The sequence below is a fragment of the Nocardia beijingensis NBRC 16342 genome, from assembly GCF_001612785.1.
GTDB lineage: Bacteria > Actinomycetota > Actinomycetes > Mycobacteriales > Mycobacteriaceae > Nocardia > Nocardia beijingensis.
The window spans coordinates 1-56967 of record NZ_BDBC01000057.1 but is presented as its reverse complement, the minus strand read 5'-3'; the positions used below and the strand labels follow the sequence as shown (position 1 = coordinate 56967).

Here is a 56967-nt window from a genome sequence, read left to right as displayed (position 1 = left end):
CGCGAAAGTCCGTGGGCGCGGGCGATGATGCGTTCCATGGCCGTGCGGGGGAGGAGGCGGCGGAGGGTGAACATGGCGGGGGCGTTGCTGCCTACCGCGTAGAGGGGTTTGGGGCGGTCGGCTTCGATCGCCTTGACGATCGTGGTGGCTACCTTTTCGGGGGTGATTCCCTTTGACTGGTTTTCGTCGAGTTTCGCCATGAAGGTCGTGAAATCGGCGGTGTGGGGTGAACCTTCGGTGAGGTATTTGGTGCGGCGTTCGCGGAGGCCGGTGTCGATCTGGCCGGGTTCGACGGCGGTGATCCAGACGTCGAAGGGGGATTCCTCGAAGCGGGCGGCGACCGCGAATCCGCGTAGTGCCGCCTTGGTGGCGACGTAGGAGGAGCGGTAGGGCATCGGGAAGCTGGCGAGCATCGAGCCGACCATGACGACGCGGCCGTACCGGCGTTCCCGCATGCCGGGCAGCACCGCTTTGGTCAGGGCGACCGGGCCGAGCACGTTCAGCTGGAACAGTCGCTCGACGGCGTCGGTGGGCAGCTCGGCCAGCGGGCCCGCCTGGCTCTCTCCCGCGTTGTTCACCAGCACGTCGACGCGGTCCAGACCGGCCGCGAACGCCTCGATCGACGCCGGATCGGTGAGATCGAGCGCCCGGTACTCCACGCCCGGCAGCACGGCGTCCGAACCGATGGCATCGGGGTTGCGGCTGGTGCCGATCACGCGATACCCACGCCCGGCCAGCGCGGCGGCGGTGGCCTTCCCGATTCCGGACGACGCACCGGTGACCACAGCGACGCGAGACATAACGCTCCTTTCGACGGCAACACGCTGACGATATCGTCAAGTTTCCGCTTTGTGCTACCCGCAAGTAGCTCCCGAACCGTTCACGCCCGCGTGCGACGGGTGTGGTGTCCCGGCCCGGCGGCGGTGGGAAACGGGAATACAACACGTGGTGGCGGCTCGGATAGTGCCCATTGAATTCTGCATGGCGGATTCGAGCGGGCATGTGGCGTCGGCAAGCTCACGCGCGTGCGGCGCGAGAGTGGCTCGCGGGCCTGTGAGCTGGGCGTACGGGCGCGCGCCGCGTCACGAGAAGCGCACCGCCGCAGGGGGAATCGTTCACCGGCGGGAAGTCCGGACGTATGTCGGCGGCCGAACGATGGGGCTACTGTTGGCCGGCGCGGTGCAGGCCGGAGACGCTGCCGCGCTACCCCCGACGCCGAGGAGATTGTGGTGGTTGTCGATACCGTCCGTGAGGAACAGGCGATCCGTCAGATGACGGAGCGGCTGGTCGAAAACTACACCGAGACCTATTCTCCCGAGCATATCGAGAGCGCCGTCGGTGCGGCGCGGCAGAAGTTCGCGGGCCGCCCGGTGCGGCAGTTCGTGCCGATTCTGATCGAGCGGGTGGTGCGGCGGGAGTTGGAGAAGTCGCCGGAGGCGGAAGTGCAACCCACCACGGTCCCGCTGGACAAGACGCCGCAGGACCCCACTCCGGGAAAACTGTCGCAGCTCCGTGCGTCGTTGACGTCGAAGAAGCGTTTCGCACCGTACGCGCTGGGCGCCGTCGTCATCCTGACGGTCGTCGCCGTGGTGCTCGCCACGCGGCAACCCGCTCCCCAGGCGCCCGCAGCCGCGCCCGCCGCACCGCTGACGGTCGTGCACGGTGTGGTCGGCTCGGAGAAGATGCCGTTCTTCCAAGATCCCAAGGTGATCGACGCGCTCGCGCGCAACGGCGTGCGCGTCGAGGCCGAGCCCGCCGGGTCGCGGCAGATCGCCACGTCCATCGATCTCACCAGATTCGATTTCGCCTTCCCGTCCAGTGAACAGGCGGCCGAGCGAATTCAACGGCAGCGCAACGTGACCGCGAAATACACGCCGTTCTCCTCGCCGATGGCCATCGCGACGTTCACGCCGATCACCGACCTGCTCACCCGGGCGGGAGCGGTGCGCCCGGGCCAAGTTCCGACCCTTGACCTGCGCCGCTACCTGGAGCTGGTCCGCAACGGCACCCGCTGGGACGAACTGCCCGACAACGCCGCCTACCCGGTGCGCAAGAACATCCTGATCTCCACCACCGACCCGCGCAGCTCCAACTCCGCCGCCATGTATATGGCCGCGGCGAGCTACGTCGCGAACAACAACACGATCGTGCAGGGGTCCAACGCCGAGCAGGCCGTCCTCCCCGCGGTGTCGCGGCTGTTCGTGGGCCAGGGCTACACCGAGAACACCACCGAAGGCCCGTTCAACAACTACCTCGCCACGGGGATGGGTCCCACGCCGTTGGCCTGGATCTACGAGGCGCAGTATGTCGAGGCGACCGTGCGCGGCCAGATCAAGCCCGGGATGACGCTGCTGTACCCGTCACCGACGGTGTTGTCCCGGCACACGCTGGTGCCGTTCGGCGCGACCGGTGACCGGCTCGGTCGCCTGCTGTCCACCGACCCGGAGTTACAGCGGCTGGCCGCCGAGCACGGCTTCCGCACCAACGACGGCGCCCAGTTCGCGAAGGTGGTCGCCGAACACAACGTCCAGGTGGCTTCCGATCTGCTGGATGTCGTCGCCACCCCGACCTACGACACCCTCGAGCGCCTGCTGGACGGAGTCACCAAGTCCTACAACTGAAGCACGGCCGCGCTCGCGTTTCGGTGGAGACGATCCGGGCATCCCTCTCGCATCAGGAGCCGGAAATCGGTATCGCGGCGGGAGGAACATCAGTGACAGCGGATGAGGGCCCATGGGAGATACCCCCGATCGATGACGCCCCGGATATCGCGCGCGACTCCGCGCCGCCGCCGGGAGCGACGATGGCCGACGCCAGGAACTGGCCGGGCTACGGGTTGCTGCTGGTCGCGGCTGCGGGCGCGATAGCGGCCGCCGTGCTCGCGGGCTTCGGACTCGGGCGGCTCTCGGTGGTCGCCGCGATCATCACGGTCGTCTTCCTCCTGGTAGGGGTCGGGCTGATCGTGCTGGAGCAGGTGCGGGCCCGCAGGCGCACCGAACAGCCCGCCGAGCGCGCCACCGTGCCGCCCGGCGTACTGAGAACTCTCAATCCCGGGGCAGAAAACCCGACTCGATGAACTCTCGCACGAAGGTGTCCACCACCGCGCGGTCCACTGCGGGGCAGTCGAGGTCCGCGTCCGCGAGCGCGGCGCGAGTGTGCTCGTCGCCCCAGTCGAGGTGACCGGCGAGTTCGGCGAAGTTGTGGCTCAGCAGTGCCGCGCGCACCAGCGAATCGTCGCCGAGCGCGTCGCGCCGCCGCGCTTCCCTGGCCAGGCCCGCGCGCACCGCGTCCTCCGGCATCGTCGCCACCGGCAGCCCGTGCGCGCGCAGACTCGCGAGAATCTCGCCGACCGCTACCGGAGCCCGATTGACCAGGTGATAGACGGTTTCCGAGCGCGGACGAACGGAGATCTCCGCGATGGCGCCCGCCACGTAGCTCACCGGGACCAAGGACACGGTCGCGTCGCCCACATCGGGCGCCATGCCGAGCATCGCGGCGGCGCGCACCATGTTCCACAGCGAATCCTGCGGGCTGTTCACGCCGATGTCCGGGCAACCGCAGATGGTGCCGGGCCGGTAGATGGCGATGGGCACGCCGCGCTCGCCCGCTTGGCGGACCAATTCCTCCGCCGCCCATTTGGACGCGAGGTAGCCGTTGCCGGGCACCTGCCCCGCGCGCAAGCGGACGTCCTCGGTGACCACCGGCGAATCCGGCGTCGCGGCGACTGCCGCTCCCATGGTGGAGACCAGATGGAACGGCTTGACCCGCCGCGTCGTCGCCAGCCGCAACAACTCGCGGGTTCCTTCGACGTTGGCTTGCCGTAGCCGCGCGTAAGGGTCGACGTGATTGACGCGCGCGCCGTTGTGGTAGATCGCGTCGATGCTGTCGGCCAAGCGTTCGTAGTCGGCGGGGTCCAACCCGAGATGCGGCGCGGTGAGGTCGCCCGCGACCACGACGATCCGCTCCGCGGCGGTGGTCCCGGACAGCCGGTAGTGGTTCAGCGCGCCCAGGATGCGGTCGATGCCTTCCTCGGCGTCGGCGGCGCGCACCACGCACCACACGCGGGCCTCGGTGCGATCCAGCAGGGCTTGCAGCAGGTGGACGCCGAGAAAGCCGGTCGCGCCGGTGAGCAGGATCTCCTGCGGCGGACCGGTGTGCGCCGGTTCGCAGCCCCCGATGCCGATCTCCGGTTCCAGCACGGCGTCGTGTTCCGGCGTCGCGGCCGTGGGGGTGGACTCGCCGGACAGCCGGGCCGCGAGGCCGCCGACGGTCGGGGTCGCGAGGATCGCCGACATCGGCACGTCGCGGCCGAGACGCTCCGACAACCGCTGATGCAACGTGAAGGCGAGCAGCGAGGAACCGCCGAGTTCGAAGAAGTCGTCGGCCACCCCGACCGGGGACACCGCGAGCACGTCGGCGAAGACTTCCGCGATCGCGCGCTCCAGCGCGGTGCCGGGTCGCGCGCCGGTGCGTGCGGCGAACACCGGCTGTGGCAGCGCGGCGCGATCGAGTTTGCCGCTGGTGTTCACCGGAAAGGCGTCGAGCGCGAGCACCGCCGACGGCACCATGTAGCCGGGCAGCACCCGAGCGACGGACTGCCGCACCGCGTCCGGCTCGACCGTGGCGCCCGGCGCGGCGATGACGTAGCCGACCAGCCGGTCGCCGGCATCGGAGCCCTTGACCGCCACCGCGGCCCGGCCCACCGCCGGGTCGGCCAGCAAGGCCGCTTCGATCTCGCCGAGTTCGATGCGATGGCCGCGCACCTTGACCTGGAAGTCGGTGCGACCCAGATAGTCCAAGGTGCCCGCGCGGTTCCATCGCACCAGGTCGCCGGTCCGGTACATCCGTTCCCCCGGATGCAGTGGATCGGCGATGAACCTGGCCGCGGTCAGCCCGGGAGCGCCGTGGTAGCCGCGGGCCAGCTGAAGGCCACCCAGATAGAGTTCGCCCGCCACGCCCACCGGAACCGGCCGCAACCGGTCGTCGAGCACGTGGCAGCGCGAATTCCATTCCGGCACACCGATGGAAACGCTGGACGCGGTGCGATCGGCGGCCGTGACGGCGTGCCGCGTGATGCTCACCGCGGCTTCGGTCGGGCCGTACAGATTGTGCAACTCGGCCCCGGACACCGTCGCGAAGGCGCGGGCGGTCTCCGGGGGAAGCGCCTCACCGATAACGAAAACGGCTCGCAACGAGGACAACTCGTACGCGGTCGCCTGCTGGGCGAACACGGTGAGCATCGCGGGAACGAAATCGGTCAGCGTCACCCGGTGTTCGGCGATCAGCCGGCCCAGCGCCGCCGGATCGCGATGCTCCTCCGGCCCGGCCAGAACCAGCCGCGCGCCCGCGCGCAACGGCAGGAAGTAGCCCCACAACGACACGTCGAAGGTCGCGGGAGTCTTGTGCAGATAGATGTCGGTGGCGCCGACGCCGTATTCCGCCTGCATCCAGGCGAGCTGGTGCACGATCGCCCGATGGCTGATCGCCACGCCCTTGGGGCGGCCGGTCGAGCCGGAGGTGTAGATGAGGTAGGCGGGGTGATCGGCGTGCCACGGCGTCAGCCGCTCGCTGTCGAGCACGGGTTCCGCGCCGAAGCGGTCGAGGTCGATGGCGTCGACGTCGTACGCCGTGACGGCCGTGAAGCCGTCCGCCGCGGTGGTCAGCACGCACCGGGGAGCCGCGGACTCGAGCACGTAGCGGATGCGTTCGACCGGATGGTCTGGATCGATCGGCACCCAGGCCGCACCCGCCGCCACGATCGCGTGCAGCGCCACCACCTGCTGGATCGACCGTCGCATCGCCACCGCCACGACGGTCTCCGCGCCCACGCCCTGTTCGATCAGCCAGCGAGCCAGCCGCGCGGACCGTTCGACCAGCCGCGCGTAGGTGATGGTCTCGGACCCGAGGACCACGGCGATCGCGTCCGGCGTCGCCGCGGCCTGCCGCACTGTGGCGGCGGTGAGCGGCTCGGCCCGCACGGCGTGCTCCGGCCCGGCGCCCCAGGACCGGATGCGTTTGTGCTCGACCGGATCCATGATGTCGATGTCGCCGACGACGGCGTCGGGCTCGGCCGCGACCCGGTGCAGGATGCGGATATAGCCGTCGAGGAAGCGCTGCACCGTGTGCTCGTCGAAAAGGTCGGTGCTGTAACCGAATCGGATGATGATCTCGCTCGGCTCGCCGTCGTCGTCGCGCGTGTCGACCACGCCGATGTGCAGATCGGTCTTCGCCGTGTCGGCGTCCACGTCGAGGAACGACACGCTCGGTCCGGACAGGTCGAGGGTGGCCTGCGTGAAGTTCTGGAACGCGAAGCCGACCTGGTAGAGCGGGTGGCGTCCGGGCGAGCGGGTCGGGTCGACCGCGTCGACCACGTGCTCGAACGGCACCTCGGAGTGCGCGAAGTTGACCAGATCCCGTTCCCTGGTGCGGCGCAGCAGAGCGGTGAAACTCTCCGCGGGCTCGATCCTGGTGCGGGAGACGGTGGTGTTGACGAACATGCCGACGACGTCCGCCAGGGCGGGCTCGGCCCGGTTGGTCATCGGAACGCCGATCGCGATGTCGCGGCTTCCGGACAGCCGCGCCAGCAGCACGGCGAGTGCCGAGCGCATCACCATGAACAGCGTCGACCGGTGGGCGCGCGCGACGGCGAGCAGGTCGCGGTGCAGGCTCGCCCGCACCGTCCGCTGGGTGGCCGAACCCCGCAGCGTGGCCACCGGCGGGCGCGGCCGGTCGGCGGGCAGATCGAGTTCGTCGGGCAGACCGGCCAGCTCGCCGGTCCAGTACGCCAGTTGTCGCGACAGCAGGGAATCGGGGTCGTCGCGGGAACCGAGCAGATCCTGCTGCCACAGGGCGTAGTCGGCGTACTGCACATCCGGTGGCCGCCAGGCCGGCGCGGCGCCCGCGCTGCGTGCGGCGTAGGCCATCGCCACGTCGCGGGCCAGCGGCGCCAAGGACGACCCGTCGGCGCAGATGTGGTGCAGGGCGCAGACCAGGACGTATTCGGTGGGGGTGCGCAGTAGCCGCACGCGCAGCGGCACCTCGGCCGACACGTCGAACCCGTGCCGCAGGATCGCGCGCACCCGGTCGGGTACCGCGTCGTCGGACAGTTCCTCGACCGCGAAATCGGCGACCACGTGCTCGGTGTCGAGGATCAGCTGACGCGGTCCGGCGGCGTCGGCGGGATACCTCGTGCGCAGCGCCTCGTGCCGTTCGACGGTGTCGGCGAACGCCGCGCGCAAGGCGGGAATGTCCAGTTCCGACAGTCGCAGCGCGAAGCCGATGTTGTCCACCGATGACGTCGTGTCGAACTGGTTGCGCAGCCAGAACCGCAGCTGCGCGGGCGAGAGCGGGATGCGCCGCGGCCGGGTCCGTGCGCGCAGCACCGGGCGCGCGGTGTCGAATTGCTGTGAGCGGATGGCTTGGGCCAAGCCCGCGACGGTCGGATGGTCGAACACCAGCCGGGGCGGGATGCGCAGCCGCCACGTTTCGCTCAGGCGCGCGGCCACCTGGGTCGCCAGCAGCGAGTTGCCGCCCGCGGCGAAGAAATCGGCGTCGGCGCTGAACCGCTCCCAGCCGAGCACGTGTGCGAAGACTTCGGCGACCGTCTCCTCGCCGAGGTCGACGGCGGGCCGATAATCCGGCTCGTCCAAGGCGCGCACGCGCAGGGCGGGCCGATCGGCCTTGCCCGTCGGGGTGCGCGGGATCCGGTCCACGACCGAGATGGTGTTGGGCACCATGTACTTCGGCAGCAGCGCGGCCAGCGCGTCGGCCAGAGTGGCCGGATCAGGGGCATGGCCCGGTTCGGGCTGGACGAAGGAGGCCAGCGTGGTCTCGCCCGCGGCGGTCTTGCGGTCGACGGTCACGGCCAGCAGGATGCCCGGCTGCGTCGACAGGATGGCGTCGATCTCGCCGAGTTCGATCCGGAAGCCCCTGATCTTGACCTGGTCGTCGGCGCGGCCGAAATAGTCCAGCTCACCCGAGGTGGTGCGGCGGACGAGATCGCCGGTGCGGTACATCCGGGAGCCGGGCGGCCCGAACGGATCGGCGAGGAACCGCTGCCCGGTCAGACCGGGGCGGCCGTGGTATCCCCTGGCCACTCCCGGCCCGGACACATACAGTTCGCCGACGACCCCGACACCGACCGGGCGCAGCCGATGATCGAGTACCTGGCAGCGGATGCCGGGCACGGCCGATCCGATGGTGACCGGTGCGTCCGGCCCCAGGGCCTGGCTCAGCGTCGCCACGATGGTGGATTCCGTCGGGCCATAGGCATTGTGGAACAGGCGGCCGTCGGCTGCCCAGTGCCGCGGCAACATCGGCGGGCACGGCTCGCCGCCGACGATGACCGAACGCAGGGCGGGCAATCCGTCCGGCTCGATCGTGGCCAGCGCGGACGGCGTGAGGAACGCATGGGTGATCGATTGCCGCGCGAGCAATTCCACCAACGCGGTGCCGCCGTACAGGGTCGGCGGAGCGACCACCAGCGTGGCGGCGCGGGAGATCGCGAGCAACAACTCCAGCACCGAGGCATCGAAGCTCGGCGAGGCGAAATGCAGCACCCGCGCGTCCGTGTCCAGCGCGTGCCGCGCGGCCAGTTCGGCGCACAGCGGGGCGAGCCCGGCGTGGGTCACGGCGACGCCTTTGGGGCGTCCGGTCGATCCCGATGTGTAGATCACGTAGGCGGTGTGGGCGGCACGAAGCCGGACGGGGCGCTCGAAGTACGCGATCGGGCCCGTGGGGTTCGCCGCCACCCGCGCGATCAAATCGGCGTCGTCCAGCGCGAACCAGCGCACCTCGGCAGGGAGTGTCGCGGTGTGCGCGGTCAGGGTCAGGCCGAGGGCGGCGCCGCTGTCGGCGACCTGGAATCGGATGCGGGACAGCGGAAGCGCGGGATCGATGGGTACGAACGCGGCGCCGGTCTTCGCGATCGCCCACACGGCGAGCACGGATTCGAGCGAGCGGGGCAGCGCCACCGCCACCGCCGTTTCGGGGCCTGCGCCCGCGGCGATCAGCGTGCGGGCCAGCCGGGAGGAGCGGGCGTCGAGGTCGCGATAGGTGATCTCACCGTCCTCGCAGACCACCGCGACGCCGTCGGGGTTGTGTTCCGCGGCCGCGGCCAGCAGCGCGGCGAACGTCGGTGCGGCCGACTCGGCCGATCTGCGGCGACGGCCGTTCCGGGCGGGTGGACGAGTATCCCGGATGCCGCTGGTCATGTGATCGTCCCGTTCCGCGTGGCAGTAAACGGCCAGATGCTATAGCCGCACGGCGGAATTCTCCACCGATGAGAAGGCGATACCGCTCCGGTCACCGGCGGCGCGCGCGGCGAAGTCGGCCGGCCCGCATTCGAGCTCCGCGCTGGTACCCGAGAAACCCACGGCCGCAGGTGGATTCATCCGCCATGAAACATCGAATCCATCCGGTGTTCGACGCCGCCGATGCCGTGGGGAATCTTGCTGTGGATGCCCGCGCCGGGATGGTCGCTCGGCCGGTGCCGGGGACAGGCTGTCGGCACGAACCCGCCGCCGTGGTGCACCTGGGGCTGCCCGGCGCCGAGGACATCGAGTTGGTCGTCGGCGCAAGCCCGGCGCACGGCCGCCGCAGCTGGAACCCGGTACCGCTCAGCGGGTGCCGTGCCCCTGGCAGGCGGTCAGGGCGGTGTTCTTCGTGGCGTTGAATCGGTCGATCGCCGCGTTCAGAGTGTCGGTGTCGGCGCGGCGGGCGAGTGTGTCGGCCAGGGCGTTGGTGTCGTCGCGGTAGGCGCGCAGCGGGGTGGCGACCACGGAGGGCACGTCTCTGGTCACGCTCTGGTCCACCGAGTGCGCGTTGTTCCGCAGCGTGGTGACCGCGGTGTCGGCTTTGCCGTTCGTATCGGGATCGCCGCGGCCCTTCGTGTTGCTGGCATCGATGTAGTCGTTGAACGCCCGCACGGAGCTGCCGTTCGCGGACAAGAAGGCGTCACAGGCCGATCCGGTGGCGCGTTCGGCGACGGCGGCCCGTGACGACGAGGCGGCGGCCGAGGATGAGGTGACCTCCGAGGCGTACGCGGCCAGGTCGGTCCGGTCGACCTCCGCCGTGCCGGAGATCTGCTGTGCGCAAGCGCCGATGGTCAGCGCGCCCGCCGCGGTGACCGTCGCGGCCGCCAGCAGGCCCGCGCGTTCGAGTCGTCGCATGGTCGGCCCCTCACTCCCCTCGCAAGTCCGGCCGGGACGGAGAACGGAGCCGGACGATCCGACCGTACGTCGCGCGGGCTCGCCGCGCGGGTCCGCGCCGATATCGATGGACAACCGATATCGGCGCGGGGCCACGGGTCAGCTCTAGCCGAGCATGGTCCGCATCTGCGTGATCTCGGCCCGCTGAGCGGCGATGATCCGCTCGGCGAGCGCCTTGGCGTCCGGGTTCTCACCCTCGGCCAGTTCGGTCTCCGCCATGGTGATCGCGCCCGTGTGGTGCTCGATCATCATGGTCAGCCACTGGCGGTCGAAGTCGGGACCCGATGCCGCGCTCAGCGCCGCCATCTGTTCGGCGGACATCATGCCGGGCATTTCGTGGCCGCCGTGCCCCTCGGTCGCGGTCGGCGCCGGTTGGCCGAAGCTCTGCAGAAGGGTGGTGATCTGCTGCATCTCCGGCGCCTGTGCTTGCTCGATCTGTGTGGCGAGCGCCCGCAACTGCTGGTTGTCGGTATGGCTGGGCACCAGCCGCGCCATCTCGACGGCCTGGGCGTGATGCGGATACATCATCTGCAGGAACATCACGTCGGCGTCGTTGTGCTCGGCGTCGTTGTGCTCGGCGTGGGCGGGCGTGGTCGTGACGGCCGATGCGGTGGTCGATGGACCGTGCTCGGTGGTGTGTCCGGTATCGGCGTCGCCGCATCCGGCGAGGCTCACCGCGGCCACCACGGCGAGCGCGATTGCCGATCGGGTGCGAGAGATGAACATGGGATCGCTCCTTGCGAAGTGCGGAAGTCTGAGGATGGAGTGGACAGCGCCGCCACCGTGGTTCGGACACACGGCGGCGGTGGACCTGTCAGATCCGCAGAATCGCCAGTTCGGCCAAGGTGAGCACAGTCCATGGCGGCGGTCGTTCGCGCCGCGCCCGCCAGTGCCGCGGCCGCGCCGCGCCGCCACCAGGGCGATCGACCGCCAACCGGCTGAGCAGCACCAACGCGGCCGAAGCGATCGCGGCGACCAAGATGAACACACAGCCGTGCAGTGCGCTGTGCCCGCCGTCGCATCCGCAGTCCGCGCAGCGGGAGATCCTCGCCGCGACGGTCAGCCCGACGGCCCGCGCAAGAGACGAATCGCCGGACGCGGCCACCGGCGCGCCGGAGCGGTTGTCGCGGTGCACCCGATCCTGCGGCGGGAGCGGGTTGTGGCCGGACGTGGCGTCGTGCGTTGCCGAGGGTGGGTTGTGCGGTGGAAGTTGGTCGCGGACGGTCGCAGCGTCGGCCGTGGGTGGTGGGTCGTGCGGTGAGAGCGCGTTGTGGGCGGTGGCGACGTCGTCCGTGGGTGGTAGTGGGTCGCGGGCGGTCGCAGCGTCGGCCGTGGATGGTGGGTTGTGCGGTGAGAGCGCGTTGTGGGCGGTGGCGACGTCGTCCGTGGGTGGTAGTAGGTCGCGGGCGATCGCGGCGTCGGCCGTGGGTGGTGGGTCGTGCGGGGGGAGGGGGTCGGGGGCGGTCGCGGCGCCGTCCGTATGTGGTGGATCGTGCGGCGGAAGCGGGGCGGGGGCGCTCGCGGTGCCGTCCGTGGGCGGAGGTGTCGCGTGACGATGAGGTGAGCCGGACGCATGCCCGGCGGCTGTCGCGGCGATAGTTCGTCCGCCGGACGCCGCTACGGAAGTGGACGTGGGGGCGGTATGTGCGCCTGCCGCGTGGCCGGAAAGCCCGAAGACCGCGGAGTGCATCGCGACGACCCCCGCGAGCAACGCCAGCACCCCGATGAGCCGGGCGAGCCCGGCGGCGGGAAGTACACGGCGTTCGACCACGAGCGCCCAGTCTAGCTGCTGCCGGGATACCCGTTGGTGGTACCGGTATCTAGTCGGCGATATCGACGACCAACCGGGTCGGGTTGGACAGGGTGGTGACGGTGAAGGCGGGCCGGTCGGACTGCACGCCGATGAACGACTGCGTCACGCCCTCGAAGACCGTGGTCCGGTAGACGCCCGCGATGCCGGGGACCGCGGGATCGACGGCAGGGTCGGGGCCCTCGTACGGCGTCACGCCACTGTCGAAGGGGTATGCCGAGCCGAGGATGCGTACTTCCAGGATCGATCGGCCCGCCACGTCCACGGGATTGCCACTGGCGTCCTGTACCGCCCGGTCGGTGTAGCGGACGATCCAGCCAGGCGTGCCGACCCCGCCCAACTCGTAGACCACGCGATCGAAGCCGGGCTGACGTCCCAAGCGGACGTCGGTCACCGTGAGCGCGGCGTCGCCGGAAGGCTTGCCCTCCTTCGGTGCGGCGTCTCCGGGGGCGGGCGCCTGCGCGACCTCCGCGGGCGTAGCGGTGGTCGGCGCGGCCGGAAGACCCGGTGCCGACTCCACGTCCCCACAGCCCGCGAGCAGTGCCGTCGCGGCCGCGACCATGAGCACCATCCTGTTGCGCATGGCCCGATGCTACTCAGCGGAAGGCCGCGAACGGCGTAACCGGAGAGCGTTGCGGGGCATTCGCCAAAGTTCCTCGGGGTGCCATGCGCGCGTGGGCGGGAACGGTGCGCCTCGAGTGATCGGCTGTCCAGGCCGGTCAATCGCCAAGTGATTGCCATGGCACGTGAAAGTCCTGCCGTAGCAAGTGGAGTGATCACCGGCGGGGATCGCACCCGTCGAGAGCGAGGGGATCGGCGCTTCAGCCGAATACCGTGTCCCTCTGCGAGTCAAAGGCTTCGGTGGAGCCGGGGTGTTGCCCCCCGTGTCCGCGCCACTCCGGCGCATGGAGCGCACCAGGCTGCGGCGGAACCCGTGCTTACCGGGCAGGTCTCCGGGGACGCCGAGCGGGTCGATCGAACCTTTCGATGCGCTCCGGAAATCCGGAAGCGCGGTCGCACGACCGGTGCCGCACTTCCGCCGTCGAATATCTGTGACCTCGGTTGTCGAACTCGAAATCATTCTTCCCCGCCGTCGCCGAGGTCGTTCGATTCGCCCGCGGAACCCCTTGTCGCGCGGCACTTTCGCGCACGGCCGACCGGGCCCGGAATTCGGCGAGATCGATAGGGCGGGGTGGCCGCGAGCATTCGGCAACGATCTAGCACACTTGAGGTGTGGGAAATGTCGAGGACGTACTTGGCCGATTGCGGCGGTATCCGGACGTGGAGGCGCTGAACCTCTACGCCGTGGACGCCGCTGACCGGCTGATCCTCGACGTCGCGGCCGACGCCCTCGCGACTGCCGATAGCGGGAAAGTAGCCATCATCGGTGACGCTTATGGCGCACTGACCCTCGGCGCCATCGTGGGGCACGATCTGCGCGACGTCCGGGTGCACCAGGACCTGCTCACCGGCGAACTCGCCCTCGCCAACAACGCCCGTGCGGCGGGCTTGTCGGATCGCTACACGGCGCATCCGCTCGGCCCTGGATTGCTGCGGGATGCCCGGGTGGTGCTGCTTCGCCTGCCCCGGATGCTGGCCGGGCTGGTCGAGATCGCCGACGCCATCGCGCGCTACGCGGATCCGGCGGTGCAGGTGTTCGCGGGCGGCCGGGACAAGTACCTGACCAAGTCGATGAACGACGTTCTGGCCCAATCGTTCTCCGACGTGCGCGCCAGCCGCGGCAGGCAGAAGTCGCGGACCCTGCTGGTGGCGGGACCGAAACCCGTCGCCGATCGGCCGTTCCCGGTGCGCGATCGGCTGGAGGAACTCGGTCTCGACGTGGTCGCGCACGGCGCCGCGTTCTCCGGGGCGCGCCTGGACATCGGCACCAGGTTCCTGCTCGAACATCTGAAACTGATGAAGCCGGACGCGCGCGACGCCATCGATCTCGGCTGCGGCACCGGCATCCTCGCCGTCGCGCTGGCCACGGCGCGGCCGGGCATCAAGGTGATCGCCACCGATCAATCAGCCGCCGCGGTCGCCTCGGCGCGGGCCACCACCGAGGCGAACGGCGTCGCCGACCGGGTGTGCGTGGTGCGCGACGACGCCATGTCCTCGGCCGCGGACAACAGCGCGGATCTCGTCCTGTGCAATCCGCCGTTCCATATCGGCGCGGCGGTGCACACCGGATCGGCCATCAAGATGTTCGCCGAGACCGGGCGGGTGCTGCGGCCGGGCGGTGAGCTGTGGACCGTCTACAACTCGCATCTGAACTATCGAGCCGTGGTCGAACGAATGGTGGGCCGGACCGACGTGATGGGGCGCAACCGGAAATTCACCGTCACTCGGTCGGTGCGTGGTCTGCACGACCCGCGCGAACGGTAGAGTCCGATTTGTCCGGGTCTGTGCGACTCCCCGGGAACTCGCGACGGATGACAAACGTTGGACATGGCAGTTGGATATCGAGTGAACCAACTCGATGAACAGCGGCAACGACTCCAGAAAGGGACGCCGTTCACATGCGTACCACGAGCAATCCGGTTTTCAGGAACCTGCCAAGGCAGGAGGGCGGTGGATACGCCAGCTTCGGTTCCGGCGTGACCTCCGCGGGCCAGTTCGGCAACCAGTACGGCCAGTATCCGCAGCAGTACGGTCAGTATCCGCAGCCCTACCAGCAGGCTCCCCCCACCACCCGGTCGATGACCATCGACGACGTGGTGACGAAGACGGGCATCACCCTCGCGGTGCTCGCGCTGTCCGCGATCGTCTCCTACGGTCTCACCAACGCGAACACCTCGCTCGCGCCGCTGTTCGTGATCGGCGGCGGCCTGGTCGGCCTGGTGCTCGTGCTGATCGCCACCTTCGCGAACAAGATGGACAACCCGGCCATCGTGCTGTCCTACGCCGTGGCCGAGGGCCTTTTCCTCGGCGCGCTGTCGTTCATGTTCACCAACATCGAGTTCGGCGGGGTCGGCGGTAGCGCGCTGATCGGCCAGGCGGTGCTCGGCACCTTCGGTGTCTTCGCGGGCATGCTGGTGGTCTACAAGACCGGCGCCATCCGCGTGACGCCGCGATTCACCAGGATCATCGTCGGCGCCATGATCGGCATCCTGGTCCTGATGCTGGGCAACCTGGTCGCCAGCTTCTTCATCGACGGCGGCCTCGGCCTGCGTGACGGCGGCCCGCTGGCGATCGTGTTCAGCCTGGTGGTCATCGCCATCGCCGCGTTCAGCTTCCTGCTCGACTTCGACGCCGCCGATCAGCTGATCCGCGCGCAGGCTCCGGAGCGGGCGGCCTGGGGAGTCGCCCTCGGCCTCACCGTCACCCTGGTCTGGCTGTACGTCGAGATCCTGCGACTGCTGAGCTACTTCCAGAACGACTAGCCATACGACAAAGGGCGGTCGCCGGACATCCGGCGACCGCCCTTTCGTGTGTGGGTCAGCTCAGACGCTCGATGACCATCGCCATGCCCTGGCCGCCACCGACGCACATGGTCTCCAGACCGAACTGCTTGTCGTGGGTCTGCAGGTTGTTGATCAGCGTGGTGGTGATGCGGGCGCCGGTCATGCCGAACGGGTGGCCCAGCGCGATCGCGCCGCCGGAGACGTTCAGCTTGTCCTCATCGATCTTCAGCTCCCGCGCCGAGCCGAGCACCTGCACCGCGAACGCTTCGTTGATCTCGACGAGGTCGATGTCGTCGATGGTCTTGCCCGCCAGCGCCAGCGCGCGCTTGCACGCCTCGATCGGGCCCAGGCCCATGATCTCCGGCGACAGGCCGGACACGCCGGTGGACACGATCCGCGCCAGCGGCGTCAGCCCGAGTTCCTTGGCCTTGGTGTCGCTCATGATGACCAGCGCGGCGGCGCCGTCGTTGAGCGGACAACAGTTGCCCGCCGTGACGGTGCCGTCCGGGCGGAACACCGGCTTCAGCGCCGAGACCGCCTCGTAGGTGACCCCGGCGCGGGGGCCGTCGTCCTTGCTGACCACGGTGCCATCCGGCAGCGTCACCGGGGTGATCTCCCGCTCGAAGAAGCCGTTCTTGATCGCCTCCTCGGCGCGGTTCTGCGAGCGCACGCCCCAGCGGTCCTGGTCCTCGCGGGTGATGCCGGTGGAGGTCGCCACGTTCTCGGCGGTCTGGCCCATTGCGATGTAGACGTCGGGGATCAGGCCGTCCTCACGCGGGTCGTGCCAGATGCCCGAGCCGCCCTCCGCGGTCTTCGCGGTGCGCGCCTGTGCCTCGGCGAACAGCGGGTTCTGCGTGTTGGGCCAGCTGTCGGCCGAACCGTTCACATACCGCGACACGGTCTCCACACCCGCGGAGACGAACACATCGCCCTCGCCCGCCTTGATCGCGTGGAAGGCCATCCGGGTGGACTGCAGCGACGACGCGCAGTAGCGGTGCACGGTGGTGCCGGGCACGAAGTCGTAGCCGAGCTGGACGGCGACGACGCGGGCGATGTTGAAGCCCTGCTCACCGCCCGGCGAGCCGCAGCCCAGGATCAGGTCGTCGATCTGGGCGGGGTCCAGGGCAGGCACCTTGTCGAGCGCTGCCCGCACAATCTGCGTGGTCAGATCGTCGGGCCGCATATCGACCAGCGAACCCTTGCGGGCACGGCCGATCGGGGAGCGTGCGGTCGAAACGATGACGGCCTCAGGCATGAGGACTCCTTGGGTCGGACGGTTCTGGCGAACCCTTGTTACTCGCGGGTTCTTACCGAATCTACGTCTCGTCGCCGAGTACCGGAAGCGCCCGTCCCGCCCAGTGCTTCCAGCAGTACCGGGAGCAATTGCGCTGCGGCCAGTTCGTAGCCAGCGGCCGACGGGTGGAAACCGTCGGCGGCGAACAACCGCTCCGGCGCGGCGCGGAACTCGGGCGCGAGCAGGGAGCCCATGCGCACCGGGTGCCCTCCCGCGACTGTCGTCGCCACATGCTGCGCCCTGGCCAGCCGCACGCTCCAGTTCTGCACCACGGTGCGCAGCGGCTGCGGGATTGCCGCGACGGTGCCGAGATTCGGGCAGGTGCCGACCACCACCACCGCTTCGGCGCGGCGTAAGCGGGCCACCGCGGCGGCGAGCCTGCGCGCGGAGGCGCGGATCGAGTGCTTCTTGGTGACGTCGTTGGCGCCGACGAGGATGACCGCGGCATCCGGCGGCGGACCCGCGACGAACATCGCGTCCACCTGTCCGGCCAGGCCCTTGGAGGTGGCGCCGGAGATCGCCTTGGTGCTCAGGCGGATGCGCTGCCCGGTCGCCTCGGCGAGCCCTCGGGCCAGGCGCACCCCCGGTACCTCGTCGGCTGTGGTGCAGCCGAGGCCCGCCGCGGTGGAATCGCCGAAGATCATCAGATGCAGATCGGCGTGCTTGCCGGCACGCCACGGCTCCGGCCGCGCGCAGCCCACGGTGTAGATGCCGTCGGCTTCCGGCGGCTTCGAGGTGTCCCGGCCGATCATTCCGCGCGCCACGCCCGCCTGCGCCATGAGCAGGCGATAGGTCGCCCACCAAGCGGTCCCCGCGCCGGAGCCGGCGAGCACGGCCGCGGCGCCGGTCAGCGCGGCCGTGCGCCAGCGAAACTGAGGTGCGCTCACGCCAGGGATTTTACGAAAATCCGCCGAGTCGACCAGTATCGCAAGAAGCGGGCAGCGCCCGGGCGTTCAGCCGTCGTCGTGGCCGGTGCGCTGTCGCGCAGCCGTCCGGCCGCTCGGGCCGAACGCATCAGCATGGGGGCACAGTCGGGTGCTATCGGGCTCTCAGGGGCGTACCCGGCGGGCTCCTCCCAGGAACGAGCATCCGATGCCATGCACCCGCGGGTCTCGCGGGGGTGGCCGTGCGACCCGAGCACGGGCATCGGTCAGCCCGGAACCACGAACGCGCCGCGCGCCGGGATGCTCGCCGCGTCGGTGGAGATGGTGACCTCGACCAGGCCGGGGCCGGTGTCCTGGAACAGCGCGTACTGGATGCTGCCGTAGATGCCGGTGACCACGATGTTGTCGTAGCTGCCCGTCGCGCCGGTGGTGACGTTGCGCCACGCCACGGTGGTGCGGACCTCGCACAGCGGCGCCAGCGGGTAGGAACCCGGCCCGATGCCGTTCACGGGGAGCGCGCGAACGTTGAGAATGGCGCGTCCAGGCCATTCCGGGCCGGTGTCGGCCCAGGTGCGGATGCTGGTCCAGCACAGACCGCCGCGCGCGAGGGTCGGCACTTGAGGGAATTCGACGGTGGCCGCCTCCGCGTGCGCGCCGGATCCGACCACTAGGGCCACCGCGGATCCGGCCAGAACCGTTGCGGCGCGGGCGATGTTCGGCTGCCTCATGGCAGCGATCCTAAGGCGGCGGGCGCCGGTTCGCCGGTAGTCCCGGCCCGCTGCACGTGGCGTGCGCGAACTCACAGTTAGTGCGTCTGGAACTATGGGGTCCATGCGCATCGCGGATCATGTCGTGGATCTCATCGGCAATACGCCGCTGGTCCGATTGAACTCGGTCGTCGGACCGAACGCGGGGCTGGTCGCGGCCAAGATCGAATACCTCAACCCCGGCGGCAGCTCGAAGGATCGGATCGCGGTGAAGATGATCGACGCCGCCGAGCGGTCGGGGAAGCTGCGGCCCGGCGGCACCATCGTCGAGCCCACTTCCGGCAACACCGGCGTCGGCCTCGCCCTTGTCGCGCAGCAGCGCGGCTACAAGTGCGTGTTCGTCTGCCCGGACAAGGTCAGCGAGGACAAGCGCAACGTGCTGCGCGCCTACGGCGCCGACGTGGTGGTCTGCCCGACCGCCGTGCCGCCGGACCACCCGAACAGCTACTACAGCGTCTCCGACCGCCTGGTCCGCGAGATCGACGGCGCGTGGAAGCCGGATCAGTACTCCAACCCGGGCGGCCCGGAAAGCCACTACGAGACCACCGGCCCGGAGATCTGGCGCGACACCGACGGCAAGGTCACCCACTTCGTGGCAGGCGTCGGCACCGGCGGCACCATCACCGGCACCGGCCGCTACCTCAAGGAGGTCTCCGACGGGAAGGTGCGGATCATCGGCGCCGACCCGGAGGGTTCGGTGTACTCCGGCGGCACCGGGCGGCCTTACCTGGTCGAGGGCGTCGGCGAGGACTTCTGGCCGTCGGCCTACGACCCCGCCGTGCCGGACGAGATCATCGCGGTCTCCGACGCGGATTCCTTCGAGATGACCCGCAGGCTGGCCCGCGAGGAGGGCCTGCTGGTCGGCGGCTCGTGCGGCATGGCGGTCGTCGCGGCCGTCGAGGTGGCGCGGCGCGATCCGGACGCCGTGGTCGTGGTGCTGCTGCCCGACGGCGGACGCGGCTACCTGTCGAAGATCTTCAACGACGAGTGGATGAGCTCCTACGGCTTCCTGCGCGAACGGCTGGACGGCACGGTGGAACCGCTCGTGGGCGACGTGCTGCGCGGCAAGTCCGGCGAGCTGCCCGACCTGGTGCACACCCACCCGTCGGAGACGCTGCGCGACGCCATCGAGATCCTGCGCGAGTACGGCGTCTCCCAGATGCCCGTGGTCGGCGCCGAGCCGCCGGTCATGGCGGGTGAGGTGGCGGGCAGCGTGTCCGAGCGCGACCTGCTGTCGGCGGTCTTCGAGGGCAGGGCGAATCTGACCGACTCGGTGGCCCAGCACATGAGCCCGTCGTTCCCGCTGATCGGTTCCGGCGAGCCGATCTCCGCCGCGACGAAGGCGCTCTCGGACACCGACGCGCTGATGGTCGTCGAGGACGGCAAGCCCGTCGGCGTGATCACCCGCCACGACCTGCTCGGCTTCCTCAGCACGGGCAACATCGGGAAGTAGCCGGGGCCGGTTCGAGTAACCGCTCCTCGGAGCCGGCTCGCCGTGCCGCACGGATCGGTGCGGCGAGTCCCGGCCGCACGCCTACGCGGGTCTCCTGCCGCGAACCGTCTCCCGCACGCCGCCGGTGATCAGGTCGGTCCATTCGTCGGCCAGCAGCGCCAGCCGGTACCAGGCGGCGTGCACCCTGGTGTCGGACACTTTCTCCGCGGTGTGCAGCAGGTGGCTGGCGTGGACGTGGGCGGCGGCCATGCGGTCGACCGTGGCGCCGATGGACTCGCTGCGCAGATGGTCGTTCGCCCGTCTGCGCGGCAGTTGGTCGACCACCCACGCATCGATCGCGGCCACCAGTTCGGCGCGGCGGCAATCTATTCCGGCGGCGGCCAGCGGATCGCGGTGGCGCTGCCGGTGCAGCGCGGCCAGTGTCATCGCCCAGCCGATCAGGGGGTGGTCTTCGGCCGACTCGCTCGGGTGCCCGCCGAAAGCGGCGACCAGTTCTCGCTGATCCGGCAGCGGCCGGGTGACGCCGTGCGAGCGCCGCGGCAGATGGTCACGCACGAACATGGCCGGCTCCCAGTGCATTCGGAACAAACCGCCGTGCGCTGCGGTCGATCGGCGAACTGTGCATCGTGCACCTCCGATAGTGTGGTGGTGGAGGCATCGCCCCAATGCCGGGTCCCCTTGAATGATGCGCGCTTTCGCTGGCCTACCGGTGACACCCACATGGCACTTGAATGACAAGACGTAACAATGCGCTAGCCGCCGGTTCCCCACTCCGGTGAGAAGTTTCTTCGCGCAGGCGGTCTCGGGTGTGCGGACGTTTCCGGGTGCGCGGGAGTCAGCCGGGGAGGATCTGGTGGGTCATCGCGAAGACGGCCGCGCCCGCTCGGGTGTGGTGGCCGGTTTTGGCGCGGATCTCGGCCAGATGGTGGGTGACGGCGCGTTCGGGCAGCAGCAGTTCGGCGGCGATCTCGCGGCCGCAGCGGCCGCGGGCGCGCAGCCGGAGGACGTCGGTCTCGGCTTCGGACAGGCCGTGGGCGGCGTGGGCGGAGGGAGGGGCGTCGTCCGCGGCGGCCCGGACGACGGCGGCACAGGCGTCGCCGTCCAGGCGGCCCGCCGCGACCTCGGCCGCCAGCTGGGCAGCGGCTTCCTCGGGCCCGGCGGGGGGACGATAAGGCCGCGCTTCGGTGCAGGCCGCGAAAACCTCTGCGGCCGCGAGTAGTCGGGCGCCGGGTGCGGTATCGCGTTCGCCCCGCGGATAGCCGCTGTCGTCGAGTCGTTCGTGGTGCCCCGCCGTGAGATCGGCCAGCGGCGTAAGTCCAGGGCAGCGCCGCAGGATGCGATCGGTCCAAAAACGACGCAGCCGAACCCGTTTCCACTCCCACGACCCGAGCGGACCGCGTCGGTCCCAGACCGCGCTCGACACCGCGGCCCGGCCGAGGTCGTGCAGCAGGGCGGCGGCGCGCAGGGCCGCCCGTTCCCCGGCGGGCACGCCCATCCGGACCGCCGCAGCATCGGCGAGCCCGGCCACGTGCGCCGAATGCCCGAGCAGGTAACGCCCTTTCAAGTCGACGAACATGGCCAGCGCCGACCCGGGCCGATCCACGTGCGCGGACGGAAACGAAGACGGCGTGCCCGGCTCCGCGGCGAGGACGGCGGCCAGCAGGTCGGGGACGTCGAGCACCGCCCGGATGGCATCGGCGTCGCACACGGCGACCAGATCGGGATCGAGATGTCCGCCGGCCCGTCGCCGCAACTCGTCGACAACGACGTCCAGCCGTCTCGCCACGGCGCCGGGAGCGAATCGTGCCCGGTCGTGCGATACGGCCGCGTCCACCGGCTGCGCGTCGCGGTGGCCGGGGACGGTCGCGCGTTCCTCGCCGACCAGGTCGAGCGCGAGCACCGCCTGTTCGGCCACGTGCAGGATCCGGCCCGCGAGCGAGATGGATTCCCCGCGCAGCCGGTTCGGCGCGCCCAGTCCGTCCCAGCGTTCCTCCACCTCGGTCAAGGCGCGAACGGCCGGGTCCGGCAGCCCCAGGTGCGACCCGAGCGCCGTGACGACCTCGCTCGACGAGCGCAGCGCCTGTGGGGCGCCGGACCGCATCCGGGCGACGAACCGATTGCGCAGCGCCGACTGGGCTGCGGGCGCCCAGCCGCCGAACCGGCGCAGCTGCTCGGTGAAGACGACGGAATCGCCCGGATCGAGCACATGACAGGTGCGCTGGAAGGCGATGTCGTCGGCATACGCCTGCGCGTTCTCCGAAGCGCTGCCGGTGCAGCCGAGGCCGCCGAGCAGCGCGGCGCAGAACACCGCACGGCGCTCGGCTTCCGGCAGTCCGATCCGCTCGGCAAGGCCGGTGGCGACCAGGCAGGCGGCCAGCCCTTTCTCGAACGGCATCCCGGTGGCGAGATCGGTGGTCAGCGACAGTGCCGCGAGGATCTCGGCGGCGCGGATCGACGACATGCACCGACAGTAGTGTCCGTGCGGACCTCGCGCAGGACCGAACCTTGTTCCGGGAGACCGTGATTCGCACCGCTACCGGGCCGGCGTCCATCCGGCTACAGGACGGCGGTCCGGCTCCGAGAGGGCGGATTCGAGGGAATGCGATCGGCGAACGGCATCCGGCAATCCATCCGCACTCTTCTCACCGAGTACCGCTCGGTGCCTCGGCGCGATGCGGGGCCGCGCTACGCGGCCGCGGTTGTCAGCGGAAAGCGTTCGCGTCGGTCAAGGCCCGGCCGAGCACGAGCTGGTGCACCTCCGCGGTGCCTTCGTAGGTGAGCACCGACTCCAGATTGTTCGCGTGGCGCAGCACCGGGTAGTCCAGCGTGATGCCGTTGGCGCCCAGGATGGTCCGGCACTCGCGGGCGATGGCGATGGCCTCGCGCGTGCTGTTCAGCTTGCCCGCGCTCACCTGCTCCGGCGTGACCACGCCGCGATCCTTCAGCCGCCCGATGTGCAGCGCGAGCAGCTGGCCCTTGCCGAACTCCAGCGCCATGTCGGCCAGCTTCGCCTGGGTGAGCTGAGAGGCGGCCAGCGGCTTGTCGAACACCTCGCGCGTCCTGGCGTACTCGATGGTGGCCGCGAGGCATTCCCGCGCGGCGCCGAGCGCGCCGAAGACGATGCCGAAGCGCGCCTCGCTCAGGCAGGCCAGCGGCGCGCCCAGTCCGCGCGAGCCGGGCAGCAGCGCGTCGGCGGGCAGTCGGACGTCGTCGAGATCCAGTTCCGCGGTGACCGACGCGCGCAGCGACAGTTTGCGGTGCATCTCCCGCGCCGTGAACCCCGGCGTTCCGGCGGGGACCAGGAACCCACGGATCATCTGCTTGCCTTCGTCCTCGGTCTGCGCCCAGACCACCGCGACATCGCTCACCGAGCCGTTGGTGATCCACATCTTCGAGCCGCTCAGCACCCAATCGGCGCCGTCGCGCTTGGCCCTGGTGCGCATGCCGCCCGGGTTCGAGCCGAAGTCGGGTTCGGTCAGCCCGAAACAGCCGATGGCGCGGCCCGCGGCCAGTTCGGGCAGCCACTGCTGCTTCTGTTCCTCCGAGCCGTATTTATGGATGGCGGTCATCGCCAGCGAACCCTGGACCGAGACCATGCTGCGGATACCGGAGTCGACCGCCTCCAGCTCCTGGCAGGCCAGGCCGTAGGTGGTCGCCGACATGCCTGCGCAGCCGTACCCCTCCAGATGCATGCCGAGCAATCCCAGCGCGCCCAGCTCCGGGGCGAGTTCACGGGCCGGGAAGGTGCCCGCCTCGAACCACTCCGCGACATGCGGGCGAAGTCGCTGAGCCGCGAAGGTGGCGACGGTGTCCCGGATCTCGCGCTCCTCGTCGGACAGCAACGCGTCGGTGGCGAACAGTTCTTCCACAGTGACCATGGACTCAGCCTAAAGGGGCGGCGAAAGAGTGAGACCGAACTCACGCCCGTCGCCTCGCCGCAAGATTTCCGCGCTGCTCGTGCCATCGGCGTAATTCGATCGACATCAGAGGCGCGATCCCGTTGTGCCCACACCATTGTCCGGATTCGCCCGATTCGCCTGCGCACGCGGCCGCGGTATGCACACACCGGGAAGTTGCCCGGGAATCGCCCCGGATAGGCTGACCCCATGAGCGAGCTGGGATTCTCCACACGGGCCGTGCACGCCGGGTATGAACCCGATCCGCAGACCGGCGCGGTGAATGTGCCCATCTACGCGAGTTCGACGTTCGCCCAGGACGGCGTGGGCGGGTTGCGCGGCGGTTTCGAGTACGCCCGCACCGGCAACCCGACGCGGTCGGTGCTGGAGGCGAACCTCGCCGCGCTGGAATCGGGCCGCTACGGCCGGGCGTTCGCGTCCGGCATGGCCGCGACCGACTGTGCGCTGCGGGCCACGCTGCGTCCCGGCGATCACATCGTGATCCCCGACGACGCCTACGGCGGCACCTTCCGGCTGATCGACAAGGTCTTCAGCCAGTGGGGCATCGAGCACTCGCCCGCGCACGTCTTCAACGTGGACGAGATGCGCGCCGCGATCCGGCCGAACACCAAGCTGGTGTGGATCGAAACCCCGACCAACCCGCTGCTGAGCATCGGCGACATTCCCGCGCTGGCCGACGTCGCGCACGCGGCGGGTGCGAAGCTCGTCGTCGACAACACCTTCGCGACGCCCTACCTGCAGCAGCCGCTGCTGCTCGGCGCCGACATCGTGGTGCACTCCACCACCAAGTACCTCGGCGGCCACTCCGACGTCATCGGCGGCGCGCTGATCACCGACGACCCGGAACTCGACGCGGCATTCGCGTTCCTGCAGAACGGCGCGGGCGCGGTGCCGGGACCGTTCGACGCGTTCCTCACGCTGCGCGGCGCCAAGACCCTCGCCCTGCGGATGGACCGGCACTGCGACAACGCCGAGACCATCGCGGAGTTCCTGTCCGGGCATCCGTCGATCTCCCAGGTGATCTACCCCGGCCTGCCGGAGCATCCCGGCCATGCCGTCGCGGCCAAGCAGATGCGGCGCTTCGGCGGGATGATCTCGGTGCGTCTCGGCGGCGACGTGGAGGCGGCGCGCAAGTTCTGCGCCAAGACCGAGGTGTTCACCCTGGCCGAGTCGCTGGGCGGCATCGAGTCGCTGATCGAGCATCCGGCCGCGATGACGCACGCCTCCACCGAGGGCTCCGAGCTGGAAGTTCCGGCGGATCTGGTGCGGCTCTCGGTCGGCATCGAGGATGTGAGCGACCTGCTTGCGGACATCGAGCAGGCATTGAGCTAGGTTCACGGACATGAGGAAGCGGCCGCACCCGATGATCGGGCGCGGCCGCTCGTGTCCGCGGGGGTATCGGCCCGCCGTGGCGGCACGGCCGAGAGCATCAGCTGTGGTAGGGCTCGGCGCTGAGCAGGGTGACCTTCATCGTGTTCCCGTTGGGCAGGGTGTATTCCCTGGTCTCGCCCACCTTGGCGTCGATGAGCGCGCCGCCCAGCGGGGAGTTCGGCGAGTACGTCTCCAGCTTGGAATCGCGGAGACCCTCCTCGCGGGTGGCGATCAGGAAGGTCTCGGTGTCCGTCTCGTCGCCGTCGTAGTAGACCTTGACGACCGACCCGGGAAGCGCGACGCCGGACTTGGTCGGCGCGACGCCGACCTTGGCGTTGTTCAGCAGCTCCTGCAGCTGGCGAATGCGCGCCTCCTGCTGACCCTGCTCCTCGCGCGCGGCGTGGTACCCGCCGTTCTCCTTGAGGTCGCCCTCTTCCCGGCGTTCGTTGATCTCGGCGGCGATGACCGGACGGTTGGCGATGAGCGCGTCGAGTTCGCTCTTGAGCCTGTCGTGCGACTCCGGGGTCAGCCAGGTCACTTGCGTCTCAGTCATCTCGATCACTCCCTAGTAGTTGTTCCCGGCAGGCCGGGATTCCCTGAGCACCGGCGTGTACCCACCCGAAAGCGGGCACGCGCCAGTCGACGGCTAGAGCGATCCTGGGAAGTTCATCGAACCCCGACAGGCCCTGGTCTCGGGCAAGCTCGCTAGCCCGGACCCTCAGCGCTGGCCGCCAATGCAGCAAACACGGCTCCGAGCTTCGGAACCGTGTATCACGCCATTTTAGCATGATTCACAAATGTGCAGGTCGGAGTTGATTTCGCGGCCAAATCGCGGGTTTATGCGCGGAAATCAGCCAACTCGCAGATAGCTGGGTACCCGATCGCTGCACGCGTACACACTGCCCGACACCGGGCGCGCGGAGGAGCGCACGACGGTGGTCAACTCGACCGTCCCGCTGCTCGACGGCTCGATCAGCACCTCCCGGCGGCCGAGTTCGGAGCCGTCGCGAGCCATCGCCCGCACGAAACACACCACCGGCTGCTGCGGGTCGGCCCTGGTGACCTTCAGCCGGATGGTCATGGTCGAGTCGTCGACGACGACGTAGCCGAGCTGCTCGGCCTCGATGTCCTCCGGCCCGTACTTCTGGTAACCCAGGTAGGCCACGCCGAGCCCGGCGAGCACCACCAGCGCGCCGAGCACCGGCACGATCCAGCGGCGCGGCTTGCGCGGCCCGCCGCCGTAGCGGTCGGCCGGTGGACCGCTCGGAGCCGCCGCCTTCGCGTCACCGCCGCTGTCCGGCGCTGGCTGGCTCATGGTGGTCGCTCCCGGGGGGTACGTCGGAACAAAAGTGGGTCGAATGGAACTATAGGTAACGAAGCCCCGACACCCGCGACCGAGAGCGACGGAGAACGAGACGTGAGTGGCCTTCGCCTCATGGCGGTGCACGCCCACCCAGACGACGAATCCAGCAAGGGTGCCGCGACGACCGCCCGTTACGCCGACGAAGGACACGACGTCCTCGTCGTGACGCTGACCGGCGGAGAGCGCGGAAGCATCCTGAACCCGGCCATGGACACGCCCGGCGTGCTGGAGCGGATCCACGAGATCCGCCGCAAGGAGATGGCCGCCGCCGCCCGTGCGCTCGGCGTGCGCCAGCACTGGCTCGGTTTCGTCGACTCCGGCCTGCCCGAGGGCGACCCGCTGCCGCCGCTGCCGGAGGGCAGCTTCGCGCTGGTTCCGCTGGAGGAGGCCACCGAGGCCCTGGTGCGCGTGGTGCGCGAGTTCAAGCCGCACGTGATGACCACCTACGACGAGACCGGCGGCTACCCGCACCCCGACCACATCCGCTGCCACGAGGTGTCGATGGCGGCGTTCGATGCGGCGGGAGACCCCGAGCGGTTCCCCGACGCGGGTGAGCCGTGGACGCCGCTCAAGCTGTACTACGACCACGGCTTCAGCATGAAGCGGATGGAGATCTTCGCCGCGGAGTACGAGCGGCTCGGCGAACCCTTCCCGCTGCAGGAGTGGCTGGACCGGATGCGCAAGTACGCCGCCGAGCGCGGCGACGTGTTCTCCCGGATCACCACGCAGATCGACTGCGCCAAGTACTTCCCGCAGCGCGACGACGCCTTGCGCGCGCACGCGACGCAGATCGATCCGAACGGCGCGTTCTTCGCCATTCCGATGGAGATGCAGCAGCGGTTGTGGCCGACCGAGGAGTTCGAGCTGGCCAAGACCCGGGTGCGTACCGAGCTGCCGGAGACCGACCTGTTCGCAGGCATCGAGGACGAGCGGTCGTGACGCTGGTCCTGCTCGCCCAGACACCCGGAACGCCGACCGGCCCCGAGTTCGGCAAGGCGTCGCCGCTCGGCCTGGTCATCATCCTGGTCCTGCTCGCCGGCACCTTCCTGCTGATCCGGTCGATGAACCGGCACATCAAGGGCCTGCCCGCCACCTTCGAGCCCGAGCATCCGGAACCGGACCAAGAGGCCGACGAGGGCACCGAACACGGCATCACCCGGCGCGCCGAGGAGCCGAAGGGTGCCGACCCGGAAGGCCGAGCCGGCCCCGGCTGACCCGAAACACCCCGCTGACCTGCTCGTTGTTACCTTTCCGCTCGCTCTCTCGTCAATGAGGTAGTCGCGGCGCGAACCACGGCCCCTCGCCAGAGGCCGGCCTCCGGATTCGTCGCGCGTGTCTGCTTCCGAACGCTGAGAGTCAGGACAGAGCAATGACATTCGACGAACTGCGTGCCACGCTGCCCGGCCGCGTGCTGGTGGCCGGTGACGAGGGCTTCGAGACCGCGGCGCGGCCGTGGACGACGACCGTCGACCAGCCGGTGGCCGCCGTGGTGCGGGCCGGGGACGCCGGTGACGTCGCGGCCGTGGTGCGGTACGCGGGCCGCGCGGGCGTGCCGGTGGTCACCCAGCCGACCGGCCACGGCGCGTCCGGTGGGGTGCCCGATGCGATCCTGCTGCGCACCGGGCTCTTGGACGACATCGAGATCGACCCCGAGCGCCGGGTGGCGCGCGTCGGCGCCGGAGTGCCGTGGGGCCGGGTGCAGGCGGCCGCGGCCAGGCACGGGCTGACCGGCCTTGCGGGCAGCAACCCGGTCGTCGGCGTCACCGGTTACACCCTCGGCGGCGGCATGGGCTGGTTCGGCCGCAAGCACGGCTGGGCGTCCGACGCGGTGCGCGCGTTCGAGATCGTCGACGCCGATGGCGCTCAGCGCCGGGTCACGGCCGAGGACGATCCGGACCTGTTCTGGGCGCTGCGCGGCGGCGGCGGTGACTTCGCCGTGGTGACGGCGCTCGAGTTCGACCTGTTCCCCGCGCCGGAGCTGTTCGGCGGCCGCATGCTGTGGCCGCAGGCGCGGATTCGCGACGTGTTCGACGCCTTCCAGGAGATCACCGCCGCGGCTCCGGACGACCTGTCGGTGTGGTTTCAGCGTCTGCAGATCCCGGACGCACCGCCGATGGTCGGCGTGGACGCGGTCTACCTCGGTGATCCCGATCGCGGCCGGGCACTGCTGGCCGCGTTCGACGCCATCGGCGACACCGTTCTCGACAAGCGCGGTGTTTTCGGCGCCGCGGACATCGGCTCCGTCACCGCCGAACCCACCGATCCGAGCCCGTCGCTGTCCCGTGCGGAACAGTTGACCGATCTGGGCGATGCCGTGGTCAAGACCCTGATCGAGGAGCCGGTCGCCCCGCTGGCCAATGTGCAGATCCGCCACCTGGGTGGCGCCATGGCCGAAGCGGGGCCGGACGGTGGCGCGCGGGGCCCGATCGCGGAGCCGTACCTGCTCTACTGCCTCGGTCTCGGGCTGCCGCATCTGCGCGACGCGGTCGAGGCGCGGCGCACCGCCATCGTCGACGCGGTGAGCGGGCAGATCAGCGGCCGCAAGCCGTACACCTTCCTCACGCCCGGCGAGACGGCCGATGCCGCGTTCGATGCCGCGACGCTGGACCGGCTGCGTGCGATCAAGCGCGCCCGCGACCCGCACGGCGTCATCCGGGCGAACTACCCGGTACTCGCGTAGGCCATGAGAGGGAACGGGCAGCCTGGCATCGCGGCCTTATTCCAGCAGCGCCGTGCTCCGTCGGGCGGCTGAAGAGGTGCCGATGGTCTGCTCGCTCATAGCGAGCGGCCGAAATGTTTCGGGCAGGAATTGAATGAATTGACTCCGACTCGACCGCTGCCTGTGCACCGGCGCGTGCCGAGCGTCAGGGGCTTCGCCTCCGATTTAACGGAGCGGTCACGAGAAGCACACTGCCGGCAACTTTTTCGGCGCAAGCTGGAGTTCGCATTGCCGCGCGCTTGTCGGTGTCCTGTGTTACCAATTCAGCCAAACCGCTCGACCGAAGGATGCTCATGGACAACGTGATCGGACAGATCGACCGTGCACTGGATGCGACCGGAGCGATCGTCGCCGCCGTGGCGGGAGCGGGCCTGACCGCGCCGACGCCGTGCCGGGACTGGGATGTCCGTGCCGTTCTCAACCACACGGTGGGCGGTATGCACCTCTTCGCGGCGGCGCTGAGCGGCACGGACACGGGCGCCGACCACGAATCCGACTGGCTCGGCGGCGATCCGCAGGGCGCGTACGCCGCGGCCGCGGAGGTGGACCGCGCCGCCTGGCACCGGCCCGGCGCGCTGGACGGCACGGTGGGCATCTCGCTCGGGGAACTGCCCGGCCCCGCGGCCGCGCTGGTGCACCTCACCGAGCTTCTGGTGCACGGGACAGATATCGCGGTCGCCATCGATCGGCCGGATCTGGCCGACGATCAGTTGTGTGGCGAATTGCTCGCCACCATGCAGAGCATGGGCGGCATCGATTCCTTCCGCGCCCCCGGCATTTTCGGTCCCGAGGTACTCGTCGGCGACGACGAACCGGCACATCGCCGGTTGCTGGCGTACGCCGGACGCGAGGTGATGGCCCGCACGTAGTCAACGATTCTTCGAGAGGCGAAAGCCTCGCAGCTGTCGCCGAAAACATTTCCTCAATTATGTTGCGGGCGAATTCCGTCCAGGATCAGCTGGGCTATGTGGGCCGAATGTGTCTCACTCGTCTCGGCCCCGGCATGGCGTATCGCGGCGAATGCGCCTGCGATCAAAGCCATCAGCTCTTCGACGGTGACATCCTCGCGTGCGGCGCCGACGGCCTGGGCGCGGTCGAGCAGGGTCGCGACCTGGTGGCGGAGTTCCGCGGCGACGTCCGGTGCGGCGGTTCGCAAGTCGTACTCCGCGGCCGCGAGCGCGCTTTTCACGGTCGCGTTCCGCGCACCGGAGGCCATCATCCGCGCCAGCATCGTGAACAGAGCCATGTCGGGGCTCTCGGTGCCGCCGATTTCCTTCGCTTCCTCGACCAGTTGCTCGAGCTGATCGATCGCGACGGCCAGATAGAGCGCTTCCTTGGAGGGAAAGTGCCGGTGGACCGTGCCGGGACCGACGTCGGCGCGTCGCGCGATCTCGTCGAGCGAGACTCCGAGACCGTCGGTGGCGAACAGTCGCTGCGCGGTCCGCAGGATCTGCTCCCGATTGCGGCGCGCGTCGGCTCGCAACCCTCGGCGGCTTTCGGGCGCCCGCGCGGGAAGACGCTCGGTAGAGGAATCGGGCACGTCGCAAGCATAACCGGGGCGAAGCACCGTATAGTGCTCCGATAACCGGGGCGAAGCACCGTTTAAGTTCGGCGCTCGGCCTACCTCGATCGTTCGCTTGTGAGGAGATTCCGTCGATGGCCACACCGGACGACATCCGCGCCCTGATTCTGCGCATGCAGGAGTGCTTCAACACCCGCCAGTTCGACCGCTTCGACGACCTGGTGGTCCCCGGCTTCTACAGCCACGCGCTCCGCGTGGCCGGGGCCGAGGCGGGCAAGACCGCCTGGCGCGAGCTGGTGTCCCGATTCCCCGACATCCGGGTCGTCGCCGAGGACATCCTGGTCGACGGCGACAAGGCCGCCGTTCGCTCGTCCGTCGAGGGAACCGGCGAGCCGGGTGGCGCACGGCCGATGCTGCTCGAGATCTTCCGCGTCGATGACGGTCGCCTCGCGGAGATGTGGGGGATCACCGAAGGACCCCGCGTCGGCCGGTAGTCGCTCCGGCCGAACGTCTCCCGTACGGGATAGTCATCGACGACGTGTCCGCACGGCGTCGAGAAGGGTCGTACGGTGGAGCCATGAACCGGCTCGGAGAGGCGACGTCCCCGTACCTGCGCCAGCATGCGGACAACCCGGTGCACTGGCGGGAGTGGGATGCGGAGGCACTGGCCGAAGCGAGGGAGCGGGACGTGCCCGTCCTGCTGTCGGTCGGGTACGCGTCCTGTCACTGGTGCCACGTGATGGCGCACGAGTCGTTCGAGGACCAGGCCACCGCCGACCAGATGAACGAGAATTTCGTCTGCGTGAAGGTCGACCGGGAGGAGCGACCGGACCTGGACGCGGTCTACATGAACGCCACGGTCGCGATGACCGGGCAAGGCGGCTGGCCGATGACCTGCTTCCTGACCCCGGACGGCGAACCGTTCTACTGCGGCACCTACTACCCGAAGCTGCCGCGCGGCGGCATGCCGTCGTTCACCCAGCTGCTCACGGCGGTCACGGAAACCTGGCAGCACCGGCGTGACGAGGTGAACCAGGCCTCCGCGCAGGTGGCCGCGGCGCTGCGCGACCAAGCGGGGGGACTGCCCGACGCGGACCTGACGATCACCCCGCAGTTGCTCTCCCATGCCGTCGCCGCCGTGCTGCGCGACGAGGACACCGAGCACGGCGGGTTCGGCGGCGCTCCGAAATTCCCGCCGTCGGCGCTGCTGGAGGGCCTGCTGCGGCATTGGGAGCGGACCGGCGACCGCGCGGTGTTCGACGTGGTGGCCCGCACGGCCGAGGCGATGGCGCGCGGCGGCATCTACGACCAGCTACGCGGCGGGTTCGCGCGGTATTCGGTCGATGCCGCGTGGGTGGTGCCGCATTTCGAGAAGATGCTCTACGACAACGCGCAGCTGCTGCGCGCCTACGCGCACCTGGCCCGGCGCAGCACATCGGAGCTTCCGGAGTCCTTGTCACACCGGGTCACCCGGGAGACCGCGCGGTTCCTGCTCGACGACCTCGGGACCGCCCAGGGCGGTTTCGCCTCGGCGCTGGACGCCGACACCCACTTGGAGCCCGGCAAGCCCGGCGTCGAAGGCGCCACGTACGTGTGGACGCCCGCCGAACTGGCCGGTGTGCTCGGCCCGATCGACGGCGCGTGGGCAGCCGAATTCTTCGGCGTCACCACCGCGGGCAACTTCGAACAGTGCACTTCGGTGCTGACCAGGTACACCGAACCCGCCACGCCGCAGGACGCCGCGCGGCTGGAACACGTCCGCGCGGCGCTGATCGCCGCCCGCGACCGTCGTCCGCAGCCGGACCGGGACGACAAGGTGGTCACCGCGTGGAACGGGATGGCGATCACCGCGCTCGCCGAGGCCGCGGGCGCCCTGGACGAGCCGGAATGGACCGCCGCCGCCATCCGGTGCGCGCGCTTCCTGCTGGCCGAGCACGTGGTGGACGGCAGGCTGCGGCGTGCCTCGCTCGGTGGCGTCGTCGGCGCGGCGCCCGGCATCCTGGAGGACCACGCCTGGCTGGTCACCGGCCTGCTCGCACTGCACCAGGCCACCGGCGAGCTCGGCTGGCTGGACGAGGCCCAGCGCTTGCTCGACGTCGCGATCGAGCATTTCGCCGACCCCGATCGCCCTGGCAGCTGGTTCGACACCGCCGACGACGCCGAAACCCTCGTCGCCCGTCCGCGCGACCCGATCGACGGAGCCACCCCCGCGGGCGCTTCCGCGTTGGCCGAAGCGCTGCTCACCGCCGCGGCCGCGAGCGACCCGGACCGGGCCGTCCGCTACCGGGAGCTCGCCGACCGCACGCTCGACCGCGGCGCGATCGTGCTGGCGCGCGCGCCGCGCTCGGCGGGCCAGTGGCTCACCGTCGCCGAGGCGGCCCTGCGCGGCCCGTTGCAAGTCGCCATCGCCACCGATTCGGCGGCCCCTTCGGCCGAGCTGCTCGCCACAGCGCGTTCGGCCGCCCCCGGGGGTTCCGTCGTCCTCGCCGCCGCCCCGAACGCGGTCCCGCTGCTGGCCGATCGGCCCTTGGTCCGCGACGCCGCCGCCGCGTACGTCTGCCGCGGCTCCGTCTGCGACCTCCCGGTCTCCACTCCCGACCAGCTCCGCACGGCACTGCTGCGCACTTAGCGGCCGGGTATCCGGATCGGGCCGCACCGGCCCGGCTCGAGCCCGGCCTGCGCGGCAGCAGAGGCCTCTCGGTGGAGCGGCAGCCGAAAGTGAACTCGCCCTCCCCGGCCGGATCACCGCTGCATGCGAGCCGATCCGGTCGAGTTCCTGCTGTGCGTGCCCCGCACCGCCGTCCACGAGCTCGTCGGCGTGCTGCTCGGTCGGCCGCACCGGCCGCGGGCGGTCCCTCGACGTGCCCGCCGCGACACCCATGCTGGACAGCTGCGCGGTGCCGTCTCGGCTGGGCGGAAAGCTTCACGGAGGCGATCCAGCATCATCCCGCGGCGCACCGCGGACGAGGAACGCCGCGAGATTGTCGGCGCGTCGAGCGGATCAGGAGTCCGCCGGCGGGTGGCGGTCGAAAGGTTGGCGCACAGGCGCCGATGATTCCGCTGCCACGGCGGGCGGGACGGCGACCGCACGGACCTGCTCGATCGACCGGCCACCGAGGTCGCGCGGCGATCTAACGCCGGTGCGGCGCGTCGAATTCGGCGTCCGGCAGCTCTGTGCCGTCGGGTGGCTCCGCGGCGGTGTGGATCTCGATGACCGGGTTGGTGTCGGCGGGCAGGTCTTCGCTGTCGAGTCGAGCGGTGCGGGTCTCGACACGCTCGGGCCCGGCGTCGGAGGTGTCGATGTCGGTCCAGCAGAACGTCGGGTCCCTCATGCCGCGCAGCACGATGGTGTCGTAGAACGTCCACTTGGCGCGTTCGTGTTCCGTACCGGCCTCGATCACCGCTTGGCTCACCAGGATCCGCCGCGGCACCTCCTTGGCCGCCGTGGTGAGACGGGCGGCCTCGTTGACGGCGTTGCCGATCACCGTGAATTCCAGCCGGGTGTCGGAGCCGACGTCGCCGGCGAAGACCGGGCCGCGCGCGACGCCGATCCCGATGTCGAGCTCTCCGGTGGCGAGCACCTCGTCCCGGATGCGCCGCGCCGCCCGCAACGCCGGGGTCGCGTTGTCGCGCAGGGCGATCGGTGCTCCGAAGACGCACAGCGCCGCGTCGCCCTCGAACTTGTTGACCAGGCCGTTGTTGTCCTCGGTCGCCGCGACGACGATGGCGAGCAATCGGTTCAGCTTGGCCACGAACTCCTGCGGCGGCAGCCCGGTGGACAGCTCCACCGACCCGGTCACGTCGACGAACAGCGCCGACACCTCGCGCACGTCACCGGTGAGATCCGCCCCCCTGGCCAGCGCGCGCTCGGCGACCTCGGCGCCGACGTGCCTGCCGAAGACCTCCCGCATCCGCTCCCGCTCGCGCAGGTTCGCCGCCAGCTCGTTGACCGAGTGCTCCAACCGGCCGATCTCGCTGGTGCTGCCGATCGGCACCCTGGCTCCGAGATCGCCCTGCGCGATGCGGTCCAGCGCGCGACGCAGGGTGCGCATCGGCGCGGCGACCGCGCGGGCGAGGAACGCCGTGGCCAGCGCGCCGACGCCGATGCCGACCGCGGACAGATAGATGGCGGTGCGCACCCGGTCCGGCGCGGCCGCCACCGGATCGGCCAGCACGACGATCAGCATGAGCAGCGGGAGCGCCGCCGCCACCGCCCAGGTCAGCACGACTCGCACCAGCACGGAGGAACTCCAGTGCATGGTCCAGCCGAGTACCCCGGCGACCACCGGAATCGTCGGCCGGATCAACCGGTCCACGATCAGGAAGGTGACCGCCGCCGACTCGAAGGCGCCGATCGTGAAGAGCGCCGCCGTCACGCCCGGGTCGTTGTCGGGGCTCAAGCGCGCGAAGATGACAGTCGCCACGATCACGCCGGGAATCCACAGCGCGAGCGCGCGCATGCTGATCGCGACGGGTAGGTGCAGCAGGCGCCGCGCCTCCGCCTCAGTGGGTTTACGCCCGGCGTCGAGCCAGCCGAAGTACAACTTGCGATCACGCACCGCGAGGACGATGCCGGCCAGGAACCCGACCGCGGGATAGATGCCGACGAAGGCGAGCGCCCGCAGCCAATCCGTGCCCAGCCTGCCCAGGAACCCGTTGAGCCACAGCTGGGTGACGATCACCGCGAGACCGCTGAGATTCGCCGTGGTGACCAGCGCGGCCAGGCCACCTCGCGCTTTGAGCGCCCAGACGACGAGTTTCGCGATCATCGGATTCGCGACCCCGATGACCGACCGGTGCGGGCCCGCTCCGGTGTAGGTTTCGCGCCCGCCATGGACTCCGTACCCGCTGGGGCGATGCCCCGCCTTCCGAAGGCGGCGGCCGCAGCGTTCTCGCAGCTGCCCGATCGCAGCGGCTGGTGCTTCGCCATCCGGGCTGATACCGGAGACTCCGCCGACCGAAGATCTCCGAGCGCCCGTCCCGAGTGCGCCAGACGCCGCGCGACTGCCGGAAACAGCAGGGCGATGCCACGCGAGGCGGCGAGCGAGAACACGAACGAGCAGCATAGAGCCACGGCGACCGGCACAGGAGCTTTCCCGGTGATCTCGCCGGACCCGCCCGCCGACCAGCCGCACCGCGGCATCGTCGGCCCGCCGTCCGGCAGCGCGGAGCAGGCGAGGGGGTGGATCACCGCCCGATCGGGCCTCGGCCCGCCCGCGCACTGGTGCTCGCGGCGCGGACGCCGAATCGCCGCGCGGCTTTCGGACGCACGCTGTTCCATCGCCTGCGCCGCCCCTCTCGTCCGACCTCCCCGTCGACTCTATGCGCTCAGCGCAGAACGACGAGCCACACCGCCGCGTAGTGGGTGAGCGCGGCCAGCACCGTGGCCGCGTGGAAGAACTCGTGATGCCCGAACACGGTCGGCCACGGGTTCGGCCACTTCGTGGCGTAGAGGATCGCGCCGCCGCTGTAGAACAGGCCGCCGATCAGCAGCAGGATCAGCGGCGCGATGCCGATCTGGCCGTTGAGCTGGCCGGCCACCGGCACGATGGCCCAGCCCAGCAGCAGATACAGCGGAACGCCGACCCAGCGGGGCGCGGTGGGCCACAGCAGTTTCAGCGCCACTCCGGCCAGCGCACCGGCCCAGACCACGGCCAGCAGCGTCTGCCCGGTGCGTCCGGGCAGGCCGAGCAGGGCGAAAGGGGTGTAGCTGCCCGCGATGAACAGGAAGATCATCGAGTGGTCCGCTCGCTTCATCCGGATGCGGGCGCGCGCGGTCGGCCAGGTCACCCGGTGATAGACCGCGCTCACGCCGAACAGCCCGCACACGGTGAGCCCGTAGACCAGCGTCGACCACCCCGCGGTCGCGGAGACCCTGGCGGCGGTGGCGATCAGCACGACGGCCGCGATCGCGGCGACGCCGACGGCCCAGGTGTGGATCCAGCCCCGCATGCGCGGTTTGACCAGTGCCCCGGCGAGCGCTTCGCCCGCCGAGGCGGGAACCGGTGTGACCGCTGCCGCATCGGCGGCGTCGACCGATTCGGACACGAATACCTCCTAGAGGGGACGGCAGGAGCAGTCTGTCCCCGGCCCCACGCCGGACCGAGGACGGACCCGGTAGTTGAACCCGTCAGTAACCTACGCAACCGTAACTTGCGTGCTCCCGGCCACTGTACCGGCGTATCGCGGTCGATGCCGCGTTCGTGTCGCTGAGGCGTAGGGTTGCCCGCGTGGAACTTCCGAGTCAGGTGCGGGGTCTGCCGTATCGCATCTACGAGGCCCGGCTGTCCAGGCAGCTGGCCGGCAAGCAGCATCCCCGGCACGTCGCGGTGATGTGTGACGGCAATCGCCGATGGGCGCGGGAGAACGGTTTCACCGACGTCAGCCACGGCCATCGGGTCGGCGCGCTGAAGATCGCCGAGCTGGTCGGCTGGTGCGAGGCCGAGGGCATCGAGATGGTGACCGTGTACCTGCTGTCCACGGAGAATCTCCAGCGTGATCCGGACGAGCTGGAGACGCTGTTCGAGGTCATCACCGACGTGGTGGAGGAGCTGTCGGCGCCGGAGCAGAACTGGAGCGTGCGCATCGTCGGCTCGCTCGACGGCTTCCCCGAGCTGATCGCCAAGCGGATGCGCACCGCGGCCGAGCGCACCGACGGCCGCAACGGAGTGCACGTCAACGTCGCGGTCGGCTACGGCGGCAGGCAGGAGATCGCCGACGCGGTGCGCTCGCTGGTCCGCCAGGAGATCGCCGCGGGCGAGACCGGCGAGGACCTGGTCCAGTCGATCACCGTGAACGCCATCGGCCAGCATCTCTACACTTCCGGTCAGCCGGACCCGGACCTGGTCATTCGCACGTCCGGCGAGCAGCGGCTGTCCGGGTTCCTGCTGTGGCAGAGCGCATACTCGGAGATATGGTTCACCGAGGCGTACTGGCCGGAGTTCCGCCGGGTGGATTTCCTGCGGGCACTGCGCGACTTCGCCGCGCGTCATCGCCGCTTCGGCGTCTGATCCGAGTTCGCGCCGGTGAATCCGGCGTCGGCGCCGCGCTTCTCGCGTACTGTGCGGTCTCATGAGCTCGTTCGACCACCGGCCCGCCGGAGCAGCGCGGGGCGAACCGGACGACTCGATCAGCTATGCGGAGTTCGGGAGACGCTTCCTGGAGTACGCCGCCTCCGAAGCGCGCATCTCGGGCGCCTTCGGCCAATTGACCGGCGGCGAATTTGATTTCGGCCCGATCGGCGCAGGGCCGGGCCGACTGGCCAAGGTGACCGCGCAGGTCCGGCTCGGCGCGTCCCGGCTGGGCCGCCGCGCCGACGAGGCCATCGCGTTCGAGCTGATCATCCCGCTGGAGGTCGACCTGCTGCTGGACTTGGCGGTCGACCGGCACCGGTTCCACGTCGAGGGGACCGTGCGTCTGCACCTGACGGTGCGCACCGCGGCGCCCCTGCGGGTGGTGATCGACATCGCCGAGCCGCGGCCTGCCGACGTGCGCGTCAGCGTCGCCGCCGCCACCAGGCGCGGGCAGATGCTGCGCGTTCTCGCCGGCGTCGATCACGAGATCAGGCGTTTCGTCGCCCGCTATATCTCCGCGGAGATCCGTAAGCCGCACATCGCCGCGGTCCGCGATATCGATGTCGCGCAGCGGCTCGACGAGGCGTGGAAATTGTAAGCGAAATCACAATTTCCGCAGCCGCAGCCGATTGATGCTGTGATCGGCGTCCTTGCGCAACACCAGGGTCGCGCGCGGACGGGTGGGCAGAATGTTCTCCACCAGATTCGGCCGGTTGGTGTTGTTCCAGATCTCCTGCGCCGCGGCGGTCGCCTGCTCGTCGGTGAATCCGGAGTAGTGGTGGAAATGCGCGTTCGGATCGGCGAAAGCGGTCTTGCGCAAGGTGAGAAACCTTTGCACGTACCACTTCTCGATATCCTCGATGCGCGCGTCCACGTAGATCGAGAAGTCGAACAGATCCGACACCATCAGGCGCGGACCGGTCTGCAGCACGTTCAACCCCTCCACGATCAGAATGTCGGGCTGACGGACACAGTGCAGCTTGCCCTGCACGATGTCGTAGGAGATGTGCGAATACACCGGCGCGCACACTTCGGCCGCGCCTGATTTCACCTCGGTGACGAATCGCAGCAGCTTGCGGCGGTCGTAGCTCTCCGGGAAACCCTTGCGGTGCATGATGCCGCGCCGGGTGAGTTCCGCGGTGGGATAGAGGAATCCGTCGGTGGTGACCAGGTCGACCCGGGGATGGTGATCCCAGCGCGCCAGCAGCGCCTGCAGCACACGCGCGGTGGTGGACTTGCCCACCGCGACGCTGCCCGCCACGCCGATCACGAACGGCACCTGCTGATCGGGATGGGTTTCGCCGAGAAACGTGGCGGTCGCGGCGAACAGTCGCTGCCGCGCGGCCACCTGCAGGTGGATGAGACGAGCGAGCGGGAGATACACCTCCGCGACTTCTTCGAGATCGATCTGTTCTCCCAGGCCGCGCAGCCCGATCAGTTCTTCCTCGGTGAGCACCAGGGGAGTCGATTTACGCAGGGTCCGCCACTGTTTCCGGTCGAATTCCACGTAGGGACTCGGCTCGCTCATTCGTGCCATTTACCCGACGCTCCGTTTCGGCAAACACGCACGGTTACCGTGCGGATCCGGTGAGATTCGGTGTAGCTGTCGCCGCATAGGCGAATTCTGCTCCGCGCCGGCATGGTGAGCCGAGCGGGGTGCCACTACCGGTTGGTAACCGGCTCGATGACCCAGGTGGGAGCCGCTAATCTCGGCTGGCATGGAAGCGCATCCGCTCGTGACCGAATACCTGCGGCTCGGCCTCGCCTTCGACCGGCTGGAGGAAGGTTTCGTCGACGCCTACACCGGTGATCCCGCGCTGCGCAGGCAGGTGCGTAACGCGCCCGCCCCGCAGCCGCGCGAGCTGGCCCGCCGCGCCGCCGAGTTGCGCGCGGCGGTGCCGGAGGCCGGGCTGACGCCCGAGCGCACCGAGTTCCTCGACGTGCACCTGCGCGCACTGGAGTGCTCCGCACGGAAGTTCGCCGGTGAGGACATCGGCTTCATCGATGAGGTGCGCGCCTACTTCGACGTCGACATCGCGCCCGGCGACGTGGACGACTACCGCGAGGCGCACCGGCAGATGGACGACGTGCTCGCCGGGGACGGTCCGCTCGCCGAACGGGTGGTCGCCCACCGCAAGGCCGACGAGATCCCGCCGGAGCGGCTGGCGGTCTGCGTCGAGGCGTTCTCCGGCGCGCTGCGTGAACTGGTGCGCGCCCGTTACCCGCTGCCCGACCACGAGCACGTCACCTACGAGGTGGTCGGGGACAAGCCATGGTCCGGGTTCAACTACTACATGGGCGACTACCACTCCCGCGTCGCGATCAACTCCGACCTGAAGCAGCACATGGCGAACCTGCCGCAGCTGATCGCGCACGAGTCCTACCCGGGCCACCACACCGAGCACTGCCGCAAGGAAGCCGGGCTGGTCGCCGCCGGGCAGGCCGAGCAGACGCTGTTCCTGGTGAACACGCCGCAGTGCCTGATGGCCGAGGGCCTCGCCGATCTGGCGTTGCGCTCCATCGTCGGGCCCGGCTGGGGCAAGTGGGCGCAGGAGATCTACGCCGATCTCGGATTGCGCTTCGACGGCGAACGAGCCGAACGCCTTTCGAACGCCTCGGCGCAGCTGCTGGGGGTGCGCCAGGACGCAGCACTGCTACTGCACGATCGAGGCCGCTCGCACGACGAGGTGGCGGAGTTCTTGCAGACCTGGAGCCTGACGACGCCGGAGCGGGCGCGCCAGTCGCTGCGCTTCCTGTCCTCGCCGCTGTGGCGCGCCTACATCTCGACCTACGTCGAGGGATACCGGCTGCTCGGCGGCTGGCTCGATCGGGCGGCCGACGCCGACGACCGGGCCGACCGGTTCCGCAGGTTGCTCGACGAGCCGCTCACTCCAGGCGCGGTGCGCGCGGCGGTGTGAGCGTCCGGTCCGATCACCCGCCCGCGAAAGTGATGCGCACCGAGATCGGGTCGCTTTCCAGCGCTTTCATGGTGCGCTCGGCGACGGCGGTGGCGACGCGCCCTTTGGCGAACGTGCGCGAGCGGGCCACCACGTCGTCCTGCGGGACGAAGGCGGCCGTGCCGGTCCGCCACTGACTGCCCTGCCGGAGCCGCACATGCGGGTCGGCGGCGATGTTGCGGGCCCAGCCGGAGCGATAGCCGTGCTGCGAGATCAGCCACGCGCCGGTCTCATCGATCGACGCGGTGACCGGCACCCGCCGCGGCTGCCCCGATTTCGCTCCGACCGTCTCCAGTTCGGCGATCAGCGACGATCGGATGCCGAGCCGGTCGAGCAGACCGACGGCCGGGTTGACCAGGTAGCGGCCGATCAGGCGTTCGCGCCGGAATTTGCGTACCGCGGCGCTCGGTGTTCGTCCGGCCATGACAGTGCTCCTCAGGATCGTTGCGGGCGGAAGACGGCGCAGGTGGTGGTGGCGTGCGCGACCAGACGGCCCTGCTCGTCGATCACCCGTCCCTCCGCGGTCGCGGTGCTGCGCCCGACGTGGATCGTGGTGCCGGTGGCGGTGAGGCGCTGCCCGTCGGTGGGCACGGCGCGGATGTAGTTGATCTTCAGCTCCAGCGTCGTGTACCCGACGCCGGGCTCCAGCGTGGTGTGCACCGCACAGCCCATCACCGAGTCGAGCAGGGTGGCGCAGATGCCGCCGTGCGTTGTGCCGAGCGGGTTGGCGAACTCGGGCCTGGTGCGCAGGGCGAAGACCACCTTGCCGTGCTCGAGTTCGTCGACCTCCATGCCGAGCAGGTCGCCGATGAACGGCGGGCGGTCCGTCCTGCTCATCGCGGTGCGCAGGAGTTCGAGGCCGGACAGCTGAGCCGGATCGACGGTGGCTTCGGACATGGGTCCCATCCTTTCGATGAACCGATCGGTCCACATCTGTCATGATTGCAACATGGACCGATCGGTTCACGCAACCCTCGAGCAAGGAACCCGCATGACCACAGGGCCGCGCACCAGGCTGATCGAGACTGCCATCGAACTGGTTCGCGAACAGGGCGTGCACGCCGCAGGTCTGGCGACGCTGCTGGAGCGGAGCAACGCCTCGCGCAACTCGCTCTATCAGCACTTTCCCTCGGGCAAGAGCGAGCTGGTCGAGACCGCCACCCGGGTGGCCGGAGTCCGGATCGGCGAGGTGATCGACAAGGTCACCGCCGCGCCGCCGCGCCGGTGGTTCGACTCGCTCATCGGCTGGTGGGTCGGCGCGTTGCAGAAGACCGGCTACCGCGCCGGGTGCCCGGTCCTCGGGGCGGCGCTGGCCGAGTCGGAGCCCCGGGTGCAGGCGGCCGCGGGCGAGGTCTTCGGGGATTGGCACGAACGGCTCGGGGCCGCGCTCGTCGCCGCGGGCTTGGACGCCGAGGAAGCGCGCTCGTTCAGTAGTTTCGTGTTCAGCGCGATGGAAGGGGCCATCGTCCAAGCGCGGGCCATGAAGACCACGCAGCCGCTGGAGGACGCGCAGCGGCAGCTGACGGTGCTGTTGGACAGCTATCTGCCGGAAGACGGCGCATCCGGTCGCACATCCGGCGTGTCGCGCGTCACTGCGGACCGCCTGCGCGCCACCGCTGACCAGGAGGGGTGAACCCCCTGCCCGGCGGCCGGGCGGGCGGCCCATAGACTGAAGGTCGTGACGCAGACGACCGCCTCTGTCAATACCCAGTCTCTCGGTGAGCTCGATCCGGAGCTCGCCGCCGCGATGGCAGGCGAGCTCGCCCGCGAACGCGACACCCTCGAGATGATCGCCTCGGAGAACTTCGTGCCGCGCGCGGTGTTGCAGGCGCAGGGCAGCGTGCTGACCAACAAGTACGCCGAGGGTTACCCGGGGCGGCGCTACTACGGCGGTTGCGAGCACGTCGACGTGGTGGAGACCTTGGCGCGCGACCGCGCCAAAGAGCTGTTCGGCGCCGAATTCGCCAACGTCCAGCCGCATTCCGGCGCGCAGGCGAACGCCGCGGTGCTGATGTCGCTGATGGACCCGGGCGACAAGCTGCTCGGTCTGGACCTCGCGCACGGCGGTCACCTGACCCACGGCATGCGCCTGAACTTCTCCGGCAAGCTCTACGAGGTGCACTCCTACGGAGTGAGCAAGGAAGACCACCGCGTCGACATGGACGAGGTGCGCGAGATCGCCTTGCGGGCGCGTCCCAAGGTGATCGTGGCGGGTTGGTCGGCCTACCCGCGCCACCAGGACTTCGCGGCGTTCCGCTCGATCGCCGACGAGGTCGGCGCCTACCTGTGGGTGGACATGGCCCACTTCGCCGGTCTGGTCGCCGCCGGTCTGCACCCCTCGCCGGTGCCCTACGCCGACGTCGTGTCCTCGACCGTGCACAAGACTCTCGGCGGTCCGCGCTCCGGCCTGATCCTGGCCAAGCAGGAGTACGCCAAGAAGCTGAACAGCTCGGTGTTCCCCGGCCAGCAGGGCGGGCCGCTGATGCACGCCATCGCCGCCAAGGCCGTCGCGTTCAAGATCGCCGCGAGCGCGGAGTTCAAGAACCGTCAGGAGCGCACCCTTTCCGGCGCGAAGATCCTGGCCGAGCGGCTCACCGCCGCCGACGTCAAGGACAAGGGCATCAGCGTGCTCACCGGCGGCACCGATGTGCACCTGGTGCTGGTCGACCTGCGCAACTCCGAACTCGACGGGCAGCAGGGCGAGGACCTGCTGCACGAGATCGGTATCACGGTGAACCGCAACGCCGTTCCGTTCGACCCGCGTCCCCCGATGGTCACCTCCGGCCTGCGCATCGGCACCGCCGCCCTGGCCACCCGCGGCTTCGGCGACACCGAGTTCGCCGAGGTCGCCGACATCATCGCGAGCGCGCTGGCCGGTGGCGCCGACCTGGACGCGCTGCGCGCCCGGGTGAGCAAGCTGGCCCAGGACGTTCCGCTGTACGACGGCCTGGAGGACTGGCGCCTGCTGGGCTGACACCGGTTCGCTTCGTGCGTCCGGCGCGACCTGATGCACGAAGCGCGGTCCGCCGTCGTCGGCGTGCCCACGGATCAGGGCCCGTCGGTGTCTCGGCGTTCTCTTTCGGGGACGGTACACGGGTCGCTCGTACAGTGCGTCGCCGGGCGGCATCGGCGGTGATTACGCTCGGTGACTGCTTCCGAGTACCGTCGCCCGCCGTGTCGCGCTGAACCCGTGGAGGGTTCACGGCGACACGAGGAGGGGCTGCCCGGGAGCGAGGACGTGCACCGAGGTGTCCGGCGCGATAGCGGCGGACGCGTCGACGTAGAGCCCGGGGTCGCGCTGGGCCTTCGTCATCACCCGGTCGCCGATCGGGCCGCTGGTGAAGGCGTAGTGAATCGGAACGGCCAGGCGCGGGCGCAGCGCCCTGGTGAGATCGGCCGCCTGCTCGGCATCCATGACCACCTGCCGGTTGAACGCGGGACGGATGCGTAAACCGTTGACCGGCAGCAGCGCCAGGTCGAGTTCCGGGTAGCGCACGGCCACTTCGTCCAACTCGGCGATCCGCAGGGTATCGCCGCCGAAGAAGACGCTCGTGCCGTCGGCGCGCAGGACGAAGGTGATCTCCGGGACGCCGTGCCGCGCGGGCGCCGCGGTGACTTCGACCGGGCCGAGGCGTGTGTGCTCCCACGGATGCAGCTCGACCACATTGCGGAAACCGGCGGACCGGACACGTGCCGCGAGGCCATGCACGACGGCGAACGGGACGGACTTGTCGGGGTAAGCCGCCAGCGCGCCGAGATCGCAGTGGTCGTAGTGACCATGGCTGATCACGATGCCGGACAGTTCGGGCAGGTCCGCGGCGGTGGCGATGCTGCGCGGCTCGCCTTGCCGATAGAACGGCCGCTCGGACAGCCAGGGGTCGGTGAGGATTCTCGCTCCGCCGAAATCGAGCAGAACGCTGGCGTGCACTACGCGAGTCACGGTGACTGACATCGGAGTTCCTATGAAGACGGTTGTCTGCTGACAGTTGTTAGTTGACACCCGTCTTGTTAGCCTGTCAAGGTGCCGCCGCCGAAGAGGAATCGAAACCCGCGCGGTGCGGGAAGCAAACTGCGCGAAGACTTGATCGAGGCCGCCAGCCACCTGCTGGAGACGCTCGACGGCCAGGAGTCGTTGTCGATGCGCGCCGTCGCGCGCGCGGTCGGCATCGCACCGCAGAGCATCTATCTGCATTTCGCGGATCGACGGGAGCTGCTGACAGCGGTCTACGAGGTTCGCTTCGCCGAGTTCGGCGCCGTGCTGACGGCCGTGCCGGACGGCGATGCCCGCACCCGGCTGCGCGAGATCTGCCGCGCCTACTGCGCGTACGGCTTGGACCATCCCGGTCATTACCGCGTGTTGTTCGCGACCGCGGGCACTCCGGGCTGGGAGCCGACCGATGCGCAACTGCCCGGTCTACCGGTTTTCCGTCACCTGGCCGACGCGGTGGCAGCCACCGGCAGCGCCGATCCCACCGCTACCGCGACATGCCTCTGGGCGGCCCTGCACGGATTGGTGATGCTGCGTCAGGATCGCCCGAGCTTCCCCTGGCCGGATCTCGACGTGCTGCTCGACATCCTCGTCACCGCCCATCTCGCCGCGGCAAGCGCGTAGTCACGATCCGCAGCTATCTGTCCATGCGCGCCTTGGCGCGGACGATCGACTCGTCCAGATACCGGGCGATATCGGCGCCGGTGCCAGGCCGGATCATCAGGGCACGGTTCGCGGGGACCTCGCAGTAGCGGCCGTCGGGCGTGTCGATCCAGCGGAGCCTGCCGGTGCGCAGTGGTTCGGCGTTGCGCGGGCCGAGCAGCACGACGGCGGTGCCGCGGGTGGTGCACGACTGCCGCCAGAAGCGCCGGTAACGCTCTTTCGCCTGGCTGGCGGGCGCGTTGCCGAATACGTCGGGGCGATCGTCGTTGAGATCGTCGAGCAGGAAGCTCTTCTCGCCCACGGTTCCCGCCGTGGCCTCCGGGAGCAGGCGCGCCACTTCGGTGGCGAGCTGGTCGATCCGGCAGCGACGCAACCGGACTCGTCCGCCGTCCGGCGCGGGCGACTGCACGGCGAGCACACCCGATCCGCTACGGGTGCCGCAGGCCACCGCGCGCAGTTCGACGCCGCCGCACGTGTTGTCGTAACCGAACAGCTCGATGCGCCAGTCCGGAACGGCCAGCGTGGTGATCGCGCCGCGCAGGGGCAGCCGCTCGTCACGTCCCAGCTCGGCGCGGAATTGCCGCTGATACGCCTGGTACTCGTTCAGGCCGGGGAAGCGGCTGGTGAACCGGAACGGAAAGGGCATGCGGTCCAGGCCCGTCCCGAACCAGGCCGCGGCGAACTGCTCGGCCGACAGCGTCCATTGGGTCGTCATTGCTCACCGAGCACGGGCGGCACCGTCGGTTTCACCTCGCCGAGCAACTCTTTCGCGTGTTCCTCGGTGCGCAGGTACTTCGGCGAGTTGTGCTCGTCGTCGTCCGTACGCCTGCCGCGCAGCCGCGGCGGCACCATGCCCGGATATCCCGCGGCTCCCGTCGCTCCAGGGCGCCCCGGTGCGGCGGGTTGCCCGTTCGCCGCGGCGGGGACGGTGGGCTGGGCGGGCCGCGAGGTACCCGCGCGCGCTTCGTTGTCCGAGGTGCTCGGAATTCCGGCGGTGCCGGGTGCGCCCGGCCTGCTCGGCGTGCCGGTTGGCCTCCCGGTGAACGAGGTCGGGGTGACGGTGGTGGGTGTCGTCTGCGGCAGCGGCGCGGAGGACACGACCGGTGTGGCCGGGCTGATTGTCTGCGTCCTCGTGGTGGATGCCGGAGTGGTCGCCGTCGTGTCCTGGTTCGGTGGAATCGCCTGGGACGTGACGGTTTGCGGCGTGGTCTCGGCGGCCGCCGGTGCTTGGTCCTCCGGTTGGCCGTCGTCCGCCGGACCGGTGGGGGAGGCGGTGTCCGCAGTGGAAGATGTCTCGCCGGAGGAGGAGCTATCCGGGGAGCGGGTGGCGGCCACGGCCTGTGAGTCGACGGTCGTGCCGGTTTCCACACCCGTGCCGGTTCCGGGGTCGGCTTCCGAACCGGTGCCGGTTGCCGAACCCGCGCCGGGCTCTACACCGGTCGGCGCCGCCGCAGCTGGAGCGACCGGAGGCGGCAGCGTCGGGATGCCCGGAGCGGTGGCCCCGTACGGCTGGATGTACTGGGTGTTCATCTCGTCGCGGGCCTGCTCCTCCCGCGAGTTGCGCTGTGCCGGATCGGCCGTGCCGCCCGAGACGTCCACCAGGTCCGGCACCGCGATCTTGAACTTGGCCGCCGCGTCCGCCGCCGCCGACAACGGCAGACTCTGCGCGCCGATGGCCTCCCCGAGTTCACCCACCCGCGCCGCGTACTCTCGCACCCCGCGGACCGCGCTGTCGGCCGCCGCGCCCTCCCAGTGCTGTTCCACCGCGTTCTTGATCGCGTCCTCGAATCGCTGGCCCGCGTTCGTCACCGCCGCGGCGATGGCCGACCACGCGGCGAACGCACCGTCGAGCGCGGCCGGATTCATCGCGTCGGCGGCCTGTTTGATCTCCGCGTGCGAAAAACTGTGCGCGTTCTCCGGATTGGTGATCGCGCGGCCGTCGGTCTGTCTCATGATCGCTTCCCCCGGTGTTCAGCTGCCCGCGGGCAGCAACGGCGCGACTGCTGTGGCGATATCGGTGGCGTTGTCGCACGGCGACAACTTGCGTGGGTGTTTGCCGCTGGGATCGTCGACGAGGATGTACAGCGAGCCGGCGCGCATCTCGACGTTGACCGTGCAGCCGCCGGGCACGTCGGGCCGCGCTTCGTACCGCAGAGCGTTCCGGTTACCGACCGTGATACTCGTGGCGGAAGGGAACTTCGCCTTCACCTGCTCGAGTGTCCCGTTGGTTGTCTGGACGGTCAGGCCGTACCCGGCTCGGGCGACATACCGGCAGCCCTTCCAGCTGACGCCGCCGGTGTTGGTCTGTTTCGCCGCGGGCGGCAACGCGTCCCACTGGTGGTCGGCCAGGAACTGCGGTGTCAGAGCGGCGCAGGGATCGAACGACTGGGGACCGGCGGCGGAGCTCGTCTCAGCGACCGAGGAATTCGGACGCGTCTGGGTTGTCGCGGTGTGCGATGACGTTGTCTCTTCACCGCACCCGGTGAGCAATACCGCCATCGCCGCCAGTGCGGTGAGACCGGCCTTCGGCCTGCGAGTCGGGTGCGCGTTGCCGGTCATACGCCGAGTTCCCGCAGCTTCGCCGCGAATTCGGCATCGGTGCGCTGATAGGCATCGCAGATCGCTTTGAACATGGCTCGGATGTCCTCGGCGACGGTGATGTAGTCGCTCAGGGTGTCGTAGGCGTTGTTCGGGCCGCCGAACGCCTTCTCCCGGAACAGCTTGACCAGTTCCATCGCCGACGAAAGGCGTGGGTTGCTCTCGCCCAGTCCCCATTGCGTTTGCTCCCCGAGCTCGCGGGCGTCCGCGCGGGCGCCGGTGAGCTGATCGATCAACTCCTGGCACGCCTGATCGATCTCCACGAACGCCTGCGGGTCCATCCGCACCCGCAGCGCCCCGGTTTTCGCAGCTTCGATGTACCCGGGAAACGGGCTGTCCGCCATCGCCGCCCCTTCCGTCAGTGCCGTCTGACCTTATAGACGCGCCCTGTCTCGCTCCGGTTCCATCGAAACACAGCCGAATCCGCGGGTCGCCCCGTCGCGCCGCTCGTCCTCGGCCGCGCGACCGCTCCGAACTGGGATGTTGTGCCGCGCGGCGGCGGGCGCGGCGAGCCCGATCGCTGTCAAGCCTGCTGACGGCGCTCAGCGCGCATCCGCCGCCGCGACCAGAGCGGGGTAGTCCTGCAAGTCGATGTCGTTGGCGGCGTTGTCGCTGTATTTCGTCATCAGCGCGAACATCCGGGAACCGAGGAACCAGTTGCGCATCTTGATGCCGCGCGCGGTCTTCGGGGCCAGGAATCGACCGGCGTTGCTGTTGCCCGCGATCTTCGCGTATCGCTTCATGAGTTCGTCGTAGCGAGCGAACGCGACGGTGTGATCGCCGCCGGCCAAAGCCAGTTCACCGGCGATGACGTACGCGCCGACCACGGCGAGTCCGGTGCCGAAGCCGCCGAGGGTGTTCCCGTAGCCGGAGTCGCCGACCAGCGCGACACGGCCCTTGGTGTATCCGCCGGGCATCCGGACCTGACCGATCGAATCCATGTAGAAGTCGTCGAATTCGGGCAGTTCGGCGAGCATCCGCGGCACATCCCAACCGACCTTTGCGAAGGTATCGGCGAGGATGCGCCGCTGGGCCGCGCTGTCGTCGCGGGCGTAGTCCAGTTCGGGGGAGGCGAACATGTACATCTGCTGCGCCTTGGGGCCGCCGCTGATCGCGAGACGGCCGGGCGCGTTGTGGCCGTGCGCGACCACCCGCTCGCGCGACCCGGCGGACGTGCCGCTCCACGGGCTCGCGCCCGCGACGGCGTAGTAGTAGCCGAGGTGCTTCACGAAGTCGCGCTCGGGACCGAAGGCCAGCCTGCGGACCCTGGAGTGGATGCCGTCGGCGCCGAAGACGAGGTCGAAGGTGCGGGCGGGCGCGTGCTCGAACTCGACGTGCACGCCGGCCGGGGACTCGGTGAGCGCGGTGATCGAATCGCCGAACAGGTATTCGCACCGGTCGGCGGTGCGCCGGTACAGGATCTCGGACAGGTCGCCGCGCAGGATCTCCACGTCGCCGCCGGTGAATTCCCCCGACATCAGCGCCAATTCGGCGCCCCGCTCGTCCACGAAGACGGTGTCGGTGGTGCCCGTCCTTCGCTCTTCGATGTCCGCCAGCACGCCCATCCGTTCCAGCACGGTGCGGTGGGTGCGGCCCTTGAAGTCGATCGCCTGACCGCCGGGGCGCAGCGCCGCGGCCCGCTCCACGACGGTGACCGCGAAGCCGTAGCGGTGCAGCCAGTAGGCCAGCGCGGGTCCGGCGATGCTCGCGCCGGAGATGAGAACGGTGGTGTTGCGCATGGGATTCTCCTCGTCGAATCTGTGTCCAATGAAAACTGTATCCGATGGACGCTGATCAGCGTATGGTAGACACAGTTTCACGTCAAGACGTTCTCCGGAAGGATCTCGGGCATGCCGACACCGACCACACTGGAACTGCTCTGGGGTACCGGTCAGCGGCCCAAACGCGGACCGAAACCCGCGCTGTCGCTGGAGCGGATAGTCGCGGAGGCCATCGCGCTGGCCGACGCGGAAGGGCTGGCGAACCTGTCCATGCAGCGGCTGGCCGAGCGTCTGGGCTTCACGAAGATGTCGCTGTACCGCTACGTGCCGGGCAAGGCGGAACTCGTCGCGCTGATGCTGGACACGGCTCTCGGCGCGCCGCCGGAACTGAGCGTGGAAGCGACGGAGGACGGGTGGCGCGAGCCGCTGCGCGTGTGGTGCGAGACGATCTACGCGCGCTTCAGCGCCCACCCGTGGTCACTGGAGGTGTCGGTGGGTGTACGGCCGGTGGGCCCGAACGAGCTGGCATGGATGGAATCCGCACTCGGCGCGCTGGCCGGAACCGGGCTCACCACGGCCGAACGGCTGGACACGATCGTTTTGCTGACCGGGCACGCCCGCAGCCTGGCCACGCAGGTACGGGTGGCGGACGCCGACGCGTTCGAGAAGCAGCTCGCGGGTCAGTTCGCCGACATGGTGGCCGCCGCGGCCGACCGGTATCCGGCGGCGGCGGCCGCGTTCGCGGAAGGCGGCGCGGCGGCGGGCGGCGAGGGCGCGCTGCGCTTCGGCATCGAGCGGATTCTCGACGGACTGGCCGTGCTCATCGCGCGCCGCGGGTGACCGGCGCGGCCTACGCTCGGACCATGACCGACGAACCCGATCTGAAACAGGACTCGATCACCACCGTGCGGGAGTTCTTCGCCGCGCTGGAGATGGGCGCCGCCGAGGAGGCGATCGACCTGCTGCACCCGGACATCGTCTGGAAGAACACCTCGCTGCCCGATGTGAAGGGCGTCCGCCGGGTCGGCGGCGTGCTGCGCGGCCTGCGCCGCGACTGGCTCGGCTTCGGGGTCGACATACACCACATCGCCGCCGACGGCGACATCGTGCTCACCGACCGCACCGACTACCTGCGCTTCGGCCCGGTGCGCACCGGTTTCTGGGTGACCGGCACGTTCGAGCTGCGCGACGGCCGAATCATCTTGTGGCACGACCACTTCAGCTGGGAGAACTTCCTGCGCGGCACCGCGGTCGGCCTGTGGCGCGCGGCGCTCACCCGGCGCTGACCGGCCTCAGGAGTGCTGGGCCAGATAGTCCAGATACACCGGTCGCAACACCTCGGCGACCGCGCCGTCACCCGCGTGGACGTAGTCGTCGAGCATGGGCAGCACATACTTGATGTCCGCCTCGCTCTCGCCGACATTGCCCGCGGCGGCCTCCGCGGCCGGGATCGACGTGAGCAGCCGCCACAGGAACTTCACGTCCCCGCGCCGCACGGCGAGCTTCATCGCCCGGTCGTGCAGCTCCTTCGACGACAGCTTCTCCAAATCCTCGTTACCGGACATACCAGCGACTCTATCCGCCGAATCGGGCGACAGCGACCGCGTGGCGAATCCCGTCGGTGCTCGCATGCCGTGCTGCGATGACTGCTATGACACCGCAACCTGGACCCGGCTTCCGGATCAAGCGCGTCTACGACGACCCCGACCCCGACGACGGCACCAGGGTGCTGGTCGACCGGCTCTGGCCGAGGGGCATCACCAAAGCGCAAGCGCGGGTCGATCGCTGGCCCAAGGCGATCACTCCGACCACCGAATTGCGGCGCTGGTTCCACGCCGACCGCGACGCGCGCGGCCCGGAATTCGCCGACCGGTACCGCGCCGAACTCGCCGCTCCGGAGGTTCAGCAAGATTTGCGGGATTTGCGCGTCTTGGCCGCCGAAGGTCCGGTCACATTGCTCACGGCCGTACAGGATCCGGCGCGCAGCCATGTTCCGGTATTGCTCGACGTGCTCCGGTGAACCCGCGTGACGTGCGGGTTTACCACAAATTCACGGACACGCCTCGCGGTCCCTGAGCGCGGACACCGTAATCGGAGGTAGCGTCGGGTGTGCGGGCCGCGGCGGTGTGGCTCGTACGGGAGGTCCTGACCGTGACTGAGCTACTCAGTACGAGGGGGCCGGAGCCCGGCCCTCGTGGCATCTGACGGCAACGTCGGGTCCATCAGGACGGACCGGTCCAGCGAGATCGTTCGTGCGAGTGCCGCACGAACACAGAGGAGCCCACCGTGACTGCTGCACGCTCCGTTTCCGCTCCCTCGGCGAACTCCAGCTCCGCGAAAGGCGGAGCCGCCGCGAAGGGGGCCCGCCCCTCGCAATTACTCGGCAAAACCTTCGTCATCGACACGTCCGTCCTGCTGTCGGATCCCTGGTCCTTCACGCGGTTCGGCGAGCACGACGTGGTGTTACCCCTGGTGGTCATCAGTGAACTCGAAGCCAAACGGCACCATCACGAGCTGGGCTGGTTCGCGCGAGAAGCTCTGCGCAACCTCGACGATCTGCGCCTGCAGCACGGCAGGCTGGATCAGCAGGTGCCGATCGGCACCGAGGGCGGAACGTTGCAGGTGGAACTGAACCACACCGATCCCGCGGTCCTTCCGGTCGGCTTCCGCACCGACACCAACGACTCCCGGATCCTGGCCTGTGCGCTCAACCTCGCGGCCGAGGGCCGCGAAGTGGTGTTGGTGTCCAAGGACATTCCGCTGCGGGTCAAGGCCAGCGCGGTGGGCTTGCACGCCGACGAGTATCACGCCCAGGACGTGGTGACCTCCGGCTGGTCCGGCATGGTCGAACTCGATGTCAGCACCGCGCGCATCGATCAGCTCTACGCCGAGTCGGTGATCGACCTGGACGAAGCGCGAGAGCTGCCCTGCCACACCGGCCTTCGGCTGCTCGGCGTCAGCTCCAGCGCGCTGGGGCGGATCACGCCGGACAAGCGGGTGCAGCTGGTGCGCGAGCGCGAGGCGTTCGGGCTGCACGGCCGGTCCGCCGAGCAGCGCATCGCGCTCGACTTGCTGCTGGACGAGAGCGTCGGCATCGTCTCGCTCGGCGGCAGGGCCGGTACCGGCAAGTCGGCGCTCGCGTTGACCGCGGGCCTGGAGGCGGTGCTGGAACGCCGCACGCAGCGCAAGGTGGTGGTCTTCCGTCCGCTCTACGCGGTGGGCGGCCAGGAGCTGGGCTATCTGCCCGGCACCGAGAGCGAGAAGATGGGGCCGTGGGCACAGGCGGTCTTCGACACGCTCGACGGGCTGGCCAGCCGTGAGGTGATGGAGGAGGTGCTCAGCCGCGACATGCTGGAGGTGTTGCCGCTGACCCACATTCGCGGTCGGTCGCTGCACGACTCCTTCGTCATCGTGGACGAAGCCCAGTCGCTGGAGCGCAACGTGCTGCTCACCGTGCTCAGCAGGCTGGGAACCGGCTCGCGGGTGGTGCTCACCCACGACGTGGCCCAGCGCGACAACCTGCGCGTCGGCAGGCACGACGGGGTCGCGGCGGTGGTCGAGAAGCTCAAGGGCCATCCGCTCTTCGCGCACATCACGCTGACCCGTAGCGAGCGCTCGCCGATCGCGGCGCTGGTCACCGAGATGCTGGAGGAGTACGGCCCCAACGCCTGATCGCGCGCCGCCGTTCGACGGCGCGTTTCACCGCAGGTCCGGTGGGTATCACCCGCCGCGATAGCAGCTCGGTATGACCCGGTGGCCGCTCGGCGGTCACCGGGTCATTGCCTGACAATCGGCCGAGGCTGCGCGGTGTCGTCACGGAGCCGTGGTGTGCCCGCAGCCCACAGCGAGAGGATGGACATGCACCACTTCGCTCGAGGTACGGCTGGATTCACCGCAGTGCTAGCCGCGGCAGGGCTGGTCCTGGCCGGCTGCGGCGGCGATGACGACAAAGGCGACAGCGCCAAGACCGGCATGGCCAGCATGACCGGCATGGTCACCTCGGCCGTGAGCCCCACCGGCGCCGCGACCACCACGCACGGCGAGGGGACCAGCACGCACGCCGAAGGGAGCGCGACCAGGACCTCCGGCGCGACAGCCGCCGAGAGCACCAAGATCGCCACGCCAGGAGGCGAGATCAGCGTCGAGGGGGACATCTACAAGAAGTACGAGCAGCTCGGGGGACCGACCGGCACGCTCGGCCTCCCGCTGCAAGCGGAGGAGAAGGGCCCCGACGACGGGGAGTACCAGGACTTCGCCGGCGGCACCATCTACGAGGCCAAGGACGGCGAACCGCACGTCGTCTGGGGTGAGATCCGCAAGGCGTGGGAAGACAACGGCGGCGCTCAGGGGCCGCTGGGCTACCCGGTCAGCGACGAGAAGGACATCCCCGGCGGCAAGCAGAGCGACTTCTCCGGCGGCACCATCACGTGGGTGAACGGTACTATCACCGTCACGCCGAAATAGGAGCAAGACATTCGGCGTCCGGGACCGCTGCGCGGTCCCGGTTGCCTGTGAATCCCATCCATCCGTCCCCGCTCCGCGGGCCAAGCCGCTAGGTTGTCTCGGTGCAAACTCTCCTGACCGATCGCGAATTGCTCGAATCGCTCGCGGTGGACGTAGAACTGCTGCTGCGTAAGCACGTGGATGTCGCCGACGGGTGGCAGCCGCACGACTTCGTGCCGTGGGACGACGGGCGCAACTTCGCCTTTCTCGGCGGCGACGACTGGGCGCCGGAGCAGTCCGAGCTCAGCGAGACCGCCAAGCTGGCGTTGACCGTCTCGGTGCTGATCGCCGACAACTTGCCCTCGTATCACCGCGAGATCGGCAAGTACCTGCGCACCGGCGCGTGGTGGCGCTGGGTCGGCCGCTGGACGGCCGAGGAGAACCGCCACGAGATCACCATCCGCAACTACCTCATGGTGACCAGGTCCGTCGATCCGGTGGAGCTGGAGCGGCTGCGCATGGAGCACATGACCAAGGGCTTCCGCCGCCCGGCGATGCACTTGCTCGACGTCCTGGCCAACTGCGCGTTCGAGGAGGCCGCCAGCGCGGTCCGGCATCGCAACACCGCGGCACTCGGCGAGAACCCCCTGGTCACGGCCATCGCCGAGCGTATAGCGCTGGACGATGAACTGCAGTCGGTGTTCTTCGCCGACCTGGTGGCCGCCGCGCTGGACCTGGCGCCCGACCAGACCGTGCGGGCCATCGCCGACCGGGTCGCCGGCTTCGAGGTTCCGACGGTGACGCTGCCGGACGGCCGCAGCAGCGACGTGGTGCTCGCCGAGGCGGGCATTTACGACCGGTCCAAGGAGGGGGAGCTGGTGTTCGCCCCGCTGCTGAAGCGGTGGAACATCTTCACCCGCACCGATCTCGGCCCGGACGGTGAGTCGGCGCGCGAGGAACTCGCGCACTTGCGCGACTGAACCGCGAGCACGACGCAGCGATCGAACGCCCACCTCGGCAGCCAGACGGCTACCGGGGTGGCGTTCGTTTCGGCGCGGGTCAGTCCTGCTTCTTCACCTTCGCCATGGCCAGCACGTCGAGGCGGCGGTCGAGTTCGTCCTCGGTCAGCTTCTCGTCGAGCAGGCCGCGGTCGATGACCGTCTGGCGGATGGTCTTCTTCTGCTTCAGCGCTTCCTTCGCGACCGCCGCCGCCTCCTCGTAGCCGATCGCCGAGTTCAGCGGCGTCACGATCGAAGGGGAGGATTCGGCGAGGGTGCGCAGGTGCTCGACGTTGGCGACCAGGCCGCGCACGCATTTGTCGGCGAACAGCCGGGAGACGTTGGCCAGCAGGCGGATCGACTCCAGCAGGTTGCGCGCCATCACCGGGATGTACACGTTCAGCTCGAAAGCGCCGTTCGCGCCCGCGAACGCCACCGCGGCGTCGTTGCCGATCACCTGCGCGCCGACCTGGGTCACCGCCTCGGGCAGCACCGGGTTCACCTTGCCCGGCATGATCGAGCTGCCCGGCTGCAGATCCGGCAGCTGGATCTCGGCCAGGCCGGTGAGCGGGCCCGAGCCCATCCAGCGGATGTCGTTGGCGATCTTGGTCAGGCTCACCGCGATGGTGCGCAGCGCGCCGGACGCCTCCACCAGGCCGTCGCGCGCGGCCTGCGCCTCGAAATGGTCCTCGGCCTCGCGCAGTGCATCGATGTCGGTGGCCCGCACCAACTCGGCGACCACCTTCGCGCCGAAGCCGTCGGGCGCGTTCAGCCCGGTGCCGACCGCCGTGCCGCCGATGGGCAGTTCGCCGAGCCGCGGCAGCGTCGCCATGATGCGGTCGATGCCAGCCGCGACCTGCCGGGTGTAGCCGCCGAACTCCTGGCCGAGCGTCACCGGGACCGCGTCCATGAGGTGGGTGCGGCCGGACTTCACCACGGTGCGCCACTCCGTCGACTTGTCCAGCAGCGCCAGCCGCAGATGCTCCAGCGCGGGAACCAGATCGGTGATGACCGCCTCGGTGGCGGCGAGATGCGTTGCGGTGGGGAAAGTGTCGTTCGACGACTGGGACATGTTCACGTCGTCGTTCGGGTGGACGGTGACGCCCTTGGCCTTGGCCAGCGAGGCGATCACCTCGTTCGCGTTCATGTTCGAGCTGGTGCCGGAACCGGTCTGGAAGACGTCGATCGGGAACTGATCGTCGTGTTCGCCGCGCGCGATCTCGTTCGCCGCGGCGATGATGGCATCGGCCTTCACGGGATCGAGCAGCCCGAGGTCGCGATTCACCGTGGCACACGCGGCCTTGAGCAGGCCGAGCGCGCGAATCTGCGCCCGCTCCAAGCCGCGTCCGCTGATCGGGAAGTTCTCCACGGCCCGCTGGGTCTGCGCCCGCCACAAAGCGTCCACCGGAACCCGGACCTCGCCCATGGTGTCGTGCTCGATGCGGTACTGCGTCTCCTCGCTCATGATCCCGACCCTATGCCGCGGCAGCGGCCCGTGGGGCAGCCACGCCTGAGGTCATTCGCACACCCCGGCAGGCCTTCGCCCGGGAATACGAACCGTTCTCCCGACTACCCGCGCCACCTGGCCCGAAGCTGCACCCGCGTCCCGAACATGCGCGGGTACATCGGTCCGCAAGAGGGCACGCCATGAACGCCGCGCATCGGATCTCGCGGTTCCAGACTGCGGAACCACCGACCCCCACTCCCGGTTTCGAGCGAAGCGAGACCGAGCATGCGCCGTTCGCGGCCCGGCTCGCGTTTGCGCGGCCGCCGCGTCCGCGACGAAGTCGCCAGCGGTGGTTGCGCAAACGCGA

Annotated in this window: 52 protein-coding genes (1 of these 52 only partly in view); 24 read left to right on the top strand and 28 right to left on the bottom strand. The window is 69.7% G+C overall.

The annotated features are described in order from the left end of the window. Positions 1-800, bottom strand: partial view of an SDR family oxidoreductase gene (locus tag NB3_RS28010; protein ID WP_067809338.1) — the 5' portion only. Its footprint begins 4 nt before the window's first position; only the first 800 of its 804 coding nucleotides appear in the window; the start codon lies at positions 798-800; the stop codon falls past the left edge of the window. Positions 801-1229: 429 nt separating this feature from the next. Here NB3_RS28010 and NB3_RS28005 point away from each other — a divergent pair, with 429 nt between their 5' ends. Both NB3_RS28005 and NB3_RS28000 read left to right on the top strand, forming a co-directional pair. Next, positions 1230-2621, top strand: a complete 1392-nt coding sequence (locus NB3_RS28005; protein WP_244892118.1) for a three-helix bundle dimerization domain-containing protein — start codon at positions 1230-1232, stop codon at positions 2619-2621. 92 nt (positions 2622-2713) lie between these two features. Beyond that, positions 2714-3076, top strand: a complete 363-nt coding sequence (locus NB3_RS28000) for a hypothetical protein (protein WP_067809337.1) — start codon at positions 2714-2716, stop codon at positions 3074-3076. Here the strand turns inward: NB3_RS28000 and NB3_RS27995 are convergent. From NB3_RS27995 to NB3_RS27970, 5 genes are all read right to left on the bottom strand, one after another. Continuing rightward, the gene (locus tag NB3_RS27995; protein ID WP_067809335.1) at positions 3045-9212 is read right to left on the bottom strand and encodes a non-ribosomal peptide synthetase; all 6168 of its coding nucleotides are present in this window, start codon (positions 9210-9212) and stop codon (positions 3045-3047) included. The two genes, NB3_RS28000 and NB3_RS27995, sit on opposite strands and share 32 nt — an antisense overlap. 405 nt (positions 9213-9617) lie before the next feature. Further along, on the bottom strand, positions 9618-10169 hold the full coding sequence (locus NB3_RS27985) for an Rv2240c family protein (RefSeq protein ID WP_067809332.1): 552 nt from the start codon (positions 10167-10169) through the stop codon (positions 9618-9620). A 144-nt stretch (positions 10170-10313) separates the two neighbouring features. Next, entirely contained in the window at positions 10314-10934 is a 621-nt protein-coding gene (locus tag NB3_RS27980; RefSeq protein ID WP_067809330.1) for a DUF305 domain-containing protein, read from the bottom strand. Positions 10935-11022: 88 nt separating this feature from the next. Continuing rightward, on the bottom strand, positions 11023-11979 hold the full coding sequence (locus tag NB3_RS35305; RefSeq protein WP_157112048.1) for a hypothetical protein: 957 nt from the start codon (positions 11977-11979) through the stop codon (positions 11023-11025). Between the two features lie 49 nt (positions 11980-12028). Continuing rightward, positions 12029-12601 (bottom strand): AMIN-like domain-containing (lipo)protein, encoded by a 573-nt coding sequence (locus NB3_RS27970; RefSeq protein WP_067809327.1) that lies wholly within the window; start codon positions 12599-12601, stop codon positions 12029-12031. Positions 12602-13251: 650 nt separating this feature from the next. On the opposite strand from NB3_RS27970, the gene NB3_RS27965 reads away from it, so the two are divergent. Both NB3_RS27965 and NB3_RS27960 read left to right on the top strand, forming a co-directional pair. Further along, positions 13252-14403, top strand: a complete 1152-nt coding sequence (locus tag NB3_RS27965; protein ID WP_067809326.1) for a class I SAM-dependent methyltransferase — start codon at positions 13252-13254, stop codon at positions 14401-14403. Between the two features lie 134 nt (positions 14404-14537). Further along, positions 14538-15401, top strand: a complete 864-nt coding sequence (locus NB3_RS27960) for a Bax inhibitor-1/YccA family protein (RefSeq protein WP_067809325.1) — start codon at positions 14538-14540, stop codon at positions 15399-15401. Between the two features lie 55 nt (positions 15402-15456). Here the strand turns inward: NB3_RS27960 and NB3_RS27955 are convergent, their stop codons facing one another. From NB3_RS27955 to NB3_RS27945, 3 genes are all read right to left on the bottom strand, one after another. After that, the gene (locus NB3_RS27955; protein WP_067809324.1) at positions 15457-16677 is read right to left on the bottom strand and encodes an acetyl-CoA C-acetyltransferase; all 1221 of its coding nucleotides are present in this window, start codon (positions 16675-16677) and stop codon (positions 15457-15459) included. Positions 16678-16715: 38 nt separating this feature from the next. Continuing rightward, on the bottom strand, positions 16716-17603 hold the full coding sequence (locus NB3_RS27950; RefSeq protein ID WP_067809322.1) for an SGNH/GDSL hydrolase family protein: 888 nt from the start codon (positions 17601-17603) through the stop codon (positions 16716-16718). Between the two features lie 263 nt (positions 17604-17866). Then, positions 17867-18328: a hypothetical protein gene (locus NB3_RS27945; protein WP_067809320.1), complete on the bottom strand. Its 462-nt coding sequence runs from the start codon at positions 18326-18328 to the stop codon at positions 17867-17869. 103 nt (positions 18329-18431) lie between these two features. Here NB3_RS27945 and NB3_RS27940 point away from each other — a divergent pair, with 103 nt between their 5' ends. Next, the gene (locus tag NB3_RS27940) at positions 18432-19820 is read left to right on the top strand and encodes a cystathionine beta-synthase (protein WP_067809318.1); all 1389 of its coding nucleotides are present in this window, start codon (positions 18432-18434) and stop codon (positions 19818-19820) included. Positions 19821-19901: 81 nt separating this feature from the next. On the opposite strand, the gene NB3_RS27935 is transcribed toward NB3_RS27940, so the two are convergent. From NB3_RS27935 to NB3_RS27925, 3 genes are all read right to left on the bottom strand, one after another. Continuing rightward, positions 19902-20381: a DUF4254 domain-containing protein gene (locus NB3_RS27935; protein WP_067809372.1), complete on the bottom strand. Its 480-nt coding sequence runs from the start codon at positions 20379-20381 to the stop codon at positions 19902-19904. Positions 20382-20655: 274 nt separating this feature from the next. Further along, the gene (locus NB3_RS27930; RefSeq protein ID WP_067809316.1) at positions 20656-22281 is read right to left on the bottom strand and encodes an HD domain-containing phosphohydrolase; all 1626 of its coding nucleotides are present in this window, start codon (positions 22279-22281) and stop codon (positions 20656-20658) included. 241 nt (positions 22282-22522) lie between these two features. Next, positions 22523-23698 (bottom strand): acyl-CoA dehydrogenase family protein, encoded by a 1176-nt coding sequence (locus NB3_RS27925; protein ID WP_067809314.1) that lies wholly within the window; start codon positions 23696-23698, stop codon positions 22523-22525. Between the two features lie 228 nt (positions 23699-23926). Between NB3_RS27925 and NB3_RS27920 the strand changes: the two genes are divergently transcribed. Then, positions 23927-25069, top strand: a complete 1143-nt coding sequence (locus tag NB3_RS27920) for a cystathionine gamma-synthase (protein ID WP_067809313.1) — start codon at positions 23927-23929, stop codon at positions 25067-25069. 97 nt (positions 25070-25166) lie between these two features. On the opposite strand, the gene greA is transcribed toward NB3_RS27920, so the two are convergent. Together greA and NB3_RS27910 are read right to left on the bottom strand one after the other, a co-directional pair. After that, positions 25167-25661: a transcription elongation factor GreA gene (gene greA / locus NB3_RS27915; RefSeq protein ID WP_028477722.1), complete on the bottom strand. Its 495-nt coding sequence runs from the start codon at positions 25659-25661 to the stop codon at positions 25167-25169. A 297-nt stretch (positions 25662-25958) separates the two neighbouring features. Continuing rightward, the gene (locus tag NB3_RS27910) at positions 25959-26423 is read right to left on the bottom strand and encodes a DUF4307 domain-containing protein (RefSeq protein WP_067809370.1); all 465 of its coding nucleotides are present in this window, start codon (positions 26421-26423) and stop codon (positions 25959-25961) included. Positions 26424-26525: 102 nt separating this feature from the next. On the opposite strand from NB3_RS27910, the gene mca reads away from it, so the two are divergent. The 4 genes from mca to NB3_RS27890 all read left to right on the top strand — a co-directional run bounded on the left by mca (position 26526) and on the right by NB3_RS27890 (position 30059). Beyond that, positions 26526-27410 carry a mycothiol conjugate amidase Mca gene (gene mca, locus NB3_RS27905; RefSeq protein ID WP_244892117.1) on the top strand — a complete coding sequence of 295 codons (885 nt, stop codon included), beginning with the start codon at positions 26526-26528 and terminating at the stop codon, positions 27408-27410. Beyond that, entirely contained in the window at positions 27407-27685 is a 279-nt protein-coding gene (locus NB3_RS27900) for a hypothetical protein (RefSeq protein ID WP_067809312.1), read from the top strand. The genes mca and NB3_RS27900 overlap by 4 nt, the downstream gene beginning before the upstream one ends. 155 nt (positions 27686-27840) lie before the next feature. After that, positions 27841-29151 carry an FAD-binding oxidoreductase gene (locus tag NB3_RS27895; protein WP_067809310.1) on the top strand — a complete coding sequence of 437 codons (1311 nt, stop codon included), beginning with the start codon at positions 27841-27843 and terminating at the stop codon, positions 29149-29151. A gap of 332 nt (positions 29152-29483) precedes the next feature. Further along, positions 29484-30059, top strand: coding sequence for a TIGR03086 family metal-binding protein (locus NB3_RS27890; RefSeq protein ID WP_067809366.1), 576 nt, complete (start codon positions 29484-29486; stop codon positions 30057-30059). A gap of 53 nt (positions 30060-30112) precedes the next feature. Here the strand turns inward: NB3_RS27890 and NB3_RS27885 are convergent, their stop codons facing one another. Continuing rightward, positions 30113-30730 carry a TetR/AcrR family transcriptional regulator gene (locus NB3_RS27885; protein WP_067809308.1) on the bottom strand — a complete coding sequence of 206 codons (618 nt, stop codon included), beginning with the start codon at positions 30728-30730 and terminating at the stop codon, positions 30113-30115. Between the two features lie 116 nt (positions 30731-30846). Here NB3_RS27885 and NB3_RS27880 point away from each other — a divergent pair, with 116 nt between their 5' ends. Both NB3_RS27880 and NB3_RS27875 read left to right on the top strand, forming a co-directional pair. After that, positions 30847-31206 carry an ester cyclase gene (locus tag NB3_RS27880; RefSeq protein ID WP_067809305.1) on the top strand — a complete coding sequence of 120 codons (360 nt, stop codon included), beginning with the start codon at positions 30847-30849 and terminating at the stop codon, positions 31204-31206. Between the two features lie 83 nt (positions 31207-31289). Then, positions 31290-33341, top strand: a complete 2052-nt coding sequence (locus NB3_RS27875) for a thioredoxin domain-containing protein (RefSeq protein WP_067809303.1) — start codon at positions 31290-31292, stop codon at positions 33339-33341. Positions 33342-33843: 502 nt separating this feature from the next. On the opposite strand, the gene NB3_RS27870 is transcribed toward NB3_RS27875, so the two are convergent. Beyond that, on the bottom strand, positions 33844-35481 hold the full coding sequence (locus NB3_RS27870) for an adenylate/guanylate cyclase domain-containing protein (protein ID WP_084823737.1): 1638 nt from the start codon (positions 35479-35481) through the stop codon (positions 33844-33846). A 559-nt stretch (positions 35482-36040) separates the two neighbouring features. Next, positions 36041-36664: a PAQR family membrane homeostasis protein TrhA gene (gene trhA / locus NB3_RS27865; RefSeq protein ID WP_067809364.1), complete on the bottom strand. Its 624-nt coding sequence runs from the start codon at positions 36662-36664 to the stop codon at positions 36041-36043. 278 nt (positions 36665-36942) lie between these two features. On the opposite strand from trhA, the gene NB3_RS27860 reads away from it, so the two are divergent. After that, positions 36943-37722: an isoprenyl transferase gene (locus tag NB3_RS27860; RefSeq protein WP_067809301.1), complete on the top strand. Its 780-nt coding sequence runs from the start codon at positions 36943-36945 to the stop codon at positions 37720-37722. 61 nt (positions 37723-37783) lie between these two features. Then, a complete protein-coding gene (locus NB3_RS27855) occupies positions 37784-38383 on the top strand; it encodes a hypothetical protein (protein WP_067809299.1) in 600 nt (199 codons plus the stop codon). 6 nt (positions 38384-38389) lie between these two features. Here the strand turns inward: NB3_RS27855 and coaA are convergent, their stop codons facing one another. Next, on the bottom strand, positions 38390-39322 hold the full coding sequence (gene coaA, locus NB3_RS27850) for a type I pantothenate kinase (protein WP_067809298.1): 933 nt from the start codon (positions 39320-39322) through the stop codon (positions 38390-38392). A gap of 181 nt (positions 39323-39503) precedes the next feature. Between coaA and NB3_RS27845 the strand changes: the two genes are divergently transcribed. Continuing rightward, entirely contained in the window at positions 39504-40703 is a 1200-nt protein-coding gene (locus NB3_RS27845; protein WP_067809296.1) for a DUF885 domain-containing protein, read from the top strand. Between the two features lie 13 nt (positions 40704-40716). On the opposite strand, the gene NB3_RS27840 is transcribed toward NB3_RS27845, so the two are convergent. Both NB3_RS27840 and NB3_RS27835 read right to left on the bottom strand, forming a co-directional pair. After that, positions 40717-41166: a nitroreductase family deazaflavin-dependent oxidoreductase gene (locus tag NB3_RS27840; protein ID WP_067809294.1), complete on the bottom strand. Its 450-nt coding sequence runs from the start codon at positions 41164-41166 to the stop codon at positions 40717-40719. Between the two features lie 11 nt (positions 41167-41177). Further along, positions 41178-41639: a PaaI family thioesterase gene (locus NB3_RS27835; RefSeq protein WP_157112047.1), complete on the bottom strand. Its 462-nt coding sequence runs from the start codon at positions 41637-41639 to the stop codon at positions 41178-41180. 94 nt (positions 41640-41733) lie between these two features. Here NB3_RS27835 and NB3_RS27830 point away from each other — a divergent pair, with 94 nt between their 5' ends. Together NB3_RS27830 and glyA are read left to right on the top strand one after the other, a co-directional pair. Next, positions 41734-42375 carry a TetR/AcrR family transcriptional regulator gene (locus NB3_RS27830; RefSeq protein WP_084823738.1) on the top strand — a complete coding sequence of 214 codons (642 nt, stop codon included), beginning with the start codon at positions 41734-41736 and terminating at the stop codon, positions 42373-42375. 45 nt (positions 42376-42420) lie between these two features. Beyond that, the gene (gene glyA / locus NB3_RS27825; protein WP_067809292.1) at positions 42421-43716 is read left to right on the top strand and encodes a serine hydroxymethyltransferase; all 1296 of its coding nucleotides are present in this window, start codon (positions 42421-42423) and stop codon (positions 43714-43716) included. A 225-nt stretch (positions 43717-43941) separates the two neighbouring features. Here the strand turns inward: glyA and NB3_RS27820 are convergent, their stop codons facing one another. Beyond that, a complete protein-coding gene (locus NB3_RS27820; RefSeq protein WP_067809291.1) occupies positions 43942-44694 on the bottom strand; it encodes an MBL fold metallo-hydrolase in 753 nt (250 codons plus the stop codon). A 69-nt stretch (positions 44695-44763) separates the two neighbouring features. On the opposite strand from NB3_RS27820, the gene NB3_RS27815 reads away from it, so the two are divergent. Beyond that, complete coding sequence (locus NB3_RS27815; RefSeq protein WP_067809289.1) at positions 44764-45354, top strand: TetR/AcrR family transcriptional regulator; 591 nt, start codon at positions 44764-44766, stop codon at positions 45352-45354. A 13-nt stretch (positions 45355-45367) separates the two neighbouring features. Here the strand turns inward: NB3_RS27815 and NB3_RS27810 are convergent, their stop codons facing one another. The 5 genes from NB3_RS27810 to NB3_RS27790 all read right to left on the bottom strand — a co-directional run bounded on the left by NB3_RS27810 (position 45368) and on the right by NB3_RS27790 (position 49730). Continuing rightward, a complete protein-coding gene (locus tag NB3_RS27810; RefSeq protein WP_067809287.1) occupies positions 45368-46108 on the bottom strand; it encodes an ESX secretion-associated protein EspG in 741 nt (246 codons plus the stop codon). Continuing rightward, positions 46105-47346: a hypothetical protein gene (locus NB3_RS27805; RefSeq protein WP_067809286.1), complete on the bottom strand. Its 1242-nt coding sequence runs from the start codon at positions 47344-47346 to the stop codon at positions 46105-46107. The genes NB3_RS27810 and NB3_RS27805 overlap by 4 nt, the downstream gene beginning before the upstream one ends. Positions 47347-47364: 18 nt before the next feature. After that, complete coding sequence (locus NB3_RS27800) at positions 47365-47952, bottom strand: DUF3558 domain-containing protein (protein ID WP_067809285.1); 588 nt, start codon at positions 47950-47952, stop codon at positions 47365-47367. Beyond that, positions 47949-48335, bottom strand: a complete 387-nt coding sequence (locus NB3_RS27795; protein ID WP_157112046.1) for a hypothetical protein — start codon at positions 48333-48335, stop codon at positions 47949-47951. Before NB3_RS27795 ends, NB3_RS27800 begins: the two co-directional genes overlap by 4 nt. 198 nt (positions 48336-48533) lie before the next feature. After that, complete coding sequence (locus NB3_RS27790) at positions 48534-49730, bottom strand: FAD-dependent monooxygenase (protein ID WP_067809282.1); 1197 nt, start codon at positions 49728-49730, stop codon at positions 48534-48536. Positions 49731-49841: 111 nt separating this feature from the next. On the opposite strand from NB3_RS27790, the gene NB3_RS27785 reads away from it, so the two are divergent. Beyond that, on the top strand, positions 49842-50552 hold the full coding sequence (locus NB3_RS27785; RefSeq protein WP_067809280.1) for a TetR/AcrR family transcriptional regulator: 711 nt from the start codon (positions 49842-49844) through the stop codon (positions 50550-50552). Positions 50553-50575: 23 nt separating this feature from the next. Then, positions 50576-50998 (top strand): limonene-1,2-epoxide hydrolase family protein, encoded by a 423-nt coding sequence (locus NB3_RS27780; RefSeq protein WP_067809360.1) that lies wholly within the window; start codon positions 50576-50578, stop codon positions 50996-50998. Between the two features lie 6 nt (positions 50999-51004). On the opposite strand, the gene NB3_RS27775 is transcribed toward NB3_RS27780, so the two are convergent. Further along, positions 51005-51277: a hypothetical protein gene (locus NB3_RS27775; protein ID WP_039800723.1), complete on the bottom strand. Its 273-nt coding sequence runs from the start codon at positions 51275-51277 to the stop codon at positions 51005-51007. A gap of 86 nt (positions 51278-51363) precedes the next feature. Here NB3_RS27775 and NB3_RS27770 point away from each other — a divergent pair, with 86 nt between their 5' ends. From NB3_RS27770 to NB3_RS27755, 4 genes are all read left to right on the top strand, one after another. Then, positions 51364-51732 carry a DUF488 domain-containing protein gene (locus NB3_RS27770; RefSeq protein ID WP_067809278.1) on the top strand — a complete coding sequence of 123 codons (369 nt, stop codon included), beginning with the start codon at positions 51364-51366 and terminating at the stop codon, positions 51730-51732. A gap of 266 nt (positions 51733-51998) precedes the next feature. Further along, the gene (gene phoH2 / locus NB3_RS27765) at positions 51999-53384 is read left to right on the top strand and encodes an RNA 5'-3' helicase PhoH2 (RefSeq protein ID WP_067809277.1); all 1386 of its coding nucleotides are present in this window, start codon (positions 51999-52001) and stop codon (positions 53382-53384) included. 225 nt (positions 53385-53609) lie between these two features. After that, positions 53610-54176: an LGFP repeat-containing protein gene (locus tag NB3_RS27760; RefSeq protein WP_244892116.1), complete on the top strand. Its 567-nt coding sequence runs from the start codon at positions 53610-53612 to the stop codon at positions 54174-54176. 101 nt (positions 54177-54277) lie between these two features. Next, entirely contained in the window at positions 54278-55135 is an 858-nt protein-coding gene (locus NB3_RS27755) for an acyl-ACP desaturase (RefSeq protein WP_067809275.1), read from the top strand. A gap of 79 nt (positions 55136-55214) precedes the next feature. Here the strand turns inward: NB3_RS27755 and NB3_RS27750 are convergent, their stop codons facing one another. After that, on the bottom strand, positions 55215-56618 hold the full coding sequence (locus tag NB3_RS27750) for a class II fumarate hydratase (RefSeq protein WP_067809273.1): 1404 nt from the start codon (positions 56616-56618) through the stop codon (positions 55215-55217). Positions 56619-56967 lie beyond the last annotated feature (349 nt).

Bases quoted from the DNA above. Each gene is read 5' to 3' on its own strand.
- NB3_RS27840 (WP_067809294.1), bottom strand. From the start codon at position 41,166: ATGGCCGGACGAACACCGAGCGCCGCGGTACGCAAATTCCGGCGCGAA.
- coaA (WP_067809298.1), bottom strand. From the start codon at position 39,322: ATGGCACGAATGAGCGAGCCGAGTCCCTACGTGGAATTCGACCGGAAA.
- NB3_RS27910 (WP_067809370.1), bottom strand. From the start codon at position 26,423: ATGAGCCAGCCAGCGCCGGACAGCGGCGGTGACGCGAAGGCGGCGGCT.
- NB3_RS27835 (WP_157112047.1), bottom strand. From the start codon at position 41,639: ATGTCCGAAGCCACCGTCGATCCGGCTCAGCTGTCCGGCCTCGAACTC.
- NB3_RS27995 (WP_067809335.1), bottom strand. From the start codon at position 9,212: ATGACCAGCGGCATCCGGGATACTCGTCCACCCGCCCGGAACGGCCGT.
- NB3_RS27935 (WP_067809372.1), bottom strand. From the start codon at position 20,381: ATGTTCGTGCGTGACCATCTGCCGCGGCGCTCGCACGGCGTCACCCGG.
- NB3_RS27930 (WP_067809316.1), bottom strand. From the start codon at position 22,281: ATGTCGTCGATCCGCGCCGCCGAGATCCTCGCGGCACTGTCGCTGACC.
- NB3_RS27895 (WP_067809310.1), top strand. From the start codon at position 27,841: ATGACATTCGACGAACTGCGTGCCACGCTGCCCGGCCGCGTGCTGGTG.
- NB3_RS27980 (WP_067809330.1), bottom strand. From the start codon at position 10,934: ATGTTCATCTCTCGCACCCGATCGGCAATCGCGCTCGCCGTGGTGGCC.
- NB3_RS27970 (WP_067809327.1), bottom strand. From the start codon at position 12,601: ATGCGCAACAGGATGGTGCTCATGGTCGCGGCCGCGACGGCACTGCTC.
- NB3_RS27790 (WP_067809282.1), bottom strand. From the start codon at position 49,730: ATGCGCAACACCACCGTTCTCATCTCCGGCGCGAGCATCGCCGGACCC.
- NB3_RS27920 (WP_067809313.1), top strand. From the start codon at position 23,927: ATGAGCGAGCTGGGATTCTCCACACGGGCCGTGCACGCCGGGTATGAA.
- NB3_RS27870 (WP_084823737.1), bottom strand. From the start codon at position 35,481: ATGATCGCGAAACTCGTCGTCTGGGCGCTCAAAGCGCGAGGTGGCCTG.
- NB3_RS27785 (WP_067809280.1), top strand. From the start codon at position 49,842: ATGCCGACACCGACCACACTGGAACTGCTCTGGGGTACCGGTCAGCGG.
- NB3_RS27880 (WP_067809305.1), top strand. From the start codon at position 30,847: ATGGCCACACCGGACGACATCCGCGCCCTGATTCTGCGCATGCAGGAG.
- NB3_RS27925 (WP_067809314.1), bottom strand. From the start codon at position 23,698: ATGGTCACTGTGGAAGAACTGTTCGCCACCGACGCGTTGCTGTCCGAC.
- NB3_RS27775 (WP_039800723.1), bottom strand. From the start codon at position 51,277: ATGTCCGGTAACGAGGATTTGGAGAAGCTGTCGTCGAAGGAGCTGCAC.
- NB3_RS27960 (WP_067809325.1), top strand. From the start codon at position 14,538: ATGCGTACCACGAGCAATCCGGTTTTCAGGAACCTGCCAAGGCAGGAG.
- NB3_RS27795 (WP_157112046.1), bottom strand. From the start codon at position 48,335: ATGGCGGACAGCCCGTTTCCCGGGTACATCGAAGCTGCGAAAACCGGG.
- NB3_RS27940 (WP_067809318.1), top strand. From the start codon at position 18,432: ATGCGCATCGCGGATCATGTCGTGGATCTCATCGGCAATACGCCGCTG.
- greA (WP_028477722.1), bottom strand. From the start codon at position 25,661: ATGACTGAGACGCAAGTGACCTGGCTGACCCCGGAGTCGCACGACAGG.
- NB3_RS27830 (WP_084823738.1), top strand. From the start codon at position 41,734: ATGACCACAGGGCCGCGCACCAGGCTGATCGAGACTGCCATCGAACTG.
- NB3_RS27805 (WP_067809286.1), bottom strand. From the start codon at position 47,346: ATGAGACAGACCGACGGCCGCGCGATCACCAATCCGGAGAACGCGCAC.
- NB3_RS27985 (WP_067809332.1), bottom strand. From the start codon at position 10,169: ATGCGACGACTCGAACGCGCGGGCCTGCTGGCGGCCGCGACGGTCACC.
- NB3_RS27955 (WP_067809324.1), bottom strand. From the start codon at position 16,677: ATGCCTGAGGCCGTCATCGTTTCGACCGCACGCTCCCCGATCGGCCGT.
- NB3_RS27750 (WP_067809273.1), bottom strand. From the start codon at position 56,618: ATGAGCGAGGAGACGCAGTACCGCATCGAGCACGACACCATGGGCGAG.
- NB3_RS27770 (WP_067809278.1), top strand. From the start codon at position 51,364: ATGACACCGCAACCTGGACCCGGCTTCCGGATCAAGCGCGTCTACGAC.
- NB3_RS27855 (WP_067809299.1), top strand. From the start codon at position 37,784: ATGAGCTCGTTCGACCACCGGCCCGCCGGAGCAGCGCGGGGCGAACCG.
- NB3_RS27875 (WP_067809303.1), top strand. From the start codon at position 31,290: ATGAACCGGCTCGGAGAGGCGACGTCCCCGTACCTGCGCCAGCATGCG.
- NB3_RS27945 (WP_067809320.1), bottom strand. From the start codon at position 18,328: ATGAGGCAGCCGAACATCGCCCGCGCCGCAACGGTTCTGGCCGGATCC.
- NB3_RS27890 (WP_067809366.1), top strand. From the start codon at position 29,484: ATGGACAACGTGATCGGACAGATCGACCGTGCACTGGATGCGACCGGA.
- trhA (WP_067809364.1), bottom strand. From the start codon at position 36,664: ATGCGGGGCTGGATCCACACCTGGGCCGTCGGCGTCGCCGCGATCGCG.
- NB3_RS27800 (WP_067809285.1), bottom strand. From the start codon at position 47,952: ATGACCGGCAACGCGCACCCGACTCGCAGGCCGAAGGCCGGTCTCACC.
- NB3_RS27810 (WP_067809287.1), bottom strand. From the start codon at position 46,108: ATGACGACCCAATGGACGCTGTCGGCCGAGCAGTTCGCCGCGGCCTGG.
- NB3_RS27845 (WP_067809296.1), top strand. From the start codon at position 39,504: ATGGAAGCGCATCCGCTCGTGACCGAATACCTGCGGCTCGGCCTCGCC.
- NB3_RS27780 (WP_067809360.1), top strand. From the start codon at position 50,576: ATGACCGACGAACCCGATCTGAAACAGGACTCGATCACCACCGTGCGG.
- NB3_RS27820 (WP_067809291.1), bottom strand. From the start codon at position 44,694: ATGTCAGTCACCGTGACTCGCGTAGTGCACGCCAGCGTTCTGCTCGAT.